A 57,671-nucleotide genomic window follows, 5' to 3' on the forward strand; every position below is an offset into this window, starting at 1 on the left:
CTTACCATAGGCGCCTTGTATGTAAGTATTTCAAAGAAATGGCAAGAACTACGCATCATGACCTTTATAGCTACCGTGCTGGTTTACGCAACTTACTATATCTATTTCGATCCTGATTCATGGGGAAAACCTTTTTTCTATGCAGCATCTCTTTTTGTTACCTATATGGCAGGAATCATATTTGCTTCACACAAAGAAAAAGACCAATTTACTGGTTGGAACCTCTATCTAAGTTTGGTAAATGCCATGTTATTTATCTTTTGGTCCATCTTCATATTAGGAAGTTTCTCAATCACTTTTACAGTGCCACTGCTAATAGTTGGCTTCACCTTTATGATCGTATCCGTATTTGTATACCTTCTTTCAGGAAAGAATATTTTCCCAGGCTTAATATATGTTTGTCTGGGTCTGGTATTATTTGCCATATCTGCTGCCAACATTAAACCAATGTCGATAAACGGAATGGAATATGTGGTAACCACATTACTATGGTTCTTAGTTGTAAGCGGAACCTACTCCATAAGTCATTTTGTAAAATCATTTGAATTACGATATGTGAGTTATGGTGCCTGGGTATTATTAATTATTTATTGGTTTACTGTAGCCTGGGATGTGCAATGGATCGAATTATTCGGTTTAAAGTTTGTACCATTCTTAAACGCAGGTGCACTTACGTGGATGTTATTAGCAGGCTTTGGATTTTTCATTGCAAAAAAAGAGCAGACCGATCTACCTGTTTTGAGTAATATATTTGCCATTGTGGCCAATATCATTGTTGCCGGTCTAATTACCATACAGATTAAAAACATCTGGCTAGCCTACGACATCAATAATTTCAGCAGACCTTTGGCCATCTCAATTTCATACATCGTATATGCCTTATTGATTTTCCTATGGGGATCACACACTAAGGCTATTTCATTCCGAATTATGGGAACCATTGTTTTGTTGATTACTTCGATTAAAGTATTCTTCTGGGACTTATCAGGAACTGCCAATGTAAGTAAAATGATTTTCCTTGTTATAATCGGCTTATTAACCTTGGCCATAGCACATATCAATAAGAAGTGGTTAGAAAAAGAAGAAGGCAACAAAACACTAAAAACACCACCTTCAGTTGAAGAAAGCAATACTTAAGTGGTAAAAGCGTACTTGTTTAATTGGTTATTATATATTTGTATATAAGAGTTTATAAAAAGTATTTTTGAACAAACTTAATACTCACCCCTAAATCCCCTAAAGGGGAGGCTCAGGTCCCCTTTAGGGGATTTAGGGGTTTTAAAATCACGTATAAGGTAAGTATATAAAACATAGGCCATGGAAAAGTCAAAATTCAGGTGGATACCATTATTTATCACCAACTTCTTAGGTGTTCTCAACGACAATTACCTGAAATACCTCATCTTATTTATAGGTACAACATGGCTATCGAAAGATAACGAGTCCATCATCATTATGCTTGCATCTGGCTTATTTGTTATTCCCTACATTCTGTTTTCACCTCTTGCAGGCAAGTTAGCTCGCGATCATTCCAAGGCTAAGATTATTCAAAAGGCTAAATTGTATGAGATACCTATCATGATTATTGCATCCATTGGATTTGTTATTCACAACATACCAGTTGCCATGATTGGAATATTTCTGATGGGCTTGCAAAGTGCTTTATTTTCGCCAGCTAAGTATGGTATTATTCGCGACATAGGAGGAAAAGAAGGAATCCCATATGGTACTGGTGCCATGGAAATGTTGACTTTCTTAGGTGTGCTAATTGGGACCTTTGCAGCAGGTGTTGTTTCTGACTTTTCAAATTCAGATCAGTGGGGACCCTACCAAATAATTATCGTTTGCAGCACCATAATACTTTTTGCCTTGATTGGCTGGTTGACTAGCCTTAAGATTAATCCCAAGGAATCCGCACCAAATGAAGAAGAGCATACATCTCTTAATCCCTTTGTCTTTATGCGCAATTCCTATATATGGAGCAAGCAAATCAAAGGATTAAACATAGTCATTTTTGGATTGGCAACCTTTTGGGCCATTGGTTCATTAATACAGATGAATGTAATTCCACATTGCCGAAGTGTTTTAAATCTTTCGGATACAGCTACCGGAACCATTATGGCATTAGTTGCCATTGGCATTGGAGCTGGGTGTTATGTTACAGGTGTAATATCAAACCATAAACTTAAGATGTACCTTGTTCCCATTGGCGGATTCGGTATGGGAATTAGTGTTTCTTTAATATTCCTACTAAATCCATCAACAGTGTGGTTTACCATACTTATAATTCTCACTGCTTTTTTCGCAGGAATATTTAAGATCCCGTTAAATGCATTTATCCAATCAAAGGTAGAAGGACGAAAGTTAGGACTTATACTGGCCTACAATAATCTGGTTCTGTTTTCTTTCATTTTGGTGGCAGCAGGTATCTTTGGTTATGTTGAAACTAAAACAGATTCTCTCATGGTTTTTGCAACCATTGCAATTATTATTTGGGCCATAACAATTATTACCTGGTTGAAAATACCAGGTGCCAATAAACGAACTAAGTAAAATATTGTTATTATTTAGGCAAACGAATAGAGCATGTGCGCATTCTGGATTAAATTATTTGATTATGAAACAACATCACCCCATTATAATACAAGTTGCTAAAATATTCTTTAGCTTCATTAGAGTACTGCTAAGTCTTCGCTACAAGGTGGAAGTAAAAGGTGGTGATGAGCTTCGTAAAGACAATGTCAAATTTCTATTGCCCAACCACCAGGCCATAATGGATCCTGTCCTTTTGTTTGCACATTTATATAAATACACAACCGCTGTTCCTGTTGTAACGGCTACTTATTACGACATGCCAGTTGCAAAAACAATGTTCTCGGCATGGGGAACTGTTCGGGTTAGTGATTTGGAATCAGGCAGTAGAAATACCAACGTACTAGATCAAGTGGTAGGTTCAGTTAAGAAGGGTTTTGAATTAAAGAAGAACATCGTACTTTATCCAAGCGGACAAATTGCTGGCCAGGGCTATGAGAAAATATTTAATAAGCAGAGTGCCTATAAAATAGTTAAGGACCTTCCCGAAAATGTGGAAGTTATTGCGGTTCGAATTAATGGCCTTTGGGGAAGTCGTTGGTCGCGTGCGTGGGCTGGCAAGTCACCCAACTTCGTAACAACACTTCTGAAGTGTATGGGCATTATATTAGTAAACCTGATCATATTATCGCCGCGCCGAAAAATTAAGATCGAAATAGAAAACATAACAACACAGGCTAAAAAGAAAAGTACAGGCGACAGAACTGAGTTTAACCAGTATCTGGAAAATGTATACAATGTACATGGTTCGGAGCCAGTTAATTTTTTAAAATACTACTTTTTTTCACCCCAATTAAAAAGAAGCTTGCCTGAACGCATTGCTGGTTCTGAAGAAGATGCAACAAGCCAGACATCAGATATGGCAACTGAAGACATACCCAATGATGTACTAAAATTAGTAAAGCTGTGTATTGCAGAAAAGCTCGAGATAACTTCAGAAGAGATCAAACAAAGTGATTTCTTACAGTTAGATCTAGGGGCAGACTCATTGAATATGGTTGAAATATTATCGGAGATTGAGAATAATTTTCCTACATTCTCTGCGCCTCAAATCAATGAGATAAAAACAGTTGCAGATGTTTGCCTGGCTGCCATGGGACAATTCAAAACTGCAATGGATCTACCAAGTTCAAACTTACAACAACCCTTATCCGCTATTCACGACTTATACATTGATGATAAAAAAAGCATTACCGAATTACTAAAAATGGTAATGTCCTCAAACACATCTGATCCGTTTGTATACGATGCAATGTTAGGGTCAACTAATCGAAAAACTTTCTTCCTGAAAGCATGCGTTGTTTCTGAATTCTTAAAAGATGAGATAAAGGAAAAACACGTGGGTATAATGTTGCCAGCTTTGCAAAGCACCACCCTATTGATTGCAGCCTGTTATCTGGCCGGAAAAATACCCGTAATGCTTAACTGGACAGTTGGTAATAAGGTACTGGAACATTGTATCGAAACGAGTCAGATAACAAAAATACTTTCGGCTGGCACTTTTATTGACAAAGTAAAAGAACTGCTTCCTGACTCCATACACTCTAAACTTATATTACTGGAGAAAAAAGTGCCTACACTTGGACTTGGCATCAAATTAAAAGGTGCTCTCAAATCGAAACTACCATTCTTAATCAAAAACCCTAAGTTAGATGATACGGCGGTTGTTTTATTTACCTCTGGAAGTGAAACCATGCCCAAAGCAGTTCCGCTATCACACAAAAACATAGTGAGCGATTTGGCAGCCGTATTCAACCTTGTTGATTTAAGCAATAACGAAACATTTTTATCCTTCTTACCCCCATTCCATAGCTTTGGATTTACCGTACTCAGCATTTTACCATTGATAAGTGGTGTAAAAACGGCCTACACGCCCAATCCTACAGATGCACGTGAAGTGATTAGAGTTCTCAAGCATGTTCAAGCCAATTTATTAATTGGCACACCTAGTTTCTTAAAGTTGCTACTTTCAGAGAGTTCTTCCTATCATTTAAAATCAGTTCATTACGCCATATCTGGAGCCGAAGCAATGCCAGCATCTCTAAAAAAGCAATTTGAAGAGATGACTAACAACGCGCTAATACTAGAAGGTTATGGCATTACCGAATGTGCTCCTGTGCTTTCTCTTAATCCAAGAGAAAAACAGAAACTAAATAGTGTTGGTAAATTATTACCTGGCATTGAAGGAATTATTTTGGATCCGGAAACCAGCGCACCTAAGGACGTTGGACAACCCGGAATGATATACGTATCTGGCCCTAATGTATTTGATGGTTACATCAACAACGAAGATCTAAAACCATTCAAAACCATCAATGGCAAACGTTTTTACAAAACAGGTGATCTTGGTTATTTCGATGATGAAGGCTTTTTATTTATTACCGGTCGTTTAAAACGATTCATTAAAATAGCAGGCGAAATGATTAGTTTACCATTTATTGAGAAAGTATTACTCGAAAAATATGGTGAAGAAGACAAGCAAGTATTAGCCGTAGAGGGCAGCGACAAAACAACGCCAGCTCAGATTGTTTTATTCACTTCAAAAAACATCAACTTAAAGGAAGCTAACGAGCATTTATTAGCCAATGGCATTGCAGCTATTGCAAAAATAAAAACGATTGAAACTATTGACGAAATACCTGTACTTGGAACAGGAAAAGTAAATTACAAAGTACTTAAAGCTTTAATTGAAAATTAACAAATCGGCACATTTTCAAATTGAATTTCTTACTCAACTCGTCCAATTGGAATATTAATTCCAAAATAGAATTCGCCGTACTTTGCTTCAGAATTCAATACATTGGTAATAATTGTATTCGAACCTATGAATACATATTTCCATCTCATGGCTATACCGGCAGAAAAATCAATACGATTGTTGTAGGAAATTGGTAAATACGCTCCCCATGTAGTATTTTCAAACCTCGGCGTTAGATTAAATTTCCAAATATCATTATCAATAATGTGCAGATTTTGACTATAAAGTCCGGGCTGATATCCAATCAATCCTGATACATACCAAGTTGGTGTAATACTATAATCACCAGTCAAAAGAACAGAAGTAGGAAGATTCATCTTATACGACTCGTTATTAATCTTTTCAAAATCCACAGATTTCTCCAATGAATCGATTAAAGCATCTAATGTTTCAATACCATTAAATCGCGAATAAGGTACATCTTCAATCGACACCCTATAGGTAGCTTGTTTAACCGCACTTCGATGCTTAACATACCCGACATCACCAACCATTAATCCAACTTTAAACTTATAAGGTATATTCTCAGCGTCATCAGGTTTATATGAATATGTCATGCCAAAATCCATCCCTAAACCGGCATCTCCAAATAAATCTAACTTACCATCACTGATGGTTTCTTCCAGATTTTTATTTACCCCATAAGATACATCCACCTTAAAATAATCAATCTTCTCTTTATCATACATCACCTCAATATTATCTAAATCGAAGTATCCCGAACTACCACCAACCAGGTACTTAACATTCGCCCCACCAGTAATGAGATGTTCATCCTTATTCCACAAAACACCTGACCAGGTTAAGGTATATTCCATCCATTGATTAACAACCGATTTAAAATACTCCCCGCTTACATCCTTAAGCAGTTCGGGGTTGTCATAACCCGTAAATAACTTTCTAACATCGTCAGTTGATGAACGGTAGATACCATCTGCTCTTAAGCTCGCTGAGAAGGCCACCGCATGTTTCGTATTTATTTTATATGACACAGATGGAAAAGCCAAAAGACCACGCCCAACAAATAAAGACTGATCTGCCCCTAAGAAGTACTTCAAATCTGAGAAACCAACCTTAGAGAGTTGTTTCATAAAATCCGACTCGTTAAAATTCAAAGCATTGGCCAATCCAATTTGGGCCGATAGAACATTAATATTCCAACGTGCATCGCTGCGTATTAAATCAGCAGGCTGATTATTTATGTTCTGTAAAGGAAAATAACGACTGGAATGTATGCCAGGAAAGTCCTGAGCAAAGCTCGTATATAAACCTAAAAACAATATATATAATACAACTATTCGTTTCATGTGTTTAAATTTATTTCTTAATGGTCACATGGAACTCGCCAAATTAATTATATTCTTTAATGAGAATAACTTCTCATGGCTCGTTTCATAATTTCTAATTCAATGTACAAATTTAAAAAATCTTAAGCACCAATAGTCAATTTAGTTCATTCTTGCTTTAAAATTGTATTTTAGCCCTCACAAACCAAATACGTAATTACCTCAATGAACCTAGTCATAATCGCAAGTGCCCCAATTCTTATCATTTTATTTTACGTTTATTATCGCGACAAATATGAAAAAGAGCCATTAGGCCTTCTATTTTCAAGCTTAGTAGCGGGTATGATTATTTGCATACCAATACTCTTTGCCGAAAGATGGGCATCGGGCATGTTAGCTCCATTACGAACCAACATGATTAATTCAGCCTTTTGGGATGCATTTTTTGTTGCTTCTTTTTGGGAAGAAGCATTTAAAATGCTAGCGGTTATGTTACTTGTTTGGCGTAACAAGAACTTTAACGAACGATTCGATGGAATTGTTTACGCCGTATTTGTTTCCTTGGGTTTTGCACTAGTCGAAAACATCATGTATGTTCTAAATACCGATAATGGCATACAAACAGGAATTGCACGATCATTTACAGCTGTACCAGCCCATGCCATGTTTGGTGTTATGATGGGTTATCACCTGGGTTTAGCGCGCTTCATCAAGAGCAAAAGAAAGATGCACCTATTCCATGCTTTCTTTTACCCTTTTCTTTTTCATGGCTTATACGATTTTATTCTAATGTCGAAAAACGATTGGTTATTGCTAACATTTGCCCCTTTAATGGTATACATGTATATACGCATTAAGAAACGTTTGATCCAGCATTCCGAAGATTCAGTTTTTAAATCAAGTACAGAATAGTATGCTTGCAGATCAATTAAAAAGAAGAGGTTTCGAAAGCGAATTACAATACTCAGCTTCTCGAAGTGGTGGACCAGGTGGACAGAATGTTAATAAGGTAAATACTAAAGTTGAACTGCGTTTTAATATTAATGGTTCCAACTTACTATCAGATATTGAAAAAGAGCGCTTACTCATAAAACTGGCCAATAAACTGACACAAGAAGGTGAATTAATTCTCATAGGCCAAACAGAACGCTCACAACTCAAAAATAAATTGGCGGTAACAGAACGTTTTTACACCATTGTTGCAGTCGCATTAACTTTGCCTAAAAAACGCAAGCCAAGTCGTCGCACGAGAGCTTCAGTTGAACGTCGACTGGACTCAAAAAAGAAACAAGCTCAGAAAAAGTCAAATAGAAAATTTAAAGATTATTAAAATACCTACATTTGTAGAAATTTAAGCTATCGTATCAAAGTAATAAACCATGCAAGAAATTACATTAGGACAAGGCCTTGACAAACTTATTTTTGGCATCACACGCGAAGAAGTAAAGAAAATATTAGGTGAGCCATCGGAAATTGAAAAGATGGAAGGTGATGAGGAATCAGGAGCCATGGAAGCGTGGCATTACGATGAGCAACATCTATCCTTGGCATTTGAAGAAGATTCAAACTGGCGCTTATTGTCCATCACTTCGGCATCGGCTGATGTACTTTTTGAGGGAATTGATTTAATTGGCTTGAGCCAAAATGAGGTAATGGAGCAGATGGAAGTATTCAACTTGGGTGAGTTCAATGTTGAAGATTTATCTGAAGGCGTACTAATGGAGCAAATTGTTGCAACCAATACCGACTTTAGTTTAAACTTGTTTTTTGATGGAGATACATTGGCTGAGATCCAATGGGGACCTTTCTGGGACGATGATAAGGAACAACCTATTTGGCCTGAAGAAAATGAATAAGTCAATGTACCAATTTGAAAATGTGATAATGTGGTGATGTGACAAGTTTTGAACACATCACCAAATTAAACAATTGACGAATCAGACTATCTACTAATCTCCAGATTGATTAATTGACAAATCAACTCATTTTCAAATTAACTAATTGATCAATTAACACATTGAGTCATTTTCAAATTAGCAAATTGATTAATTGGCACATCGCACATCCTTTTACCTTTCTTAACACCATAAAATTCTATAAGCCAATAAATATTCCTACTTTTGCGGCCGCAAAAAGAGACAACAATGATAACAGTATCAAATCTAGCCATTCAGTTTGGCAAAAAACCTTTATTCTCAGATGTTAATCTGAAATTCACTCCTGGCAACTGCTACGGAATGATCGGTGCCAACGGAGCAGGTAAATCTACATTCCTACGAATATTAGCTGGCGACCTTGATTCAACCCGAGGAACCATCAAAATGGAACCAGGCGAGCGCTTGTCTGTATTACGTCAGGATCACTTTGCTTATGACGAATTTACGGTACTTAATACTGTATTAATGGGTCATAAGGAGATGTGGGATATCATGCAAGAGAAGGATGCCCTGTATATGAAACCTGATTTTAGCGAAGAAGATGGTATGAAAGCCGCTAAGCTGGAAGATGATTTTGCAGCCATGGAAGGTTGGAATGCTGAGAGTGATGCTGCTGAATTGTTAAGTGGTTTGGGTATCAAAGAAGATATTCATCACCAACAAATGGCTAATTTAACGGGTAAAGAAAAAGTACGTGTTCTATTGGCGCAGGCCTTGTTTGGAAATCCAGATAACTTGCTACTGGATGAGCCGACCAATGATCTTGACCTTGAAACTGTATTATGGTTAGAAAATTATTTAGCCAACTTCCAGAACACCGTTATTGTTGTATCGCATGACCGTCACTTTTTAGATAACGTTTGTACCAACATTGTGGATATCGATTACGGTAAGATTCGTAATTTCTCAGGTAACTATACTTTCTGGTACGAATCGAGCCAGTTAGCATCGCGCCAGCAGGCTTTACAAAACAAAAAAGCGGAAGAGAAGAAAAAAGAATTACAAGAGTTTATTCGTCGCTTTAGTGCCAACGTGGCTAAGTCGAAACAAACGACCAGTCGTAAGAAGATGATTGATAAGTTGAACATCGAAGAGATTCAACCATCAACACGTCGCTACCCTGGTATTATTTTCCAACCATCGCGTCAATCGGGCGATCAGGTGCTTAAGGTTGAAAACCTAAGTTATACGGTTGAGGGAGAAACACTATTTAAAGATGTCAGCTTCACCGTTGAGAAAGATGAAAAAGTGGTACTTATCTCCAGAGATAACCGCGCCGTAACTGGATTTTTTGAGATTATCAATGGTAATGAGCAAGCACCTACTGGTAGTTTCATTTGGGGGCAAACCATAACATCGGCTTATCTACCGATGGATAATACAGAATACTTCAAGAAAGACATTAAGTTATATGATTGGTTAGCTCAATATGCTAAAGATAGTTCTGAGGATTACATGCGTAGTTTTCTTGGTAAGATGTTATTCTCGACAGATGATACCAATAAAAAAGCAGGTGTACTATCGGGAGGTGAAAAAATGCGTTGTATGATTGCACGTATGATGATGGAAGAACCTAACGTTCTTATCATGGATCACCCAACCAATCACCTGGACTTAGAATCGATCCAGGCCTTCAATAACAACATGAAGACATTCCCTGGTCAGATTTTGATGGCATCGCATGACCACGAATTCATTCGCACAACATGTAACCGTGTAATTGAATTAACGCCAAACGGCATAGTGGATAAATTAATGGATTTTGAAGACTATTTGGCTGACGAAAGCATTAAAGCACTTCGCGAGTCGAAATACCAATAGCAACCAGACACATTATTATATTGCAAAAAGCTAGTTCCATTGTGGGGCTAGCTTTTTTTTATCACTCCACATAACCTTAAATTAATATCTTAACATAAAACCCATATTCTAATCACTTAATGATCATTTTCAATTAAACTTAAGCTAAGCCCTACACTCTACATTTGCCGCCATAATAATTTAACCGAATTCAATAATGAAAAACTTAAAATGGTTGGCAGTGTTAGCTATAACACTCCTTAGCGTATCTACAATGGCACAAAATGGATATATCCATGGCCGTGTAACCGACTCAAACAACTATCCTCTTCCTGGTGCTGCGGTATATATTCAGGAGAACCTAGAAAATGGATCGATCACCGATGTGGACGGTTTCTATCGACTTAAAAACTTAGCAGATGGAAGTTATACTGTTCAAGTAAATTACATTGGTTTTGAGAAAGCCGAATTCACCGCAACTATTACGAATGGCAAAGGCGCAGAAGTTAATTTTATACTTAAAGAAGGAATAGAATTACAAGAAATTAAAATTAATGGACAGCTACAAGGACAAACAAAAGCCCTCAACCAACAAAAAAACAGCATTAATATCACAAACATTATAGCAGCCGATCAGGTGGAACGTTTTCCTGATTCTAACATTGGAGATGCCCTAAAACGCATTCCTGGCATTAATGTGCAGTACGATCAAGGTGAAGCACGTTTTGGTAATATACGTGGTACCAGTCCTGATTTAAGCTCGGTTACTATTAATGGTGAACGTATACCATCAGCAGAAGCGGAAACACGTTCTGTTCAGCTCGACCTTATTCCGGCAGACATGGTACAATCCATTGAGGTTAGCAAAGTAGTAACAGCCGATATGGAAGGTGATGCCATCGGTGGATCGGTTAATTTAGTAACTCGATCAAAACCAACGGCACGTCGTATAACCGGAACTATTGGAAGTGGCTACAATTTCTTGTCTGAAAAACCCATGGCGATTGGTTCTATCGTATACGGCGATCGTTTCTTTAAGGATAAATTAGGCATGGTTGTCTCTGGCTCGTACCACAATCATAAATTAGGGTCCGACAATATCGAAGCCGAATGGGATGACGATGGCACCATGAAAGATTTCCAAATACGCACATATGAGTTACAGCGCGAACGCCAAAGTTATTCTGCCTCATTTGACCTTAAAGTTAACGAAAACCACACCTTCGATCTTAAGGGAATATATAATCGAAGAAAAGACTGGGAAAACCGTTATCGACTACGTTACACAGACATTGAACAAGATGACGAAGGAAATTGGACAAGTGAAATTCGTCGCCAAACCAAATCAGGCACTTCAGATAATAAACATGCTCGCCTTGAGGATCAAACAACCATGAATCTATCCTTGGGTGGAGAGCATCACTTTGGTAAATTAACTGCCAACTGGAAAGCTGCCTATTCCAAAGCCAAAGAAGAACGTCCGAACGAACGGTATATAAGTATGCGTTACAAAGATGTTAGCATTGATCCTGTTTTATCCAACACAGAAAAACCAAACGTAATCGTTAATACAAGCGAAGCTAAAGACTTAAACAGTTCATGGGGTTTTAAAGAACTTACTGAGGAGTTTCAATACACAGATGACATTGATAGGAACTTCAAATTGAATTTTGAATTACCTACTACCACGACCGCTATTCTCAAATTTGGTTTTAAATATAAAAGCAAAGAGAAGAAGCGCGAAAATGAATTTTACGAATACGAACCTGTTGATGAGGATGCTTTTATTGCGAGCGCAACATCAAACTCAAACATGATAAACAAATCAAAAAGCAATTTTAGAGCTGGCGATTACACGGCTGGTCACTTTGTAAAACCGGAGTACGTAGGAGATCTTAACCTGAATAGTTCCGATTTTGATGGCGAAGCCAATATCGAAGAAACGGCAGGAAACTTCAATGCCAAAGAAGATGTGTACGCAGCATACGTACGCTGGGATCAAAGCATTGGTGCTAGATTAAAAGCCGTTGCTGGTATTCGCTATGAGATGACCAAGGTTGACTACTCAGGTTTTGTTTTTGATCCTGATGCAGAAGAAGATGAAAATCAGCTAGAACCTACAGGGAAACAAACGAGTGATTACGCGAACATCTTACCAAGCATCTTGTTAAAATACGACATTTCGGAAGATACCAAACTTAAGGTAGCCTGGACGAACACAATGGCTCGACCTCGTTATTTCGATCTCGTTCCATACGTTATAAAAAACCGTGAAGATGGAGAATTAGAGCGTGGTAATTCTAACTTAAGTGCCACCACATCTATGAACTTTGACCTTATGGTAGAACACTATTTTCAATCCATCGGTTTAGTTTCAGGAGGATTATATTACAAAGGCATTGGCGATTACATTGCTAAGCAACGCACCCACGAAACCATTGACGGAGTAGACTGGATAGTATACGAACCCATTAACGTAGGAGATGCAGATCTGTTCGGATTTGAAGCAGCTTTCCAACGTCAGTTTAATTTCCTACCTGGTTTTCTTAAAAACATTGGCCTATATGCTAACTACAGTTACAATTATAGCAAGGTGAGTAATGTGAAGTTAGAAGATAGAGAAGACGAGGATATTAGTCTTACCGGAACACCTGAACACACTCTAAATGCTTCTTTGTTTTACGAGAGCAAAAAACTTACACTTAGAGCATCTTTAAATTATGCCAGCGCCTTTCTTGACGAATATGGTAGCGAGGCATTCGAAGATCGATACTACGATAAAGCCACTCATCTCGACCTTAGCGGATCGTACGACATAACAAAAAACCTTAAACTATTTGCCGAAGTAAACAATGTATTGGATCAGCCTTTACGTTATTACCAAGGAGAATCGAAATATACCATGCAGGAAGAATACTATGGCGTACGTATGCAAGGTGGAATACGCTTTAACTTTTAATCATGAAACAGACAATACTATTATTTAGCCTACTAATACTTGCAACAACTGCGTGTCGACATAAAAACGACACGCAATCTAAAGCTGCAATAACCATCAAGATGGATGGTGAATTAGAGGCCATTGAAGACTCTGTCAAAAAAGGGAATGCCTTAGCTCTTCAGTCACAGTTTAAACGGGTAGTCTACCCCAAAGGACAGACTCAAGCCGTTAATCAAGGAATTGGAATTGATGCAGCCGATGATCCTGCCATCTGGTATAACAATGATAAACCAGAAGAATCACGAATAATCGGAACCGATAAACAAGCCGGACTTGGGCTGTATAACTTAAGCGGTGAACTGGTGCACTTCACTCCTGCCGGAAGAGTTAACAATGTAGATTTGCGCTATGACTTTCCTATTGGAGATAGAAAGCTTGCAATAGCAGCCGCCACCGAACGTAATTTAAATGCAATTATGCTCTTTGAAGTGAATGCAGATAGCTTACGTCTCTTGAGCGAGCCTACACAATTGGACTCTACTTTAATAGATGACGCCTATGGTTGTTGCATGTATTACAGCAAAATAAAAGATGCCTATTATGCTTTTGTTTGCGGTAAAAACGGAACACTTCAACAATGGCGGTTAATTGAAGACAAGGGGCAGGTAAAGCTTGAATTAATGCGCAACATCCAGTTCTCATCGCAATGCGAAGGAATGGTTGCTGACGATGAAGAAGGTATATTATATGTGGCCGAAGAAGGCAAAGCAATTTGGAAGATGAGCGCAGAAGAAGATGCTTCGGATGATAAAACAATGCTCAATTACAGCGATAGTTTAAATGTACATATTGCTTACGATCTTGAAGGATTGGACATCTTTTATTCAGGCAACAACAAAGGGTATTTAATCGCCTCTGTTCAAGGCAATTTTTCCTATGCTATTTTTGAGAAGCAAGGTAACAACAAATACCTTGGCAACTTTGTGATTAAAAGTGGTGCAACAATTGATGGCGCAGAAGAAACCGACGGTCTTGCTGTATGCAACCTTAATTTAGGAAGTCAATTCCCCAATGGCTTGCTAGTTGTTCAGGATGGTTTTAATACCGAAAATGGGAAAGATCAACCACAGAATTTCAAACTAGTTGATTGGGCTGAAATAGCAAAACAATACGATACGGAACTATGTATAGCTCCTGAATATAAATGGTGGAAACAATAAGCTCATAATCTTTTTAAATAGGCCATCCTGACAATGTCAAGATGGCCTATTGTTTCATTCAACCAGTTCCATTTCGCGCTTTATATCAAACAACTCAGATTTAAGCTTGTCCATTCTAAGTGCTTCCACCTTTACTTGTTTCATATGTCTAAAATTTGCTTTCAATTGCCATATGGAACTCGCCAATTTGGTCATCCTCGTGTGTGAGAACTTTTCTCATGGCTCGTTTCATGTGCCCATAATTCATTGGAAGATAAACCGAAGGAAGATACATATTGCCTGTCAATCGTTTAATAACGGAAGATAGACTATAGAACTTTTTTCTCGCATTTATTTTACCAATTATATAAAGAAAAAGGCTTGTGATTAATTTATAATAACCATTACTATCGCACTGCCTTCATAGGAATTGGAATCTTAAAAACAAAAGCATGACGGGATATCCCAACAGCCTCATTACGAGAAATAGCTGGATGTTGGTAGCGATAACTTAGAAAACCAAAGAAGGCAAAAGTGATTTCTCCACTTAAGCGCACATCAGTAGCAAAATATTCATTTTTGGTGAATACTTTATAATATTGTTGTGTTGAAATCCCTATGGAAATACCAGGCACATAGCCAACATTATAAGACAATGAGGCCACCAATGAGGATTTAAATTCATAACTCCATGAAAAGCCCCCAGCCAATGTAAAGATTTGCCAAAATTCACTTTCAATGCCATTTTCTTTCCTCCAAAAAAAAGCTGGACCGAGCACAATTGTATTGGATGAACCTGAGTAGGCATAATCAGCTTCCGCTCCTACCCAAAAGTTATTAGTTTTCTCAAACTGAGCAAACGACATGTAAAAGAAACATTGAAAAAGCAGCATCAAACCTAGTCTCATCATATCTATTTTAGTCTCACTTACAGCTATACGAAAAGAACCCTCAAATTAATTCTGACCTTTAAAATTACTATACCAATAAACAAAAAGCAAGCTCTAAAGAAATAGCTATTTCAACTTCGGAATAAACGATCAATGGCTAACTAATTTTATTCTACTCTGAAAAAGCTTAGCCTTTAGCACAAAACCATCTCCTACCACATTAATAATAAGCCATGTAAATAACCATATAGATTTAATCTATACCTGAATAAATTTTATCTATTTGACTGATATCACTAAGGATGCTAGTTTTGCTTTCAGAAATAATCGAAAAGAATTTAATAATTATAAAAACTTAGAATTATGTCACAAATTGGAAAACAGATTGTAGATTTTAAAGTAGAAGCATACGCTAATGATGATTTTAAAACAGTAAGTAAAGAAGATGTTTTGGGCAAATGGTCCGTATTTTTCTTTTATCCTGCCGACTTTACTTTTGTATGTCCTACCGAATTAGAAGATTTAGCAAACAACTACGACGAATTTAAGGCTACTGGTGCTGAAATTTACTCTGTATCTACCGATACACATTTTGTACACAAAGCATGGCACGATACTTCAGATACGATCAAGAAGATTAAGTATCCAATGCTAGCAGATCCAACAGGTGTGCTTTCTCGCGGATTTGAAGTAATGATTGAAGAAGTTGGCTTAGCAGAACGCGGCACATTCATTGTTAATCCTAAGGGCGAAATAGTATCGTACGAAGTGGTAGCAGGTAATGTAGGTAGAAATGCCGATGAGTTGCTACGTAAATTGAAAGCATTACAATTTGTTGATGAGCATCCTGCAGAGGTTTGCCCAGCCAAATGGAAAGAAGGCAACGAAACTTTAAAGCCAAACATTGATTTAGTTGGTAAAATTTAAACGGCAATAGTTTTTACTTCGGGCTGGTACAAATACAGCCCGAAGTAATCCTAAAACCTCAGACCGGCCAACTTAAAACTTTTTCGCCGTAGGCGATAAGAAATTGTAGCTATCCCCTACGCAAACACAAAACATTCCGCGTAGCGGATAAGTCAGATGTTTGAACTTTTCACCTAACACCTAAAACCCAACACCTATTACCTATTACCTAAGACCTAGTCTCTAAATTTTAAAACTTCCAGAACATGTTAGAACAAGCTATAAAAACACAGGTAAGCGATTTATTTAAGAATCTAAAACACAATTACATCTTTGACATTGAGGTAGCTGCTGAGCATCCTCAAAAGAAGGAGCTTATTGACCTGCTTAATGAAGTGGCAGCATGCTCTGAGAAAGTTACAACCCGAATAAGTGAAGGTGATGGTCTTCAGTTTACTATTCTTAAAGATGAGAAAAATAGTAAGGTCATATTTAAGGCAGTACCTACTGGGCATGAGTTTACAACACTGCTTTTAGCCATTCTTAATCAAGATGGAATAGGCAAAAACTTACCCGACGAACTGTTTACCCAGCGCATTCAGAACTTGAAGGGTAGCATTGAACTGAAGAGTTATATATCATTAACATGTACGAATTGCCCTGATGTGGTTCAGGCTTTAAACATCATGGCCTTTCTTAACCCCAATATCTCGCACGAAATAATTGACGGTGGCATTAATAAAGAAGAAGTGGAGCGTTTAAATATACAGGCGGTGCCAAGTGTATTTGCCAATGGAAAACAACTGCATGTAGGCCGCTCATCATTGGGTGAATTATTAGGCAAATTGGAAGAACAAGTAGGTTCAGAATTTAAACCTACAACAGAAACCAAAAAAGAATACGACGTGGTAGTTGTAGGTGGAGGCCCGGCTGGTGTTTCAGCAGCCGTATATTCGGCACGAAAAGGTTTTTCGGTGGCCGTTGTAGCCGATAAAGTTGGCGGACAGGTGACCGAAACCGTATCGATTGAAAACATGATTTCAGTGCCTCAAACCACGGGATCGGAACTAACAGGCAACCTGATCAAACACCTACAGGACTACCCTATCGACATACTGGATAACCGCATGGTTGAAAATGTTGAATTACACGATGGACATAAACACGTTAAGACATCATTGGGTGAAAACCTTATTACACCTGCCCTAATAATAGCGACAGGCGCAAGTTGGCGTAAACTGGGTGTTCCGGGCGAAAATGAATACATCGGTTCAGGCGTAGCGTTTTGTACCCACTGTGATGGCCCGTTTTACAAAGGCAAAAAAGTAGTTGTGGTAGGTGGAGGCAACTCAGGACTGGAAGCAGCTATTGATTTATCCTCCATTGCATCGGAAGTAACCGTTCTTGAATTTCTGGATACATTAAAAGGCGACAAGGTGCTTCAGGATAAACTTAAGGGACTTTCGAATGTTAAAATTATTACCAATGCCCAGACCTTAAATGTAGAAGGTGATGGAAACAAGGTAACGGGTTTAGAATTTAAACACCGCGAATCGGGACAAAAAGAGCTGATTGAAACAGATGGTGTATTTGTACAAATAGGCTTAAAAGCCAACAGCCAAGCCTTTGGCGAACTGGTGAACACCAACCGCATGGGTGAAATAGAAATTGATGCCCATTGCAGAACGGCACAAGCCGGGGTATATGCAGCAGGTGATGTATCCATAGTACCTTACAAACAAATTGTAATAGCCATGGGCGAAGGATCAAAAGCAGCCCTATCCGCCTTCGAAGATCAAATTAAAGGATTGCAGTTGGCCAATTAATTAAAGTATTACACCATGTTTGATTGCCCAGTATAGATTGGGCAAGAATAAAATTTAAAAACGGTTCTCGTTAAGCAAGTTGCATAGCGAGAACCGTTTCATTTTTTACCAACCCGTAAACAAATGCTAAAACAGGACTTTATTTAGCCCAAAGTTTATTCCTCTATTCGCTTGGGGTATTTTTATTTCAATTGACATATTTATTAAGACCAAGCCGGTATACTCCTATTATTATTCACAACTAATAAGTTTTGCATAATTAATTTATGTTAGTTAGTTTTAAGCAACCAATGCTTATAAGGTATTTACATAAATTATGAAGAAATCATTGAGTACAATTATTAATCCATTAGATGAGTTTTTTACTAACTGAACATAAAAAGTGTGCAATACAAGCCCATATGCTCAGTATTGTGTAAGTTTAGCTAGGATAAAAAGAAATAAAAACAATAGTTTTATGCAGACGTTGGCGGGCATTGAAGTGCAGTTTATAACTTAATACTATATCAAGAAACTATGATACCATTTGATAATAAACATGTTTGGAAATTCCTATTAGCAATCGTTTTGGGATTCATCATTATGGTGGTAATTGTTATCTACTTTAATAACAATGAACGGACATCGAATCAAATCGAGATTTCACCTAGCACTGTGAAAACCTCAATAGTTGAAAAAACTTATGACAAGGAAGGAGTTATAAAACTGATTAAAAATGTACTAAAATGGGCAAATTCAGAAAATGCAATTGATTTACTTCCCACAACTGCAGCAGAAGAAGATACTATTTACAATGGTTTTGACTTGGTAAAACTTAATAAGAACCTTAAATACTTAGAATCCACTAACCTATTTTCAATAGAGTTTATAGAAAATTATAATCAATTAATATTAACGCTTGACAAAAAATTAAAAGCTAATGAGTTTTATGGACCATGGTATATTGGTGATGCTCAACCATTTTATTTTGCTCATCACTTAGACCCATGGACTCATAGTCAAGAAATTCCACATGACCCTTCAGTTGTTTGGGATCTAGTTGAAGTCAAGCATCTGCAAGACGAAACATACCAATGGGTTTGGGGTGGTTTGACCTCGGAACATCACCCAGACTGGAAAGATTTTAGTTATAAATTCAAAGTAACAATGGAGAATTCTATTCTTAAAATTTCATACCTAGAAGGTTTCGACAATGTACAAGTTATAAAAGAATAACGACCCGCCAACAAACCGTAATAGAGCATAAAGGGTGCAGTGCATCTTGGTCGATTCGTAGCTTCGGCAAACACCGCCAAATCTTTGATTTGGCTTTAAAAATGAAAAGATAAAAACAAATACAACGCTTTGGCTCCGCTCATTTGGGAAAGTTCGTAAGGTTAAATCGCAATACGCTTCATCTAGCTAACGTTGTGGCTAATTCCCCCTATTAACCTGTAGTATTGATTTAAACAAGGTAATCAACACTTTTGAAGGTTTATGGATTGCTTAAGCTAACTTATAACTGGCTAGCAGGAATTAGCTGAAAAATGATAATTGCGAGTAAATAATAAGCAGCTGAATATTAGGAACTAACTTTGCGTTAGTCAGAATTGTAAATTAAACAAATTATGAAAAAAGTATTGATTATTCTTACTGTATTAATTCTAGCATCATGTAATGCTTATAAAGATATCCCTGTGACTAACTTAGATGTTGGTATGACTATCGAACAGGTACAGGCAATTGTGAAAAAACCACTTGTTCAAGTTTCCATGTCTCAGGATGAAAAGGGAGAAAAGAAAATATTTCAGGTGCAAAAAAGAATTGTTAGAGGTGGTATTGCAAGGCAACAAAGATATAATCTGTACTTTCTTAATAATAAGCTTGTAAAATATGAAAAAGACTCAGAGAGATTTTCATTTTAAATTAACTATTTAAATCTAGATCAGTTTAATATAGAATTTATGGAAATTATAATAGGAATGGCAAGTATTGTACTCGGTATTGTAATAGCCATAATCCCATACGTAAGACGAAAATACTTTCTTCGTCCCGACCTGACAATCGAAATTGTTAGTGACGGCGGATTAAGTTCTCCTCTTGGATTAAGCGCTAAAAATGAAGTGAATGAAGAAGGCTACATTGACGGAAACACAGCAATTAGAGTATTTGAATTGATTTGGCAATTTAGAGTGCGAATTACTAACAATTCTGACCTGATTGCTTTTTATCCGAAATTAGAATTTAATCCAAATGGACCGAGATTCACTTTGATTGACAAACTTAATAGCCTCGAACCAATTGAACCAGCAGAAACTATTGAATTGAAAGTTGAATATAGAAAGTACGAAGAAAAGACAGGAAAAGAAAGAACCAATGTTGGTAAAGAAATGCCTTCTGAATTTAACGACCTCGGACTTTTACTTTGTTACCAAAGCCCAAGGAAAAGCACCTTTTATACTCTATATGATTATAATGGAGATGGAAATAAGAATAACTTCATAAATAAACGTCCGAAAGAATATAAAAAGAACTAGCCACACGCTAGTATAAAGCATATGGCGTTTGTGACTTTTGGAAGTTGGGTGAGGTATTTGAACACCGCCAAATCCTTGATTTGGCCTTAGCAATGAAAAGTTAAAACAAATACGCCGCTTTGGCTCTGTAAAAAACAGCAGATGACAGAAAGATATGATTTAACCAAAAAGTGTAACAAATGCGGAAATATTGTTACCATATCACTTACGAAGATTCAGGCTGCATTTGACACATATGATACAAATAAATTCTGTGAAGAGAACTGTGATAATTGCGGGGTAAATCATTGGAAAGAAATAAGTATTACTACACCCAAGTTTGATATAGAATTGCTTGATATTTGGGGCAATACCTTAGATTTTCAATTTTGGGAACAAGACGAGGATTTAATGTTTTCATCATTTGGTGAAATAGATATAATACTTTCAGCAGTAAACAAAGATGAGTATTTACCTGAAAAAATGGGAATACTTATAAATACTTTGTTTGTGATTTTATATGATGCAAAGCAAAATAACTTTGTGGACTTAGAACATAAGGTATTTAAATATTTACAAGAAAACCACCATATGATTAACAAGTATCAAAATCATGTCGATGATTACTTAAAAGAAAAAGTTTTGCCTATTATCAATTATTAGAGGCTCAAATTTATGGAATAATGTTAGTACTTCACGGCTACTTTATTTATCAAGCAATGCAAACTCAATAAGCCGCCATATTAAGAAAAACGTAGAACTGTAGATATGCACAGCAGCAAACAAATGTGTTTACTGTAATTTCAAACTTGCAATTAGCTGTGTAAGAATGTTTGGAAGCGAAACAAATCTGCAAAAAACCTAAGCAGGATGCGGGAAGCTTTTTCAAAACTGCACAAGCGTGAACAAAACTAAAAGAAGGCGAAACAAATCTGCAATGGCATGTTTCAGAGTGTTTGACTCAATGCAAAGGTGTAATATTCAAAATCGGACTGCACAGGGCTAAATCAAAACTGCAAAAGGCTTAGCGAAAATGCGAGAAGCCATTTCAAAACTACATAAGCTTCAGCGGGGCTGAAACATGCCGTTTCAAATTCACCTTAGATTGCTAAAGCGTGTTTTTAGCAAATTACAAACCTGCATTTTTCCCAAACAGTTTGTTTAAGCTAAATGCAGGTTTGTAATTTATATTATCGGACAGATCTGACCGCAATAAACTTCTCCTTTGGCGCTTCGCCCAAACCCGATCCCGATTATAGTTTTGTAAGTTTTGAATTCTTCAAAACAACAAAAACTTATTTCGGGACAAAAAAAGTCAAGGCTGCATCTGCTTCACTCAATAAACTACGGCTGTTTGACTGAAATCGTTTAAACTCACTACGCTCAAACAAAAACGATTTTTAACAGTCAAATCAACCTTGTTTATTGGTTCATCAGCTGAGGCCATTAAACCACAGTTCATTCAAGCATTAACTATTTTTTATTAAAGACAAACGTGGCATTCGTCTAATTAAAATGTTATTGCCCGCTAACCAATACTTCAATGTTTTGATAAGCCTTTATCATTTCAGCCTCATTACTTACCATTATATGCCCAAACATACGTTTATACAACTCTTCAAGTGCACCAATTAAAACAGGCGCATATTTGGACGCACTTATAATGACTTTCGTATCAGTCTGATTATCGATATATTCACCAATGGCATTTTTATAATTATCATTGGCCTCTTTTATTAAGAGTATCCATCGTTTTAGGCCATTACCATTGAAGGCTGCGGCATTAATACCATTCAATTCTTCAAGCATCGTGTCAACTGCTGCTGTTTCTTCGGTCTGCGAAATACGAGTCACACCCGTATATTTCTTTTTAATATTAAAAAGATCGTTCATGTATACCAATTGATCTTTAGTATACGGAAAGTTCATTTCAGCCTTAATATGAGTTAGGAAACCCATAATTATTCGGTCACGTTTTTTATCAAGCATCAGTTTCTCGGCAGCTGAGGCAGAAGGTTTCTTCTGACCTTCTGTAAATTTTCCCAATATCCCTGTAACATTAGCAATGTCATCTACCAATACGGTAAAAGGACTGCAAATACGGATACTTTCTTCGGCTATCCAATGTAATTGATTGAGCCGCACGCGAGGAAGCTTTATTAATTCCATAATTTAAAGTTTAAAAATTTACTACACATAAGTTATAAAGTAATGTTTTAAAGTTCAAGTATTGAATAAACCTAATTAGAGATTCAACACACAACTAAACACCAACTTAAACTTACCCACATCGTTAAAACACGCACAATACCTCAAACAGACACAGGCTTTCTTCTGTTAATTAGAATTATTATAAATTACATCTTTTTAAAGTTCATTGCCCAAATGCGGAACAATTTGTGGTTCTATTTTTTTTAAAACTGTTTAAAGCAAACTCCACGCCTTGCACAAAAGAGACTCTCACCTCTGAATTATTTTGAGTACATTAGTACGGGTGCTCAAGCTGCCCACACACAAAGAATATTTTGCACATAAGTGTTTCAATGGTCTTCAAACCTTATTGCTCACATCAAATTTGGGTAATAAATTAAAAGACAGGAGCACTGTAAGCCCTTAGCTAGCGTAAACTAAAGCTTAGCAAATAGTATAAATAAGATTCGATATTCACTAATAAAACAATAGACATGAATTACATTAAACTCATTCTTCTTTTAATTTCTATTGCTATGGCATCGTGTAATACTAAGGAGAAAAGTTCAGGTTCAACTCAAGACAAAACAGTAGTTCAAGCTAATGATCAAATAGAGTTTATACGAGAAAAATATGCTTTAATTGAACGTAAAATGGCCTCCCAAACCTATTCGCTTATCGAGTTGGTTAATGAAAGCGATGCAGGTGTCATCACTTATAAACGAGCAATGGATGGCGAAAATATAATGTACGCCTTTAGCTCCGACTGCGATGATCACGGATGCAGTCAATCCTCCTATTACTTCTGGGACAATAAACTGATATTTAAGTTTGATCAAAGCTCTTCCTGGGTGGGTCAGTCCGATAAAATTTCAGAAAAAAGAACCTATTATTTAAACGAAACTGAGATTTTATGTCTTCAAAGAACCAAGACAGGATCAGGCGGGTACGATGCCGTTAATCACTTATTAAGCAAAGTTCCACATGACACACTAAAGAGCAACAGCGTTTTTGATCGCTCGTCTATTAAAGCCATTTTAGAGTTTACCAATGATGAGTTTAAAGAGTTAGCAATAGTTAAGAAAGTTGAAGATGCCGGATATCCCATGTTTAATGTTACGTTTTACTTTATCGATCGTAACGAGACTGAAACAATATATCTTAGTAGTGAAGGTATAACATCTAGTCATCCACTATCGGCGCTAATTGGAAAAACGGTTATGGTGACCTACTTAAAAAAAGAGCTTACTAATATGAAGCGGTTATACGGAGCTACAGATGAAGTTGGAGAGATTAATCCGGAATGGAAACGATTAAAAGGCATTGTTCAAAAAATAGAAGGCGGAAGCGTGGGTGATCTTCCCGATCAAGTGACCATTGAAGCGAAAGATGGCTCTAAAATCGTATTTGATTATTACATTGATGCTGATATGATGGCCTATAGCAACAAGCCGGTAACCGTGTATTACACCACTAGTGAAACAAAAGATCTTAGCTCGCTTAAGCTCATGGAAGAAATGTCTGCCACAGATTCTGAGGTGGATACAAATATGGAAACTTCCGAGTATGTAAGAAATTGGATTTATGCCGAAAATGACAAATTCATAATTAAAGTTGATCGATTCGAAGACCGCACCTTACGTTATACATCGTGGAATAAACCAAAAGAGATAAGCGACAGTCCCGATTTGATTCTTACTGGTGGCGAAGTTGTGCAACAAGGCACGGGTGGTGGTTATCATTATATTTTCAAGAATAATGATTGGACGTATACGGTGATGGATGTTTGGATGGCGGAGCAAGACGAGGACATGGGTATTTTTCTATACCTAAGCAATAATGGCGAAAAGAAACTGCATACAAAACTGAACAATCTAAAAATTAAAGATTCGGATGTGCAGCAAAGCAGTGAAGAAACGACTAAGACAAAAAGCCACTACATCTGTTACAAAGAGGACACTGATGCAAACACATATATTTGGATCAGGTTTTCAAACGGAAAAGCCAAAGAGATTAAATATAAGGGAATGGCATCGACAATGGAACTTGTATTTGTCAAAAAATCGGAGAATTTAAATCCAGATGGATCCTATCCAGTATATGCCGATTATTATAACGAAATTGTTGATGGCAAAGTAAACGGAGTATACAAATTGACCCACTCAGGTAATTATGACTACGCCGAATACATAAGAGCCAATGACTCGAAGACCTTTAATTTCACAATCGATCACAATGCTAATCCATATGGCTCTAGCCCTTGTTTTTAAATGGGTACTATAATCGTATAACATCAGCGTAAACAGAAGTAAAAGCAAACAAAAGTAAGCAGTGGTTGTTACTCTTGACAGCTACTTTGCTTTGATAGAACTTTTTATATTTTCACCAATCAAGATGCACAAATAGCTCTTTTTAAAAATGAATGTATACGGCTTGCTAATTTAAGACAGTCAAAGGTGACGCATTTAATCCCCCACGCAACTAAGCAAGCACTTTAACATAGATAAAAGATATGATCGATATTAAGCACAGAAAGGCATTTATGAATAAGTTATTGTTTTTATCTATTGTTTTAGTTTGCATTGCATCTTGCTCCTCACCACGTAAAAAGCATGACGATTCGAGCAAGCCTAGTTTAAATTTAGGGTGTATCCATCCAAAAGATTCCGTTTCAAGAAAAGGTCGATTAGAGAACGGTATACGCAGTCAAGTGAAATTTGTAGGGGAATCGGAAGCATTCAGTTCCATTACTGATAAAATGTCAACGTATAAGATCCCGGCATTATCGCTTGCGCTAATAAAACAAGGTAAGATAGAATGGGCAGACATTTATCAAAATGAGAATTTCCCAGAAGAACAGAAACTGGATTGCACGAGCCTTTTCCAGGCGGCATCCTTGTCTAAACCTGTAACGTTTCTAGCAGCTGTTCGTATGCATTCTGCTGGTGAAATAGAGTTGGATAAAAACATTCAAAGTTACCTGAAGCATTTTGTATTACCCCAAGGTAAACAAACGGAAGCAAATCCAGTTACCTTTCGCAATATCTTCTCCCATACATCAGGTATCAGTCCTGGTGGATACGAAGGATATGCCAGAGATCTCCCTATACCTTCTGATCTAGATATTTTAAGAGGCAGCCCAGGCGTTAATTCCCCTGCGATAGAAGTTATCACAGCACCCAATGAAACATTGGCTTATGCAGGTGGGGCCTATACTCTAGCTGAACTAGCCCTCCAAGACATTTACGGTGATTCGTTTGAGAATATAATGAATCGCTGGATACTCGACCCACTTAGAATGACTAACTCTGATTTCAGTCAACCACTGCCCACTTCGAAAATCGAGCGAGTAGCTAAGGCTTACACCCAATCCGGTGAAGTGTTAAATGGGGGTTGGCGAAACTACCCTGAACAAGCGGCAGCAGGACTGTGGAGCAATTCCATCGATATGGCTAAATTTCTAATTGAAATTTACAAAGCTTATCAGGGCAAAAGCACTTTGTTTTCCCAATCTGAAATTCAATCGTTGATTAGTCATGAGCGTGACGGCCTAGCCTATGGATTTATCGTAGGAAGGCAAGACAGTAGCCTTACCATTACGCACTATGGTGGCAATACAGGTTATCGTACAGGTATGACAATAGATCTTACAACAGGAAATGGTTTGGTCTATTTAACCAATTCAGATAATGGTGGCAGCCTAGGAAATGAGCTTTTCTTATCGGCCTCGCAGGTATACGGATGGCAACACTTTAAGCAAACTGATGTGCACCGTAATGAAGTAAGTTCTGAAGTTTTGAAGGGATTGTCAGGTGAATATAAGTGGAATAAACAAATAGATCTTTCCATCAAATATGATGAAAACAATGCTCAGATTTCACTATTTTTTCCGAATGGAGATGCATATGAACTTACTCCAATTCGTGGTGATGAACTTAACTTTATTCACCCAAGCACAGGTATTAGAGTTACGTTTTTATCTACGGATGATTTCAAGTCTTTCTCCCTCTATGGGCAAACTGCTGTTAAATTATGATGCAACACGACAATTGGTAGAGCTGCCTACCTCGCCAGAAAAGGCTAGCAAGAGAGGATTCACTACTTAATCGGTTCATAATTTATGCTCTACCCAGCGATTTTAACATTAACAAATGTTGGTATAAGGCCCCAACAAAAGTACGGTTGACATGGTAGGGAAGGTTGTGTTTCTTTATGGTATTCTGAACAATAACGGCCATATCTTTATAGTGAATGTGGCTTATGTAAGGAAAAAGGTGATGAACAACCTGATAATTTAATCCACCTATTAACCATGAAAAGATCCTACTTTTAGGTGCAAAATCACAAGTAGTATGAAGTTGGTGCACTGCCCAATTATTATTCAGCTCATTATTATTGTCTGGCAAAGGGTAATTGGAAGTAGGCACAACATGAGCTGATTGAAATATGATGCTCAAAATAAAGCCACTGGTAAAATGCATAAGAAAGAAGCCCAATAGCACCCAATACCAGGCAACAGGAAGTAAAATTAATGGTAAAACCAAAAATATAGAATAGTAGATTATTTTTGAAGCAAGTAGTTTTAAGAATAATGTTCTATAGTTTCCAGTATTGTTTAAGACGGCGCCATTTTTTTTATATTTTCTCAATCGCTTAAAGTCATTTACCGTTACCCACGAAAAGGTCATAAGGCCATATAAGAACCACGCATAGATGTATTGGTACTTATGCACTTTCTTAAGTGGCTTGTGCGGTGAAAAACGTAAAACGCCACCATGTGCAATGTCTTCATCGTGTCCTTCTACATTAGTATAGCCGTGATGCAGCGTATTGTGCTGATACTTCCAATTAGCAGGAAATCCACCCAGTAAATAAAGACTATTTCCAAAAAAGTAGTTTATCCAGCGGTGTTTCGAAAAAGAACTATGGTTGGCGTCGTGCATGGTTACTAAACCCAAACCTGACATTCCTAAACCCATAATCACCCAGCAAATTAGTATTGGGATAATTGAACTTATGAGACCTGTTAGCATTAAAGCATAGGGAGTAAAGTAAACTAAAACCATAAGTAAAGTTTTAATTAAAATCTCCGAATTACCATGCTTCTCAATTTCCTTGCTTTCAAAGTATCGTCGCACAGATTGGCGAAGTTCCTTCACAAACTCTTGATTATCCTTCTTATATTTTATCGTCTCCATGTTCTCGCAATTTTTCCGATTGCTGCGAAGTTAAGGCAGTCAATAATGTTTTAAAAACAGAAGGGATTAATGTTAAGGATTTTGGGGTTAAAATTCAATATGAAAGGTATACAACACAAATACATTGCGAGTGTCATTCGCCCCTAGACCTTTACAGTAGCTCTTTAACAGCCATTAGGTATTGACGAGATACCGGAATAGTTTCTTTGGTTTTATCAAGGCTTAACCAATAACTGTTGAAATTTTTATTGAGCTTGTCAATATATTGTATGTTAACTAAGCTAGTGCGATGCGTACGAATAAAATTATTGAATTCAACGAGTTGATGTTCGATATTTCTCAAGGTGCTTCTTAGCATTTTCTTTTTAACAAGGCCTTGCTCGTGATAACCGACTTCAACATAATTATCAGCTGATTTTAAATATACAATCTCAGAAACCTGTATTCTAAAGTTATCCGATTCATTCTCCGAAATAATCTCAATGTGTTTATTGATATAACTTTCCGAAAACTGCTTTAACTTATCCTGCATTGATCGCGTTTCAAGTAAAAGCTCCCTAATACGAAGCTGATCTACACTAAGTCGGTATCTTAGAAACAAGGTAACTGGTAAGCTAAAGCAAATAATAACCACTTTTACTACCGTATTAAAGGTCATGCTATTTTGCCCAACATAACGTATGTAAAAAACAAAAGCCAGACTTGAAGCCACAATCTGAAAAAGGAAATATAGAGGCACCCATATGGAATTACTAAGATTTTCTTTCTCTGCTTTTACAAGGATCTGGTGAAATAGTATTTGTGAAACTATTAGAACTAGAAGAATAATCATTCCAAACCCAGCGATAAACAGCATATTGTTTTCAAATTCAAACTTATCCACCGTAAAAGGTTGGAAGAAAAGTATAAAAAGAAATATAGAGATAGCTATTCCAAGGTAGGTTCGGAAATTCTTTTTTGTCAGGTATATATATTGATCTACTTTAGTTGTTGTTGCCAAGAGCTTACCATTTATCAAGGTCAATCTTTGTTCGTAGAAAGTTAATTATAAGTAGTCCAACATAGAATTGTCTTGTAACAATCACTGCCCTGTACGAAGAACATCCTTTAATTAATAACACAAAGTTTCAATTGACTGAGTTTATTAACTGCCTTAAAATAGGCCTTCGAATGATTAAACATTACGATTTACACGGTCTTTTAAAAGGCTTATAATCAAAGGTACGTTTAATAAATTTGGAGTCAAAATATTGTTATTCTATTCCTATACAATCAAGATAAGAGAAGCTTATAAGTACAAGATAATTAAATCATACATTTAACAAACAACCACAGGCCATCAAAGCAAGTCCTCCATCATCATTGAGAATTTGCTTTGATGGAGCGCAGGGTTTATAACAAATTGTGATAGCTATGGATGAAGAATCGAAAGTAGCATTGTCTATCTTTGATTATCAAATTAAAGAACTGTAGTTGGATAATTATAGTTTTATTTTTGGTGTCATTAAACATCCAAGCCCTTGTTTCGTTTTATAGGTCAAACAAAAAATAGAATGGACACAGGAAAAATGATAGCTGATCAGTTTAAAGCGCTTCAACAACATATTTGCTCTGAATTAAATAAAGCCGACGGGCAAGCTGAATTTAAAATGAATGCCTGGACAAAAGATATTGGACAAGGCGTTTCAGGTGTAATGCAAGGTGGCAAATACATTGAAAAAGCCGCCGTTAACTTTTCGCATGTGGGAGGTACTTACTCGGAGCAAATGGCAAAGTTGCTTGGCGAAGAAGCTAGCACATATACAGCGACAGGCGTTTCCTCCATTCTGCACCCTGTAAATGTGCATGTACCCATCATTCACATGAATGTGCGCTATTTTGAGTTAGACAATGGCACCAGATGGTTTGGTGGCGGCATAGATTTAACGCCGCACTACATTGTAAAAGAAGATGCACGTTGGTTTCACGAAGAGCTTAAGGCCGTGTGCGATTCGGCTCACCCAGAATTTTATGATCGCTTTAAACCTTGGGCCGACGATTACTTCTTTTTACCTCACAGAAATGAAACACGTGGTGTAGGCGGTATCTTCTTCGATCGCCTTAAACCTGGTGAGGAACTTGGTGAAAGAGAGCTTCTGGAATTCTGTATTCAATTGGGACGCCTTTATCCTCAGGTTTATGCTGCTCTTATCCTTCGTCATGGCGACAAAGCAGTTAATGAAGCTCAAAAAGCCTGGCAAGGACTGCGCCGTGGCCGCTATGTTGAATTTAATCTGGTACACGATAGAGGCACCAAATTCGGGCTCGTATCCGGTGGAAATACCGAATCTATATTGCTAAGCATGCCACCTATTGCCAATTGGGAATACATGCACGAACCAGAAGCCGGAAGCGAGGAAGCTAAAACACTGGAATTATTAAAGAAAGGCATTGATTGGTTGAATGTGTAGTTGTAATTACTTTTATGGAGAAGGTTCCCAGTGCTATACAAATATTTAAGCTTACCTCATAACAGTAATTACTGAGTAAACGAGCTAAAGTTGATAATAATCCATAAAGTGGTGATTAATAATAAATTCTTAATCACCGTATTCCTTATAAACTGAAGACCAAACCAACATGAAAGGTGAGACCACTTTTTTTAAGGTCATCTTCGCTCTCGTTGTCGATATATTTATTTGATTTATATTTAACAAGAGGTTCGAGAAATAGCCGATTAGTTAAACTAATATCATAGCCTATACCCAAGCCCCATCCAACAACCTTATGAAGGTCATTAAACTCTGCTTTAAATGCGGGATCACCTAGAATTATTTCTGTTTGGTACCAATGATCAGATTTACCAAAATTTCCTTGTGCTTGAATAAAAGCTTGATTAAAATAAAATCTTAACAATGGAGAAAAAATATAATCAATATTTTTCAAATGAGTTGCTCCCTTATAATTAGTTTTATCCATGTCATATGTCAACTCTGCACCAATCACTATATCTTTTGTCAGATAATATCCCAAAAGACCAGACACAGAGATGTTTGAATTTTTCGTATCTGTTAATTCACTATCAATGCTCTTCTCACGATCAAATGACATACCCAATGAACCTCCAGTAAGAAACTTATAATCTTGACCAATAACATTGGGGTTAATAAATAAAAAGAATAACAAGGTTAATACTAACAACTTTCTCATGTTTCTATATTTAAATCGAATTACTATTTACTATCTCTCATTCCACTGCAATGCACCATACTCATAATAAATTTCACATACCTCCTAGTTACAAGCATAGTAAATATCTACTTTTCCAATAGTAATTTCGTCCAAAGCTAACTAACATAAGTGTGAAAACAAAAAGTAATACTATTAATAATTACAAATATAAAGCATATCGCATTTATCAATGCAAGTGTTTATTTTTCTCAACAACTAAGACATATAAGTTTAATCATAAAAAGAGGATGATCACATATGATCACCCTCTTGCAATAGTTAATTTGGTTGATTTATGATAGATGAAATCCTATAAAACAATCAGCTTTTGTGTTAGTGTTTCCATTACTGTTTTTACTTCAATTATATAAACACCACTCTCCAACGAAGGCATGTTAATTTCAAGCACATGGGCTGAAGTTGTTACTTGCTTCATCACTTTGCCATTGGTTGAAATAATACTTACCTGGGTATCATCATACGCTTGAGGCAGCAACACGGTGAATTTACCATTGTTTGGATTAGGATATATACTGAAGATGGCGTCATCATCTACTTCTTCCAAATCAGTTGGAGTAGCTGTTAAAACTTTAAGCACATCACTCAGAGCACTTTTATTACCAGCTGCATCCAATGCACTCACCTGTAAATCGTATTCAGTATTAAAATTCAATCCACTTAGTTCATAGCTTAATTCAGAAGCTGAAACAGTTGCTACCAGCTTATTATCACAAGTAATTTCATAAGCAATTACTCCCACGTTATCGCTAGAAGCTATCCACGATAGCATAAAACCTTCAGAAGTAATGTTTGAAGCATATAAGCCCGATGGAATACTTGGGGCTATTGACTCGCTTTTAACAACAAGTACATAATCCTCTGTTTCACCTATCCCTGCATTTGTTGTACACGGACTAGGATCAACTGAATAGGCCAAACGTACGCGCATAATGGTACCACCTTGCTTTGCTGTCATTGGCACCTCAAATGCACCAGCAAACACATCCTGAGTAACATACTGATGGCCATCGTACAAAATTTCTTCGCCCAAATCACTAAAATCACCATCCTGATTCCAATCAACCCATGCTTTTATGGTATTGTAAGTCCAGCTATTTGATGTTGTAACCGAAATTGAGTATTCACTTCCGTTTTTCACCTCAGTTGATAAGGATCTAAAGTCATTGTAACCATCCGTTCCAAAGTCACTTGTATTATCAATATCGCCAAGATTTACATTGGTGATATACACATCATTCCTATCGTTTGAAGGGATACAGTAAACACCATCAGTACCACCACCTTTTGCTACTTCAATATAACCCAATTTAGTGTCTGAACCGGAGGCATTAGTAACCTTCAGTGTTACTAGGAAGATTCCATCTTCACGATAAATAACCGATGGATTTTGAGCAGTACTTGTTGATGGTTCACCTCCTTCAAAGGTCCATTCCCTACTGATAGGTTCATTCTCGGATAGGTCTTCAAAATTAATGGTCTCACCACGAATGATATTATTGAAATCGCTACTAAACTTAGCTACAGGCGCTGGAACAGCAGGTGCATGATTTACTATAACCACACTATAATCTTCTACCTCACCCATGTACGAATCTAATCCACATGGAGGCATTGGGTCGTCCATAAAAGTATTTGAATGCGACAATCTTACACGCATGCGTGTTCCACCCTCCAAAGCACTTTCAGGGATGGATATGCTACCATTCACTTCATACTCCTCTGAAGTTACTACACTATAAACTTCTTCGTTGGCATCGTCAAAATCACCATCCTGATTAAAATCGAACCACACAGCAACCGCTTTTTCGTACCAAGTGTCGCACTCCATTACAAAGTCGTAAGATTCCCCTTTTTGCAACTCCGTGCAAACCGTGGCGCTATTATCCTGATAGCCTTGATTGGTAAAACCATAACTTGAATGATCAATGTTAGCAATCTTAAAACGGCTAATAAAAGTATAATCTTCCTGAACCGTAGCTTCACAATAAGTTTGATCGCTCACTGCATAAATAGTGATATAATCGCTTTTGGTTTCAACATCCTGGCTTCCATCCTTACCTGTAACACTTAGGCTCACCTCATAGGTTCCGGGCGTATTATATACAACAAGCGGGTTGGCATCAGTACTTGTTGCTGGTGTAGCACCTGGCATGTTCCAGGTAAATGTTTCGCTGTAACCGGTTGATTTATTTTCGAAGGCAACTTCAGCTCCGGCTACCGTGGCCTGCGTATTCGATTTAAAATCGGCATTCACTTCATCAACAATGCTTTTATTACGCAAGGGCCCGCTTATAACAAAATCGGCAGAATTGTTGCTGTAATTTTTTAAATAAGCCACCGTATAATCCAAGTTATTAACCGTTCCATTTTCACGAACATTGGAGAGCAACTCTTCCACATTGGCAGCTAATTCCTTATCGGTGCCTGTAGTTGGCATGGTTCCTTCTAATCTGAATCTTCCATTAAGGCTTTCTGCATCAATTGAGGCCGTGGCTTCAACACCACCGGCATTCATCCATTCATTTAAGATAGCCTCAGGATTACCTACATGTAATTCTCTATCGCTCATCCAAGAGGTACTCGGTTCCCAATAAGTAATGGTTTCATCAGCAATACTATTTAAGAAAGCCTGAAAATCAGCATTAGCCGATGAACTTGATTTAAGTGGATCAATAAGGGCATCAAAACCACTAATGTTATCAGCACGCGCCAAGCTAATTAGTTCATGTAATTGATTGTAATTGTTCATATACATCGAATACCAGAATGCATTTCCATAACGGTAATGTATAAAATCACCATCGTCGTACGAAGCATTTAATAAGGTACTCAAGGAAGGAAAACTACCTACTTCATTCTTAATGCGTGAACCACTTTGAGCCAATAATTTTATACCGTCGGTATCAGTACTTCCTGCAAATAACTCAGCTCCACCCTCTTCAAACCATACCAATCGATTGTTGTCGTAGAACGGATTATCGCCCCAATAACCAGGTATCCAATAGCGACCTTGTAAATAATGCACATATTCGTGGCGGAACAACGATTCCAAAGAAAGACCATATTCACGATCGAAGGTATAGAAAGTAGATGATCGTTCGATGTACATCCCCCCGTTATTAGTGGTTATTCCATACAAAAATGGCGCATAATCCACGTACTGATCGTTGTTTCCAAAGACAATAAGATTTAGTACATCATTAACATCACCATCCACAGGCACGTCGGTTTGAGCAATCTTAAAAAACTGCGCCTGCACTTGTTTTACAGCATGATACAAGTTTTGTGCTTTATCAGCATCCATGGGCGACTTAAATACCAATTTACCATCGTCGAACTTATAACGGTTTGGAAACAAATAGTCTTCCAACTCTTCTACCAAGGCTTCGCGGGTCATGCATAAACCACTTTCGACACAATCGCCATATTTATTAATGGCCAAAACAGCATTGACCCATTGAATTGATAAACGCTCATATTTTTGAGCAACGGCTATAATATGATCCTCAATAATTGGCCACTCGTTTGGTACGTGAGCCATACGTGTTAATTCGGTCACCGCATTCTTTACGATAAAAGCCAAATCTTCATTGGCCAATAATTCGTCATCGAGCGCCACCTTTGCCAAGGCATCGCTTAGCGCTTGATTGTTGGGTAATATCGACCAAAAGTCATCATCGCCACCTGTTTCCGAACCAGTACCTCTGAACAACAAAAAGAAACCTTGATTGTATGCTTTTCCGTATTCTCTGAGCAATTGCGAATCGTTAATACTCTTCCACGATTGGGTGGTACTTAGGTTATTAAAAACACCTGTTACCACATCAAGTGCCATTTGTTGGTGACGTAAACCGTCGTTATCTAAACATACCAAGTACTCATAGAGCACATTGTAAGCTTCTTCATTTTGATCAAAAAGGTGAATGTTTCTCGATAACTCTTCGCATGCCGCATTAAAGTCTTGCTCATGATAAGAATTTAAGGAAACATCATCAGAATGAAAGAACTCCATAAATCGAGCCACGTGCATATATACCAAATAACCGTATAGACCACTTGAGTAGGTGCCATCGTAGGCAGATGCAGCATCCTTAGCCTGACGAAATACCGTGGTCATGTTACTTTCGCTAAAAATGCGACGTGTATCGCTACTGGAGTAGGCAAACAGTGGACGCCCAATACATTCGTAATCGGTGGTTGTTTCCAAAAAGTTAACCAAATCCCAAACACCCATGCTAGCAATGTCAGAGGTAGAATAGCTACACGCAGCTTTAGTTGCTTTTAAGCCACCAACTGCTTCGAACGACTTGTAACGGATACGAGGATCCATTGGTTCAATTCCTGACTTTTTGCTGCTTGATTTTAATTTACTTTTTTGATGATGGTGGTGTGACCTTGAACACTCCATTCCATGATCTTCGCATGGTGATATGGGACGCTGTTGTGCGTTAGCACATATGGCCATAACTAAAAACATGCTCACAAATAAGGGTTTCATGAGTATGTGTAGATACTGATATAGTAATTTTGATTTCATTTTGTAGGTTTTTAATTCAAGATATTCGCAGTTGATTTAAGAATACTAGCACAAACAACACTCACAAAAGTGTGTTTGCGCTAGTTTCAGATTGCTAGAAATGAGAACTTTTAAAAGCTAAGCTCACCCAGCTATAGATTAAGATAGAAGCAGGTGTTTCATGACGTTGAATAATTTTGCTTGTTATCTGGGTGGCTTAGCTTTTAGCTTATTTATTTTTTAATAACTGATTTAACTGTGCTGAATTGCTCATTGGCAACCTTTACAAAGTACATGCCTTTGGCATATTCTGAAAAGTCAAGTTGTATTGGACTTGATCCTGAATGTACATCTCGTTTAAGGGTATTTACTGTTCGCCCGGTTATATCAACAACTGTAATGATAAATTCTGTAGTTTGCCCTACACTTAATTCCACATTTAGAAGGTTGGTAGTAGGATTTGGGTAAAGCTTCAACTCAACACCATCTTTTTCAATAACAGGACTTGATGTGGCCACATAAGTTACATTCAATAAATAATCTTCAACCTCACCTGTTACATCTGATCCACAAGGTGTAGGGGTTTTCTCTGACCATTGATTACGAACGCGTAATACAAATTCGCCTGATGTTCCGGTAGGAATATCAATGGTAGCTCTGCCCTTTGTACTGCTTACCAAATCAAATTCAATGCGTTCATTTTCATCAAAGCTTGTACTATTATCCCAATCGATCCAACCACAAATAATATCATCGTAAGCGTTGGCTATTTCAACTGTAATAGATAGTTCATTACTTACGATTGAAATATCTTTATACTTAAAATCGGAATATAAGCTACTGCCTGAATTGTATGATAAACCATTGATCATTACATTATCGATGTAATCTCCACCCAGGTTATCAGCGCTTTGACCTTGGCAGTGACCTAAATCAACCGAAGTAGTTGAAATAAGGTTAATTAAATAATCCTCAACTTCACCATACACATCGCTTCCGCAGGCCACTGGCGTTGAATTTCCGTACTGATTACGAATACGAAGCACGTAGTAACCTTCAGCTCCCGATGGTGGTGTAACAGTTGTATTCGTACCTATATAACCATAATCAGTATTGTACTCAGTATAGGCAGGGAAAATTATCTGCTCGTTATCTTCAAACACATCATTGCGATTCCAATCAACCCATCCAAATGGCATATCACCATCGTATAAATTAGCAATATCAAATGCCACACCAAAATCATCACCCACGGGTAATTCAATGGCTGACGAAAGGTATGATGAATAGGCTGACCATTCATTTTCGTGTGAGAAATCGCCAATTTGCACCCATACAATATTATCTCCTCCGGTTCCTTCCAGTGCTTCTGCTGCACACAGACCAGTGCCATACTCAACCACAACACATGCCTCAATAACTTGAGTTGATGTACCGTTGTTATTGGTTAAACTAAGCTCAACAGCATAAACACCTGGATTTTCATAAACTACAGTTGGGGTTTCCAATGATGAGGATGAGATGTCTGCACCATAAAATTTCCAACTGTAAGAATTAACATCTCCCATAAAATCGGCGGTAATTTGAATACTTTCACCCGTTTTACCATTGCCCGAAGCACCTAGTATAATTGGAGGATCATTGGGGTCAGCACTAAGATTGAAGGTTACATTAAAATCGTCAGCAAGCTGTGTGATATTCAACATAGCAAAACCCGAAGGCGAACCATCTCTTAAGTTAGTACTTGGTGTAGTGGCGTCTGTTAAAACAGTTATATTATTTGAACCCGGGAAAGGATCACTGGCCGATCCGTAACCATTTGAATACAAATCCCAATTTCCATCGGCCTCAACAATTTGCACCAAAGGATCGTCGCGGTAAGAGTTATCACCCAACTCATTCACGTGTTCTACTACTAATCCTTCGCCTGGCACATACCAGTCATAGGCATCCTGACGGCGATTGGAAACTAAAAAGTATTCATTTGGATCATCTGTTGAGTAGCGAAATACATTATTTGTAGTAGCACCACCATAATTATGGTACTTGTCTACCGAGATAAGTCCGTTAGCTCCGTTTAATTCAACAGCTGTGGCCCAGCCTAATTTTACTTTACTCCAGGCGCAAAAGTGAGTTGGACAGTAACCACTGCCTCCCCATGATCCGCCAGCCATCATTCCCCAGCCGCCAATTCCTGCGGACGCACCAGAGTAGTCGTACAAATCTGGTAAACCTAAAGCATGACCAAATTCGTGGGCATACAAACCAATGGTTGCAATGTTGCCATCCTGCAATTCAGGCTGAACATTGTAAACATCAAATTCAACTCCATCATGAGTTAAACCTAAGCCCCACCACATATGAGCCCAAATGTATTCGTTATTGTCACCCCAAGCAGCACCTTCTCCGGCATGTATAACCATTACCATGTCAACTTTGCCACTATTCTGATTATCAAAAAGGCTCCAATCTACGTTCTCATTAGCCTCAATGTAGTTAATAGCACGTCGTGTCATGTCCTTTACTCTCGACTGACTGTCGGAGTTTGAATTGGCATAATACGCTACATTGTTTTGGTCGGTAACCCAATCAAAGATTGTAGCCTTAATAGTAAATGTACCTTGTGAGTTTTCGTAGTAATACTGGTTGAATGAACCCATTTGTGTATCTTCCATATCGTGGAAGAACTTGTCAAAATCAGCGATGGTTTTTGTTCCTGCAAAGTCGGCAAAATCAACACGTACCACAGGCACTTCCCACACACCCGAATAATCAGCATTGGTAGCTTTTAATGATTGCTCAGCTCTTTTGAACTTCTGCTTTAATTGCTCATTAAATTTAGTTCGGCGTTCAATCACCGTTTGCATTACAGCTTTTGATGGTTTAAGGTTTTTAACCGTTCCTGATTTCAAGTTAACCTCTCCATAAACTTGATCACTAGCAGTTAAGTTACCCTTAGCATCAAGCGTTGCAATTGTCCACCAGCCTTCTTCGTTTTGCTCAATTGTATAACCGTCAAGGCTTGTGACACTGGCAAAGAATTCATCGCCCTGTAGAATGGCTTCTATTTTTGTGCCATCGGGTTGTTCAAGGGTTAACTGGCGTTTAATGGGCCCGGCCAACGAAGACACAGACACCAATACTAGTGCCACCAATAGCCAAAACTTAGCTAATAAAAATTTAGATTTTTCCATAATAATAAAGTTGTTGCGTAAAAATTTATTCATTCATGATTCTTTATCTGTTGCTTATTAATGCAACTCGATTACAGTTTCTATAAAGCATCTTGAATTATTGCTAAATACTATTTAGCTCCGTTGCTCATTAAAAAAATGTACTTTGAGTGGCGATTAATAATTCGATCTTTGTTTTCCTGAGGGCAATAGTAATTGTAATTCACTATTCTGCCTTAAAAAACACCTTAACCAATACTTTTGCAACCTTAATTAAACCTTAATGAAAACTACAAGCGCCTATAATAGAGTAGTTTTAGAGTAAACTTATTATTGTAGAATGTGCATGAAATAACTTGACATTTTGAAGAAAAATGCAAACCAAATGAAAATAGCATGAGCTAACTCCAAGGTATTAGCAATGTATATAAAGCTATCTTTGTCCAGAAATGAGCGAATTTTGTACTAGGAACCGACCAAGATTTATACAAATATTAAAATAACAAAGCCCCCAACAATATAAATTGCTAAGGCTAAGAGAATTTTACGCGTAACTCACCTTAATCACGACTTAAATGCGCCAGAACTAACTTTATTTCACCGTAGCTAACTTTACGACCCAAGGCTTGTTTTATTTCGTTGGAATAGGTCGATTCATATTTTTCGCAATATTGAGTAATCAACTTGAGTGCTTTTTTATCAACCAATTCACTAATCTCAATTTCGCCAAGTTGCACATAGTGTGCCAAGTGGCTTTCTATTGTGGAAGATTTTAAACTACGCTCTTCAGCAATATCTTTGATTGATTTCCCATCCTTATAGAGCGTATAGCTAATCTCTTTGGTGGGGATTTTAGTGGATTTGGCTTCCTTAGTCTTTCCACTAATCCGCTTGTATTCTTTTTTGGCTCTTTTCTGCGACGATTCAAAAACAGGCATATCTTTTAAGCTGGCCTTGTTTATTTCGGTTTTCTCAATGGCCGACTTTAATAATAACTCACTCTTAAAAATATGTTGCAATTGGCGGGCAAACAATCGATCCACATCGTCCAGCTCATTCAGATATTTTTTTATGCGTTTTTCAGAGCTGAGCTCAAGCACATGCGCTTTCACATTTCCCGATAACTTTTCCAATCGTGGTTTAAAATATTCGCGGGCATCGCCTATGCGTTTAAGCAGGTGTTCCAACATATCTGGCTTGTTCTCAAATACAATCTTTCGTATCTGTGCCATAAACTGATTAGCCACTGTACGTAATGGCAAAAACTCTTCCAACAAAGCCTTGGCCCAGCTTTGATACTGCTGTTTCACCGAGCGTTTTTCATCCTTATCGTACGATGCCACATGATAGGCCAAACCACTATTTAACCAGGCAAAATCAAAGGCATTTAAGGCCACTTCCGACACGTATTGAATGGTTGCTCCTTCAAGATCTTTCTCTAATTCGGCTAATTCTTCAGCTTGATTAGTATAATCGGTAACATCCGTATCGCAGGCAAGCCCTTGTGTTGGCACAGGAGCCGTTAATGTAAGTCCATCCAAACTGGTTAAACGCGACAAAGCCACATAAATTTGCCCCGGTGCAAAAGCCTTTGAAACATCAATGGTGGCTGTTTTAAAGGTTAAACCTTGGCTTTTATGAACCGTAATGGCCCAGGCCAATTTAATAGGGTAATGAGTATACGTTCCAATCGTTTTCTCTTCAATCTCACCGCTTTCCTTATTAAGTGTGAAACGTTTATTTTCCCATCCGTAAGGTTCAACCGTGGTTGATGGCGATCCATCATCAAAACTTACTTTTATATAATCATCGCTCAAGGCCGATACTGTTCCTAGCTTTCCATTAAAATAGAGCAAATCGCCCGAGTAATCATTCTTCACAAACATCACCTGCGCGCCTTTCTTCAGCTTCAAGCGCTCTTCAACGGGGTAGTTGTATTCGTTAAAATCACCTTGTACTTCTGCATGAAAAGTAAATATCTCACCAGGTAATTCAGCCAAGGATCGTCGATTTAGTTCATCGGCTTTGGCATTGTGGGTAGTTAAAAAGATGGAGCCCTTTTGTTTGCTATGGTCGAAATTGGGTTTGTAACATTTATTTAGTAACTCAACATCCTTGGCATTCACCTTATTATCTCTAAAATTATTTAGAAGACTCACAAAATCGCTATCACTCTGACGGTATATTTTACTTAATTCGAGTTGTATAGGAGCCTGCTGTTTTAATGCATTGGCATGAAAGAAATAGAAACCCTTATAAAAGGGTGATAAGTAATTCCACTCATTATCCTTAACGACTGGAGGTAATTGTAACAAATCGCCAATAAACAGTACCTGAACACCGCCAAAAGCCATATCGCGCTGCCTACGAACGGATCTTAATATGGTGTCGATCGCATCCAGCAAATCGGCACGTAACATACTTACCTCATCAATAATCAAAAGCTCCAACTCCTTTAGCATGTTGCGCTTTACCTGATGCAATTTACTTTGTGCCATCAAGCTTTTGGGCGTATTAATCTGTACCGACGAACCGCTTGGAAGCAGCGCATTGTTATCCGGCACAAAAGCCCCGTATGGCAACTGAAACAAAGAATGTAAGGTCACACCCCCAGCATTAATGGCAGCAATACCTGTAGGCGCAGCAACAATTGTGTTTTTATGGGTGTTGGCAGTAATTTCGTGCAGCAAGGTGGTTTTACCCGTACCCGCTTTACCCGTTAAAAACAGGCATCGATTGGTATTGTTAACGTAGCGTTTTGTCAGTTCAGCTATGGGGTTGTGTTCGCTTGTCATCTATTTGAATTAAGATATATCAAAGGTCTACAATTCCATCGAAATGAAAAAGCTTTTACAAATTATTCCAATCTCAGTAGGGGTTTTCTTACTTTAGATATACCTTTATAGGTGAGATAGCAAGCTATTAGAATGCTACCTAACCTGGTTCAATATGAATAATAAGATTTTTAAAATAGTTCTGGTATTAATAGTGACATCCACTAGTCTCATAGCACAAGAAATTAATGGCTTAGTAATTGATTCGGAAAGCGAATTACCTTTAGCTTATGTTAACGTTGGAGTCATTAACACTCCAAAAGGAACAATTTCAAATGATCATGGAGAATACACTTTGAATTGTAAAAACTTACCAGCCGACTGTAAAGTTCAAATTTCAATGATCGGTTATGAATCACAAACCTTTGGCATTAATGATTTAAAGAATAAAACAATAAGTCTAACTAGAAAACCAATTGCACTGAATGAGATAACCATTAAATGGAAAGAAATAATAAAGGAAGTTGGCACTTCAAAAACGTCAAAAACGGCAGGCGTTTGCGGTTGGGGTGGGACAGATTTTGGTAAAGGTCATGAGATTGGATTATTAGTTAATTTAGGAGATGAGCTTGTTAAAGTGAAGGATTTTAACCTAAGAATTCGAAAGCACTCTTTTGATACGATTGTTTTTAGGTTACACATTCGTCAATTAGAAAATGGATTGCCGACTTATGAGTTATTAAGTGAAAGTATTTATTTACCAATTACTAAACCTAAAGGTTGGCAAAAGTTTGATTTATCTGCTTATAATATCTTATTAAAAGGGAAAGTCGCAGTATCAATTGAATGGATTAAAATATCAAAAGTGATGGAAAAAAATCTAATAAAGATGAATGGATCAAAAGTAGCGACTCCTAATGTTCTGTTTGACATGAACGGCAAAAAAGGGACTTTATATACTAGAAGAGGCAGTGCGGCAAAATGGCGGGTACAAGAAAAGAGTAGTCCTGGATTTTACATTACGATCAAAGAATAAATTAGTACATCAAAACAAAATGAAGAATAATTACCAGCAATTATTAACCCAAATTGAAAATAAGGAAAAAATAACCTTTGGCCTGCTCCTCGATAAAAAAGGATCGGCTCCGCAAGTGCCTGGTGCCTCTGCTCTATTTAATCAACAAGGTCTATTGCATGGTACATTGGGCGGTGGTATTCTCGAAATGAAAGCCGAAGAGCTCGCGGTATCGCATTGGCCTGCAAAAGACAATCAGCTTTGTGAAGTTGATTACACATCGGATATTGGAGAAGACACAGGTGCGATATGTGGAGGAATAGCAACTTTCTTATTGGATTTTAATCCTGAGGCTAGTCTATCTACTTTTAAAGCCATGCACAGTGATTTAAAGCTTAATAAAAGTGGCTACCTGCTAAGTCGAATAAATAAAAACAATCCTAATAAAATTAATAGAAGCTGGGTCACAAATCCTATCCTCGAAGATGAAGTCAACGAAGCTATTGCTACCTTAAAAGATAATGAGACAAGTGCTTTGATTAATAAGAATGATGACTTGATCTTTATCGAATACCTCTCTCCAGCCCCACAATTACTTATTGTTGGAGCCGGACATATAGGACAAGCACTATGTCATCAGGGTGCTCTATTAAACTTTAATGTGAGCGTAGTTGATAATCGGCCAAAGTATGCCAAGCAATCCCTGGTGCCCGATGCTGATCTCTTGATTATTGAACCCAATTTGAAAGATGGTATTCAGCAACTCAACATCGACACTAACACCTATGTGGTGATTGTTACTCAAGGTCATAAAAGCGATTGCGAAGCTTTACAATGTGTTATTAAATCAAAGGCGACGTACATAGGCATGATCGGTAGTAAACGAAAAATTCAGCAGGTCAAAGGCGATTTTATCAAACGATCAATATGCTCCGAAGAGGAATTTAATCAGATATATGCACCTATCGGTCTTAACATAGGTTCAAAAACGGTACAGGAAATAGCCATTAGTATTGCAGCAGAACTAATAGCGGAACGAAACAGAAAAAAGAATGTGAGATTTATAGATATTAGAAATTAGATACATTAACTACCAATTCAAAATCAAGTCACTACAAAACGCAACAATGAATATAGCATGTATCATATTGGCAGCAGGCAAAAGCAGCAGAATGAAGCAGCAAAAAATGCTACTTCCCTTTAGTGGATGCTCCGTCATTGAAAATGTATGCAAAGCCTCAATTTTCTCTGAGGTAAAACTTACCATTGTTGTTAGTGGAAGCAATGGAACACAAATACAACAAGCTATCAAAGATTTACCAATTCAAATAGTTCATAACGCTGAATTTGAAAAAGGTATGTTATCATCGGTTCAGGCCGGTGTTGAAGAAGCCAAAGAATACGATGCTTTTTTTATTCTTCCCGGAGATCAACCATTTATTACAAGTCCAATATTCGATCAATTAATAAGTACCTATCAAAGTTCAGATAAAGGCCTAATAGTTCCAACCTTTAAGGGTAAAAAAGGACATCCCGTATTGATTAATTCAAGCTATGCTGAGCAAATCATGCACCTAGATCACAACATTGGTTTACGTCAGCTTTTTCATGAAAACCAAACCGATATTCAATTACTTGAATTGGATTCCGATGAGATTCTTATCGATATAGATCATCCCGAAGATTATACTGAAGCACTCAAACGATTTAATAATGAAACATGAATTGACTCAAGTAGCAAGCTTATTCATATGTCTGTGCCTGAGTACAATTATTTCGGCACAAGATAAAGCTAACGAGTGTCCTGCAATACTGGATTCTATTTTTGGAAGGCCCTGCATAAAAATAGGCATTCCCCATCATGGTGGTTTCACGGCATCTAACTTGGGTAAAGCAATTATGGAAATAGAGCATCTCAAAAGTGACAGTAGCTTCCATGTGCATTATAAAGATGCCATTGATCGACGACAATTAGACTTCATTATTGATGAAAAAGAATACCAAAAATTAAAATCGATATTTATTAAGCTGTTAGCTATTCACCAAGCAAATAAGTCCTTGTCGGGCGATTGTTATATCATCGATAAAAACTACATTTTAAAGACAAAAAATGAAGTGTTAATTATCAAACCTGATAAAAACTCGCAAGATTTCGATTGCCTCGATGAGTGGATATACGCCATAGAATTAAAGAATTGATTATATTTAGAAAATAGTAAGACTGCTGAATCAAAAAATAAACGCCATGGAAAAAATCGCATTTACACTTAATAATAAACCCATCGAAATAGAGGTGGATGCCAACGACATCCTACTCACGGTACTTCGAAGCAAACTGGGATTTACCGGAACAAAATATGGCTGTGGAATTGGCTACTGTGGTGCTTGTACCATTTTAGTTAATGGCGAAGCCATGCGTTCATGCACCATGGCTGTTAGCGAAATTGCAGGACAGCAAGTAACCACCATAGAAGGTTTAGCCATTGGTGATGATCTGCACCCAGTGCAACAATCGTTTGTGATGAACGATGCGCAACAGTGCGGATTTTGCACCCCGGGCATGATAATGAATGCTGTAGGTTTATTAAATGATAATCCAAACCCTTCGCGCGAAGAGATTGTTAAAGGCATGAATGATAATCTTTGCCGTTGCGGATCCTATAATCGAATTGCAGATGCCGTTGAATCAGCTGCCAAATCAATGAATGGAGGAACCAAATAATGAAAGCAGAAGAAATTAATAAACTCTATTTTGGCGATGTTGATAAGCCAGTTCGTACGCTCGACCGTCGCGATTTCATAAAAAAGTTGGGTGGCGGTTTAATCATTGTGTTCTCCCTAAGTTCGCTGGCTTTCAAATCCAGCAAAGAGGATGATCACGATAAACGTAGTGATGATGCCAGCGATTTAAATGCTTATTTACGCATTAGAGAAGATGGTAAAGTAGATTGTTTGACCGGTAAAATTGAAATGGGTCAGGGTATTATAACTTCCTTGGCTCAAGTTTTATCTGAAGAGCTCGAAATACCGCTTGAAGATATTAATATGGTAATGGGCGATACTGATCTTTGCCCATACGATGCTGGAACATGGGGTTCCTTAACCACACGTTTCTTCGATCCGCTATTAAGAGCCGCGGCTGCGGAGGCTAAAGTTGAATTAATACTATTAGCAGCTAAAGAGCTAAAGGTAGATGCTGATAAACTTCAAACGAAAGATGGCTTCGTTGTTGTAAAATCAGACTCAAAAAAACGCATAAGTTACTCCGATCTTACCAAGGGCAAGAAAATAGTTAAAACGGTGAGCACAGCTCCTGTCCTCAAAAAACCTTCAGAATTTCGAACCATCGGAAAACCTATTATCTCTACTGATGCCATCAACAAGGTGACTGGCAAAGCTAAATATTCGGCCGACATACAGTTGCCAGGCATGCTATATGCCAGTATTAAAAGACCGCCAGCCCATGGTGCCACTATAAAAACGATTAATACAATACGGGCTAATGAATATGAAGGAGCAACCGTTATTCACGAGGGTGAGTTAGTAGCCGTTCTGCATGAGAATCCACTTATTGCCGAAGAGGCTGCCGTTAAAATAAAAGCCGAGTACGATATTCCTGAATCTAAGGCCGATGATAAGACGATTTTTGAGCATGTGCTTAAAACAGCAGGTTTCTGGAAGAATACAGAAGAAAAAGGTGATGCTGATAAGGCCTTTGAGTCGGCTCAGTTTAAATTCGATCGCTCCTATTACGATGGCTATAAAGCCCATGCGTCCATCGAAACACATACGGCCACGGCTACTTTTGAAGGCGATAAATTAGTAATGTGGGTATCTACCCAAACACCTTTTGGTACGCGTAAAGATGTGGCTGAAACATTGAAAATGCCCATTGAGAAAGTGCACATCAAACAAATATTTATTGGTGGCGGTTTTGGTGGGAAGATTTATAATCAGCAAGCCATTGAATGTGCTCAGCTAGCCAAGTTATCGGGCAAACCAGTTCAAGTTGCCTGGACGCGTCGCGAAGAATTTATGTATGACATGTTCAGGCCAGCAGCGGTTATGAAGATAAAGTCGGGCGTGAACAAAGAAGGCAAAATAAGCGCCTGGAACTATAGTATTTATGGCGCTGGCCCAAGAGGTACTCAGGATTTTTACAATGTAGCCGATCTTAAAACCGGTATTTGGGGCAACCCTGATCATCCCTTTGGAACAGGAGCATGGCGCGCCCCTGGAAACAACTCTACTACTTTTGCACGTGAATCGCACATCGACATTATGGCCAATGAAATTGGTATGGATCCCGTTGAGTTCCGCTTAAAAAACATCGTAGACGATCAAATAAAAGCAGCGGTTAATCTGGCTTGCAAAACGTTTGGATACAAATCGGCTAAAACTGGTAAAAACAGGGGTTGTGGTATGGCCATTGGTCTAGATGCCGGAACTATTGTGGTGCTTATCGCCGAAGTTGAAGTCAATCCAAGTAATGGTAAAGTAACTCCACTACGAATGGTGTGCGCTCAAGACATGGGGCAGGTGGTAAATCCACATGGTGCCACTGTGCAAACCGAAGGCGGATTAACCATGGGATTAGGCTATGCCTTATGGGAGGATATTGAGTTTAATTGGGGCGAAGTGAAAACACGTAATTTCGACACCTATGAGATAACCAAGTTTACAACCACCCCTCCTATCGAATGTGTCTTTACCGACGATATGGAAACGCCTCCGCAAGGAGGTGGCGAACCTGCTATTATTACCGTAGGTGGTGCCATTGCCAATGCCGTATTTCACGCTTCAGGTGCTCGAGTTAATCAAATGCCAATCACGCCAGAGCGTATATTGAATAGTTTGGAATAAATAATTGTATAATATATCCATCAAAACTCTGCCTGACTTTCGGGCAGAGTTTTTTGTTTACAAATCATTAATAGGCTAACAATTGATTAGAATAATACAAAAAATTTAACACTTCAAGTTGTTGCATAATATAAGCATCCGTTAGTTTTAATTGACTATTAATGTATTTCTCTTGTCTCTTATTAAGTAGGAACACCGAACTTTCGCCATATTTAAACTTCTCACTTTCCCCATCCAATAGCTGTCTGTACATTACTACATTCTGGTTCTGAATATCAATCTGCCTCTTCAATAGGAGCTGCTGCTCCCAGCTGGCATCGGTTTTATTTAGTAATTCATTACGTTTACGTTCCACATCCAGTTCCATATCCTGAATCTTCAATTTGCCCATATTAACATCCGCTCGCTCTTTTCGGAAGGTTAGAGGCATTGAAAATTCAAAACCCAATTTATAATCAGATGCCGAAAAACTATGAATATTATAACTATCTGATGTTTTCAGAAGCGGATTATACTTAAGTTTCAATTTAGGTTTAAACTTCTCACGTTTTAAGCGCTGATCAATCTCAGCCATTGAAAGTTTATTAATGGCGGCCAATATTTTCGGATGGCTTTCAATATACTCAACATCATAAACGGCAATATTCTCAAAAAAAGGAGTTTTAAAATACTCGGGTATGGCGTCATCCTGAAGACTAATAGGCATATTCTCAAACCAGAGATAGTTTTCAATTATTTGTCGTGCCTTCACCAGGTACATTTCATTTTTAAGGTAATAATTATCTGCCTCCTGATAAGCGATTGAAGCTTCCAGCGTATCCATAGACGTCTTCTCACCATTTAGGAATGCCTGTCTGGTATTGTCAAAGTATGTTTTAGCAATAGCCTTATTTTCTTCAAGTACCTCCAATGAAAAATAGTACTTCTGCCATGTCAAATAAGCACTTACGGCAGCATACATCAATTCATTCAATAATACCTGTTGTTCATTTTCAGCCAAGCTTTGATAAACCTTTGCTTTTTTAATGGCAGTACTGCGCTCATTAACCAACAAGCCATTTAAAATATTTAGCTCCAAACCCACATGCCATAATCCAAATTCGTCCGTTTTGTTTTCCGGATTAAGATAATCACCTTGCGTGTTTTCATAAGCTCCAACCACATCAAGGCCAATACTGGTAGGAAAACGAAGCTTAGCACCATATTTCCGATAGTAGAGCTTATCATCAAAACTCTTCTCATTCCACCCGGCTGTAATTTCAGGATCGAGAAAACCTCTGGCTTTCATTAACTGCGTTTCAGCAATCTTTTGCTTTAAGTCAGCCTGCCGAGCAATGGGATGATATATTAATATATTTTCTAAATACTCGTCATAACTTAATACAAGACTATCAGATACACCTTGCCCTTTTAGCTCTTCATTATTGGTAAGCCCCAACAATAGTAAAACCAGTAACACTTTGAAATAATTAATAACCATCATTTAAATCAATCTTTAATTACAGTTCACAAATGTTTGAATTACTTTACCGACTTTAATGGTACTTTCCGTTTAAGCTCATTCTTATCCGAGCCCTTTATAGTATAAAACTCAGGTGGGAAACCATTGAGTTTTCGCCAGATCTCGTACCACATGGGCACATCCTTTAATAATATAAAAGCCTGAGTGCCCGCCCCTACTCGTAATTCCTCTGGCCATGTTTTTTTTGTGTTATCAGGACTAATTAATACTCGATAATAGCCATTGTTACTTATAAACTGATCAATGGCAACAATATTACCAGAAAACACCCCTGTTGATGATTCAGGCCATCCACTAATCACGATTGCTGGCCACCCATCAAAGCGAAGCCGAACACGATTGCCAATACTTAACAGAGGCAGATCATTGGGTTGCAAATATACTTCAACAGCTAAATCATAATCGGCCGGTACAATAATAGCAATATCCGATCCTTCCTTTATGTTTTCTCCAATACCCTTTTTTAAAATTTTTGTAATATACCCGTCTTGTGGGGCAGTTATATAATACAATTTTTGTCTCTGATTATAGCCACTTAGGGTGCTTCGTAATTTCGAATTAAGAGCAAGGCTTTCTAAACGATTAGAAATTGCAGATTGTAAGTCAGATTGTGATTTAGATAGCTTTCCTGCATAATCTCGCTGAACGGCAAGCAACTCCAAACGGGTAATGATTAATGAATTTTTCTGGTTTAACCACTTGTTCTTTTGAGCACTTAGTTTCGCTCTGCTTTCCTGAAGCTTAAATTCCTTATCCTGCATTTCAGATAAGGATTTCAAGCCTTTATCATAAAGCTCCTTTGTACGGGAATATTGGTTTTCAGTAATCTTTAGGGTATTGCTTAATGCCACAAAATCGATACTGTCAATATTTATTTTATTAATTGCCTGCTGAATCTTACTCTTGATTTGCTGCTGTTTTAAATTCAGAGCTTCCTCAAGGGCCTTATATTGCCGCTGTAGTGCCAATATTTTTTCATCATAGGCCTCTATACTCATATCCTTTGCATGCAACTGTTCCGATGTTCGTTCCAGTAAGTCAGGATCGAAGTATTCACTTTTTATTTCCGTAATGTAAACAATAGTATCTCCTTCACTCACATAGTCACCTTCCCTAATAAACCATTGATCGATCCGACCTGCTATTACCGATTGTATCGCTTGAGGATGTTGTTCGGGTGAACGAGTTGTTACATATCCTTTGGCTCCTATATTCTGAGTCCATGGAAGAAATAAGCCAATGAGTAAAAGCACCAAACAAACCAGTAAAATAGTTAGGTATAATTTGGGCATTTGCGTTTTCAGCAGTAAATCATAGGATTTAAAATCACTTAAATTAATCCGTTTGGCTATGCTATTTTTGGATATATTTAACATGGCTATTCTTGATTTTGACTAATATTTATGATTCTATTACATTTATTCTTCCAATGTTCACAATTTGATATCACCAATATGGTTGAATCAGCATGAAACTTACATAAATAATTAATAATTCTTTTTTTCTCATCGTCTTCAAGGTATTGAAGCGGATTTTCCAGGAGTAATAACGAGGGTTTCTTAACAAGAGCTCTGGCTAATAGTAATTTCTTTATAATACTTCTGGTCAGCCGTCTTCCTCCACTATCAATTACCGTATCCAATCCCTTAGGACGACGATTTAAAAATGAATTTAATCCCAAAACATCGATCAGGTCTTGTATAACGGCTTCATCAACTTTACTACCCATTTCGATATTCTCACGAATGGTACCTTCAAATATTTGATTGGTTGGAAAAACGATGCCAACAGCTTGATAATAACTAGAACGCGTATAGTTTTCGATGGCTATATCATTAATAAGTAACTTACCAGAATTTACCTCTTGAACACCGGATAGCAATCTCATCAGCAAAGATTTTCCACTACCTGAACTTCCCTCAATCAATATTTTTTCTCCAGCCTTAATATCCAAACTCAAGCCATTTATAATACCCGATAAATCATCCGGAAAACTGGCATAAATATTCTTTGCCATAATATGAATACCGGCGTCTGATTTTAGTTTTAATGTGCCATTATTAGCATCTAAATCTAAATCGGTGATATGGCCTATTTTTTCGAGGCCTGTTAGTACATCATAAACCGTTTCTACCAGTTGAAGTATTTTCTCAATCGAATTTAGGATTAAGATGATAATAATTTCTGCGGCAACGAACTGTCCCAGGTTAATACGTTCAGAAAAAACCAGGTATCCACCCAAGATTAAAAGTCCTGCAGCCAAAACAATCTTAAAACCAACAAAAAACCAAAATTGAGTCAATAGTACCTGGAAATGACTTTCGCGACTTTTCAAATAGTCCTGAACGGTATTATCTGTTTTATTAAGATGGAACCCATCCTTGCCAAACAATTTGAAGCTATAATGCACCCGGGCAATTTCTTCAAGCCAATGTGCCAACCGATATTTATATTTACTTTCCTTCATACTAGTTTTTAAACCCAAAGGACCAGTAACTTTAAAAATGATCCAAAGTATGAGGCCTAGAATCATTCCAAGCACAATAAAATAAGAACTATAAATGGCCAATAAAATTAATCCAAATACAATCTGGAAAATTGCCAGAGAAAAATCTATGATGATTTTAGGAAGACCTTTCTGAAGGGTAAGTGTATCAAAAAAACGATTGGCCAATTCAGGCGCATGCACCTTATCTAATTTAAATAAAGTGATTTCAGGTAAACGAAAGGCAAATTCAAAGGCTGAACGGGCAAATAAATCTTGTTGTATATTTTCAACTAGTCTAAGCTGTAATACCTGCAATACGCCGGCCAAGCTAATACCTAATAATACAAATCCAACCAGAACCAACCAGGTAGATGTCATTTCGCCTGCCTGCAAAAAGTTAATTATAGCCTGTATACCAACAGGTAGGGTCAGGTTAATTACCCCAATAAAGATAGCGTAAATATAAATTTGCTTAAGCAGCGAATTATATTGACTTAATAAACTCCAAAAGCGTTTAGTTGGTGTAAGCATTTTAATTAATCCAATTTTGTACGGTGAGTTTAACTATTTCATCAAATTATGTAACACTAGTAAAGCAACATTGTTTCTATACATCCGTAAAGGAAAACTTTCAGTATCGAATTTAATAAATTCTTTATTGAAAGCTGTGATATCTGGCAACTCAATTGGATTATTCCTTCTAAATAGATAGAAATTTAAATCTGGAATGATATTTTTATTTGACACACAAAGTTATAATAAGTACAAGGGTGTTTATTTTAAAAATATGATGATATGAAACTACTGGAAAAATATTAGTTTATAACAAGAACATCAATCGATTTATGATTAGGCATGAACGAGAACTCTGCCTACAAATCAGACAGAGATTTATGTTATTTAATTTTGATAAAAAACTTAGCTTTCAAAAAATATATTGTGAATTGGATAACTAAAGTAAACATTAACAATAAATTGCCATAAATAAAATGAAGTTCAGTTCGCTTTTTGACTATCAAGACTAAAGGTTAATTCCTAAAGTATTCATCACTATTAATTGACTTTAATAAGAAAAAGCTTAGGCTACCATATATGGAGACTGCTGTAATAATAAAATCACTCAAGCACAGCCAAGAAATACCATATAAAAACTTAAAATATGACATTTGGGGAAAGCATTAAAACCTTTATATACCTACAAGAACCCTATCCGACCTTTGGGCAGAGTTTTTTTGTCGCATTTCTTTAAATGCCATTGTTTCACTCGGCAGCTCTTCAAACAATTTAAAATAGTCAGCAGCAAACTGCCCCATATGCGTAAAACCAAGCTCCTGTGCAATTTCAGAGACATTCTGTTTATTCTCTCCATGTGCAATCATGCGATAAGCATAGTTCAAACGAATATTATTAACGTATGCCTTAGGTCCAATACCAAACCGCTCCTTAAATGCATACTCCAAAGTACGCTCCGACCCTGAACAATGTTTGCACAATTCCTTGATCGAAATCTTACGGTAGAAATAGCGATTAATATACTCCAAAGCTAGTTGAAAACATACATCACGCTTACGGTGCATGGGCATAATTGCCATCATCTCTTTCCTATCCAAGAAATTGAGCAACATTAAAGGCAAACGATATTTTAGTTTATAAACAAACGAAGGCGAATGAATGAGTTCTGGATTTTGAATTAACTTATCCAATAAAATCTGGAGAAAACTACCGATGTAAAGCACAAAATTACCATCAATGGGGTACGCGTGTTCATCATTCGTTAGGTTCTTATTGAGGTTCTTAAATTTATATTGATTAATAAGTTTATCCAAATGCTCATCCTTAATGCTTATCGTAAACACATTAAAGTCATCGTATGAGATGCCATCCAAAGGCCCATCTTTTTGAAAAACCAATAGATTTCGACTATTAACATTCCGGTTTAACCATTTAAAAGATTGGTTATTATCTACTGGAATAACGAAGGTTCTATGCCCTACAGGTGTAAGTCCTTGCTGCTGAACCGTACCATCTATAGCTGTACGACCTATCTGAACCTCACCAATATTAATTAAAGATATATCAGCATTAAACTTGCCTCTGTTCAGCTTCTTAAAATCCAACTGCCAATTCAAGGCAATTTCTTGATATAAGTCAAAATCATTAAATGATTGATGTATAAAAATATTTGACGTTGGATTCTCTGTCATTTATAAGTTTCAATGTTTGTTGACATGACAAAACTATACAAAAGCAGAATAAGTTAAAAGTAATATGAATTTAAGATCGCTCTGTTTTTGCGGTTTTTTGATAGTGTTCTTTATTAACAAAAACAAAATCTAGTACTTCGTGTTGTAATATTGAACTTTACAAACAATTGTTCTAAATTGACTTAATACTTAAACACAAATAATTATGAAACACTTCAAGTCGTTACTACTAGTTATCTTACTAGGCGCATTCATTACTACTAATGCACAGGAAATTATCCATGATGCTGAACAAACCATTCTCCAGGAACAATATGGTGAGCAATGGGCCGCTCAAGACAAAGAAATTGATAAAAAACTAAAAGCGCTTGAGAAGAAGTATGGCAAAAAGCCAAATATCATTCACATCATGTGGGATGATAATAGTTTTGGTGAAGTTGGTATTGAAGCATTTAATAAAATACGTGGCTTTGATACTCCGCGATTAAATAAAATGGGTGAAGATGGTATTGTTTTTACACGAATGTATACTGAACCATCTTGTACACCTACTCGTGCAGCTGCTTTAACCGGGCGTTTAGCCGTTCGTAGTGGTATGCATACAGTATCATTCCCACCAGAGGGAGCTGGCTTACCAGCTGAAGAAGTAACTATAGCTGAAATTCTTTCAGATGCTGGGTACAATACTGGTTTTGTTGGTAAAGGGCATCAGGGCGACATCGAAGAAGCTCACTTACATAATCAAGGTTTTGACGAAGCTACATTTTCAATGTATAACCAATTTCCTCCAGCAATGTGGCACTCTCAAGGCCAAGCTGCGGGTATGAGTATTGGTTATGAAAAAGATATGCATGAAAAGAAATATTTAGTAGATCAAACTTGGCGTCCTTACGGATATATCATGGATATCGAAGGTAAGAAAGGTGAAAAAGCTCGCGAAACTCTTCCTCCAACTTTAGAGAATTATAGAAAAACATTTGAAATTCATCAAGAAAAAGCATTAGATTATATCGATCGTAAAGCAGATGATGATAAACCATTCTATTTAGCTTATTGGCCAAATGTTTATGACTTAATGCGTGTTGGTCAGGAAACAACAACCAGTAATAGTTCTGCTTTTGCTCAAAACATGGACCGTTTAGACAGACATATTGGAGAAGTTCTTGATTTACTAAAAGAAAAAGGAATTTCTGAAAATACGCTTATCGTTGCCATGGCTGATAATGGCCCAATGGTTGAAGTTCCTGCGGCAATGTATCAAGTTGTATTTAATGGAGGTAAAGGTGACTACCGTGAAGGTGGTATTCGTGTGGCTGCATTTGCTCAGTGGGATGGTGTTATTGAGCCAGGAACTTATGTTGGTGATATGATAACTGTACACGATTTATTTACAACTTTTGCTCGCTTAGGTGGTGCAATGGATAAAATACCAACTGACCGTATTATCGATGGTGTTGACCAAACTGCAGTTTTCTTATATGGCGACGCTCAATCTCGTCGTGATTATTACCATGTTTATACCGGACCTTATCATGCAGCTACTATTAAACAACAATACAAACGTGTTTGGATAGGTGGTCGTCCAGGATTAGTGAAAAACGATTTCTACGATTTATATCAAGATCCTCGCGAAATGCGTGGTATGATGGCTCAATTTTTATGGGCATGGGGACCATTCGACATGGTAAAGAAACGTCATGACTTAATGAATGAAAAATATCCTTTTACACCAACTCGTCATGGAACTCCATTCGAAGGAATAGAGAACCTAAGACCAGAAAGTGTACAGTTTCAGCAAACTGTTGTTAAAACAAGAAATACAGGTAAGTAATTTGTAATTGTTTGCTATGTGAAAAGGAGAGGCTATTCGCCTTTCCTTTTTTTTATAAAACCCCAAAGATGAAACGAGCCAGGAGAAAAGTTTTCTTATACAGGAGAATGACTGTGGTGGCGAGTTCCATGTGACAAATAAAAGTAAAATTTAAACACATGAAAAAGCTCTATATTCTTTTAATAGCATTAAGCATGGGTATAAGTGCCGTGGCCCAGGACACCCCTAGTGAAGATGAATTGGCAAAGGCATCACAAAATCCCTTGGCCGCAATGATTAGATTTCCTTTTCAAAACAATACTACCTATGGAATTGGAGAGCACAATGAAGCACAAAACGTATTAAATATCCAGCCAATTTACCCACTTAAGTTTGAGAAATTTAATATTATTAACTTTAATGCTCAAGTATATTACAGTGCAGTAACACCTACAGGTTGGGGGCAATGGTAATCACGTTTCCAACTTCAATTTATGTTTCCTAAATAGCATCTTACATCGTTATTGTCCATTAGGGCTATCGCATTGTCGCATAGGAACAAAAAGACTTGCTTTCCATCCTCATATTTGTATCGTCATAAATAATAAAACTAAAGGTCATGAATAAACTAAAAAACATTACAAGCCATAGCATCCTATTGGCGATTACTATGCTATTTTTTTCAGCTTGTCAAAACATAAGTGAGGAAAACACAAATGCTACAACGGAAAAGAAAGTTTTAAAAGTTGCCGGTTACGACATGGATCGTGTCCAGGCACTGGTTCAAGGTAAAGTAGAAATTGAAGGTTATGAGCTGGATTTTCAAAAAGTTGGCATAGGCGATGCCAATACGGCTGCTTTTAGTGGGGCAGGCACCTATGACATTACCGAAATAGGTTTACACCCCTACATGCTGGCTTATGCCAATAATGATTTCAGAGATTACACGCTAATCCCTGTATTCCCAATTAGAACATTCAGGCACAAGAGTATATTTATACATAGCGACAAAGGTATAAACTCACCTGAAGATTTAAAAGGCAGAAAAATTGGAACACCTGGTTACTCATCCACATCTTTAACTTGGATTAGAGGAATGCTAATGGATGAATATGGGGTTTCGCCCCAAGATATTGAGTGGGTACTTTCCAACAAAGACTCATCTGCCGAAGCTGCAGGAAAAATATCAGCTGAAGAACAGGTTGTTCCCGACGGTATAAATGCCTCGTATGGAACGGCTGGTAAAGATGAATCGGATTTACTATTAAGTGGTGAAGTAGATGCCTTATTCCATGCGGCAGAACCGAAGGCATATATCGATGGTAATACAAAGGTAAAACGTTTATTTGACGATGCGCGTTCAACCGAAAGAGCCTACTTTAAGGAAACAGGCATCTTCCCGATTATGCATGCAGTGGCAATAAAAACAGAATTACTTGAAGAGAATCCTGGTTTAGCTAAGGCTGTTTTTGAAGCCTACTCCAAATCAAAACAAATACATTACATGCAATTGGATAAAATTGGTTGGGCCTACTCTTCCTTACCTTGGTTTGCCCAGGAATACGAAGAAACCAAACAGCTGATGGGAGATAACTTTTGGCCATATGGTATCGAAGACAATCGTAAAGCTCTCGAAACCTTATTCAGGTATTCTTACGAACAAGGCTTAAGTTCACGTCAATTAAGCATTGAAGAACTTTTTTGTAAGGAAACATTAATGTTAAAAGAATAATTTTTTTGATACTTATGCGTATCTTGATTTACCCAAAATGTAATATTTGAACATGCGCCATTACCTAAGTCTATTTACTCTGCTTGTTATTAGTAACCTGAGTATAGCTCAGAAAACAACTGACTGGCAACTGTGGAACAACGTTGAAGTAGGTTCTGACATAAGCAATCAGTTTTATCTAAGTCTGGATGCAAGGTATAGAACTGCTCTAGGAAGCGACCTGGATAATTGGAATAAATCTGGCTTGTTGGTTCGTAGTAAATGGACCTTCAATAAAACATGGAGTTTTTATTTTGACATCATCAATTATTACACAAGTCAAAAT

41 protein-coding genes (2 of these 41 cut by a window edge) are annotated in these 57,671 nt (G+C 37.4%); 28 read left to right on the forward strand and 13 right to left on the reverse strand.

Going from position 1 to position 57,671, the window contains the following annotated elements; all coding sequences use genetic code 11:
* The 3 genes from ACRD7B_RS07010 to ACRD7B_RS07020 form a co-directional block, all read left to right on the forward strand.
* Window positions 1-1,137, forward strand: partial view of a DUF2339 domain-containing protein gene (locus ACRD7B_RS07010; RefSeq protein ID WP_430823780.1) — the 3' portion only. Its footprint begins 456 nt before the window's first position; only the last 1,137 of its 1,593 coding nucleotides appear in the window; the start codon falls outside the window, past its left edge; the stop codon is at window positions 1,135-1,137.
* A gap of 180 nt (window positions 1,138-1,317) precedes the next feature.
* Window positions 1,318-2,553, forward strand: a complete 1,236-nt coding sequence (locus tag ACRD7B_RS07015; RefSeq protein ID WP_430823781.1) for an MFS transporter — start codon at window positions 1,318-1,320, stop codon at window positions 2,551-2,553.
* A 64-nt stretch (window positions 2,554-2,617) separates the two neighbouring features.
* Entirely contained in the window at window positions 2,618-5,290 is a 2,673-nt protein-coding gene (locus ACRD7B_RS07020; RefSeq protein WP_430823782.1) for an AMP-binding protein, read from the forward strand.
* A 29-nt stretch (window positions 5,291-5,319) separates the two neighbouring features.
* Here ACRD7B_RS07020 and ACRD7B_RS07025 read toward each other — a convergent pair whose 3' ends face one another.
* A complete protein-coding gene (locus ACRD7B_RS07025) occupies window positions 5,320-6,657 on the reverse strand; it encodes a DUF5723 family protein (protein ID WP_430823783.1) in 1,338 nt (445 codons plus the stop codon).
* A gap of 204 nt (window positions 6,658-6,861) precedes the next feature.
* Here ACRD7B_RS07025 and ACRD7B_RS07030 point away from each other — a divergent pair, with 204 nt between their 5' ends.
* The 6 genes from ACRD7B_RS07030 to ACRD7B_RS07055 all read left to right on the forward strand — a co-directional run bounded on the left by ACRD7B_RS07030 (window position 6,862) and on the right by ACRD7B_RS07055 (window position 14,534).
* On the forward strand, window positions 6,862-7,548 hold the full coding sequence (locus ACRD7B_RS07030) for a PrsW family glutamic-type intramembrane protease (protein ID WP_430823784.1): 687 nt from the start codon (window positions 6,862-6,864) through the stop codon (window positions 7,546-7,548).
* Between the two features lies 1 nt (window position 7,549).
* On the forward strand, window positions 7,550-7,966 hold the full coding sequence (gene arfB / locus ACRD7B_RS07035) for an alternative ribosome rescue aminoacyl-tRNA hydrolase ArfB (protein ID WP_430823785.1): 417 nt from the start codon (window positions 7,550-7,552) through the stop codon (window positions 7,964-7,966).
* Between the two features lie 49 nt (window positions 7,967-8,015).
* Entirely contained in the window at window positions 8,016-8,492 is a 477-nt protein-coding gene (locus tag ACRD7B_RS07040; protein WP_430823786.1) for a hypothetical protein, read from the forward strand.
* A gap of 288 nt (window positions 8,493-8,780) precedes the next feature.
* Entirely contained in the window at window positions 8,781-10,394 is a 1,614-nt protein-coding gene (locus tag ACRD7B_RS07045; RefSeq protein ID WP_430823787.1) for an ABC-F family ATP-binding cassette domain-containing protein, read from the forward strand.
* 196 nt (window positions 10,395-10,590) lie between these two features.
* Window positions 10,591-13,332: a TonB-dependent receptor gene (locus tag ACRD7B_RS07050; protein ID WP_430823788.1), complete on the forward strand. Its 2,742-nt coding sequence runs from the start codon at window positions 10,591-10,593 to the stop codon at window positions 13,330-13,332.
* A gap of 2 nt (window positions 13,333-13,334) precedes the next feature.
* Window positions 13,335-14,534, forward strand: coding sequence for a phytase (locus ACRD7B_RS07055; RefSeq protein ID WP_430823789.1), 1,200 nt, complete (start codon window positions 13,335-13,337; stop codon window positions 14,532-14,534).
* Window positions 14,535-14,920: 386 nt separating this feature from the next.
* Here ACRD7B_RS07055 and ACRD7B_RS07060 read toward each other — a convergent pair whose 3' ends face one another.
* Entirely contained in the window at window positions 14,921-15,421 is a 501-nt protein-coding gene (locus ACRD7B_RS07060) for a hypothetical protein (protein WP_430823790.1), read from the reverse strand.
* A gap of 345 nt (window positions 15,422-15,766) precedes the next feature.
* Here ACRD7B_RS07060 and ahpC point away from each other — a divergent pair, with 345 nt between their 5' ends.
* The 6 genes from ahpC to ACRD7B_RS07090 all read left to right on the forward strand — a co-directional run bounded on the left by ahpC (window position 15,767) and on the right by ACRD7B_RS07090 (window position 21,293).
* Complete coding sequence (gene ahpC, locus ACRD7B_RS07065; RefSeq protein WP_430823791.1) at window positions 15,767-16,330, forward strand: alkyl hydroperoxide reductase subunit C; 564 nt, start codon at window positions 15,767-15,769, stop codon at window positions 16,328-16,330.
* 245 nt (window positions 16,331-16,575) lie between these two features.
* The gene (gene ahpF / locus ACRD7B_RS07070; RefSeq protein ID WP_430823792.1) at window positions 16,576-18,135 is read left to right on the forward strand and encodes an alkyl hydroperoxide reductase subunit F; all 1,560 of its coding nucleotides are present in this window, start codon (window positions 16,576-16,578) and stop codon (window positions 18,133-18,135) included.
* A gap of 516 nt (window positions 18,136-18,651) precedes the next feature.
* A complete protein-coding gene (locus ACRD7B_RS07075; RefSeq protein WP_430823793.1) occupies window positions 18,652-19,350 on the forward strand; it encodes a hypothetical protein in 699 nt (232 codons plus the stop codon).
* 392 nt (window positions 19,351-19,742) lie between these two features.
* The gene (bamE, locus tag ACRD7B_RS07080; RefSeq protein ID WP_430823794.1) at window positions 19,743-20,039 is read left to right on the forward strand and encodes an outer membrane protein assembly factor BamE domain-containing protein; all 297 of its coding nucleotides are present in this window, start codon (window positions 19,743-19,745) and stop codon (window positions 20,037-20,039) included.
* 39 nt (window positions 20,040-20,078) lie between these two features.
* On the forward strand, window positions 20,079-20,651 hold the full coding sequence (locus tag ACRD7B_RS07085; protein WP_430823795.1) for a hypothetical protein: 573 nt from the start codon (window positions 20,079-20,081) through the stop codon (window positions 20,649-20,651).
* A gap of 141 nt (window positions 20,652-20,792) precedes the next feature.
* Window positions 20,793-21,293, forward strand: a complete 501-nt coding sequence (locus ACRD7B_RS07090) for a hypothetical protein (RefSeq protein ID WP_430823796.1) — start codon at window positions 20,793-20,795, stop codon at window positions 21,291-21,293.
* Window positions 21,294-22,148: 855 nt separating this feature from the next.
* Here ACRD7B_RS07090 and ACRD7B_RS07095 read toward each other — a convergent pair.
* The gene (locus ACRD7B_RS07095; RefSeq protein ID WP_430823797.1) at window positions 22,149-22,799 is read right to left on the reverse strand and encodes a DUF6261 family protein; all 651 of its coding nucleotides are present in this window, start codon (window positions 22,797-22,799) and stop codon (window positions 22,149-22,151) included.
* 515 nt (window positions 22,800-23,314) lie between these two features.
* Between ACRD7B_RS07095 and ACRD7B_RS07100 the strand changes: the two genes are divergently transcribed.
* A complete protein-coding gene (locus ACRD7B_RS07100; RefSeq protein WP_430823798.1) occupies window positions 23,315-25,090 on the forward strand; it encodes a hypothetical protein in 1,776 nt (591 codons plus the stop codon).
* Between the two features lie 272 nt (window positions 25,091-25,362).
* Window positions 25,363-26,856, forward strand: a complete 1,494-nt coding sequence (locus tag ACRD7B_RS07105) for a serine hydrolase domain-containing protein (RefSeq protein WP_430823799.1) — start codon at window positions 25,363-25,365, stop codon at window positions 26,854-26,856.
* 82 nt (window positions 26,857-26,938) lie between these two features.
* On the opposite strand, the gene ACRD7B_RS07110 is transcribed toward ACRD7B_RS07105, so the two are convergent.
* Together ACRD7B_RS07110 and ACRD7B_RS07115 are read right to left on the reverse strand one after the other, a co-directional pair.
* Complete coding sequence (locus ACRD7B_RS07110) at window positions 26,939-28,018, reverse strand: fatty acid desaturase family protein (RefSeq protein WP_430823800.1); 1,080 nt, start codon at window positions 28,016-28,018, stop codon at window positions 26,939-26,941.
* A 151-nt stretch (window positions 28,019-28,169) separates the two neighbouring features.
* A complete protein-coding gene (locus tag ACRD7B_RS07115) occupies window positions 28,170-29,018 on the reverse strand; it encodes a LytTR family DNA-binding domain-containing protein (protein WP_430823801.1) in 849 nt (282 codons plus the stop codon).
* A gap of 553 nt (window positions 29,019-29,571) precedes the next feature.
* On the opposite strand from ACRD7B_RS07115, the gene hemF reads away from it, so the two are divergent.
* Window positions 29,572-30,468 carry an oxygen-dependent coproporphyrinogen oxidase gene (hemF, locus tag ACRD7B_RS07120; protein WP_430823802.1) on the forward strand — a complete coding sequence of 299 codons (897 nt, stop codon included), beginning with the start codon at window positions 29,572-29,574 and terminating at the stop codon, window positions 30,466-30,468.
* A 145-nt stretch (window positions 30,469-30,613) separates the two neighbouring features.
* Here hemF and ACRD7B_RS07125 read toward each other — a convergent pair whose 3' ends face one another.
* The 4 genes from ACRD7B_RS07125 to ACRD7B_RS07140 form a co-directional block, all read right to left on the reverse strand.
* Complete coding sequence (locus ACRD7B_RS07125) at window positions 30,614-31,207, reverse strand: outer membrane beta-barrel protein (RefSeq protein ID WP_430823803.1); 594 nt, start codon at window positions 31,205-31,207, stop codon at window positions 30,614-30,616.
* Between the two features lie 331 nt (window positions 31,208-31,538).
* Window positions 31,539-35,786 carry a collagenase gene (locus tag ACRD7B_RS07130; RefSeq protein ID WP_430823804.1) on the reverse strand — a complete coding sequence of 1,416 codons (4,248 nt, stop codon included), beginning with the start codon at window positions 35,784-35,786 and terminating at the stop codon, window positions 31,539-31,541.
* Between the two features lie 212 nt (window positions 35,787-35,998).
* Window positions 35,999-38,992 (reverse strand): M6 family metalloprotease domain-containing protein, encoded by a 2,994-nt coding sequence (locus ACRD7B_RS07135; RefSeq protein ID WP_430823805.1) that lies wholly within the window; start codon window positions 38,990-38,992, stop codon window positions 35,999-36,001.
* A 506-nt stretch (window positions 38,993-39,498) separates the two neighbouring features.
* Complete coding sequence (locus tag ACRD7B_RS07140; RefSeq protein ID WP_430823806.1) at window positions 39,499-41,733, reverse strand: helix-turn-helix domain-containing protein; 2,235 nt, start codon at window positions 41,731-41,733, stop codon at window positions 39,499-39,501.
* Window positions 41,734-41,887: 154 nt separating this feature from the next.
* On the opposite strand from ACRD7B_RS07140, the gene ACRD7B_RS07145 reads away from it, so the two are divergent.
* From ACRD7B_RS07145 to ACRD7B_RS07170, 6 genes are read left to right on the forward strand one after another with little or no spacing between them, the layout of a single operon-like run.
* Window positions 41,888-42,748 carry a carboxypeptidase-like regulatory domain-containing protein gene (locus tag ACRD7B_RS07145; protein WP_430823807.1) on the forward strand — a complete coding sequence of 287 codons (861 nt, stop codon included), beginning with the start codon at window positions 41,888-41,890 and terminating at the stop codon, window positions 42,746-42,748.
* A gap of 19 nt (window positions 42,749-42,767) precedes the next feature.
* Window positions 42,768-43,808 (forward strand): XdhC family protein, encoded by a 1,041-nt coding sequence (locus tag ACRD7B_RS07150; protein WP_430823808.1) that lies wholly within the window; start codon window positions 42,768-42,770, stop codon window positions 43,806-43,808.
* Between the two features lie 46 nt (window positions 43,809-43,854).
* Complete coding sequence (locus tag ACRD7B_RS07155) at window positions 43,855-44,451, forward strand: nucleotidyltransferase family protein (protein WP_430823809.1); 597 nt, start codon at window positions 43,855-43,857, stop codon at window positions 44,449-44,451.
* Complete coding sequence (locus ACRD7B_RS07160; protein WP_430823810.1) at window positions 44,441-44,926, forward strand: hypothetical protein; 486 nt, start codon at window positions 44,441-44,443, stop codon at window positions 44,924-44,926. The genes ACRD7B_RS07155 and ACRD7B_RS07160 overlap by 11 nt, the downstream gene beginning before the upstream one ends.
* 46 nt (window positions 44,927-44,972) lie before the next feature.
* Window positions 44,973-45,449, forward strand: a complete 477-nt coding sequence (locus tag ACRD7B_RS07165; protein ID WP_430823811.1) for a (2Fe-2S)-binding protein — start codon at window positions 44,973-44,975, stop codon at window positions 45,447-45,449.
* On the forward strand, window positions 45,449-47,590 hold the full coding sequence (locus ACRD7B_RS07170; protein ID WP_430823812.1) for a xanthine dehydrogenase family protein molybdopterin-binding subunit: 2,142 nt from the start codon (window positions 45,449-45,451) through the stop codon (window positions 47,588-47,590). Before ACRD7B_RS07165 ends, ACRD7B_RS07170 begins: the two co-directional genes overlap by 1 nt.
* A 67-nt stretch (window positions 47,591-47,657) precedes the next feature.
* Here the strand turns inward: ACRD7B_RS07170 and ACRD7B_RS07175 are convergent, their stop codons facing one another.
* The 4 genes from ACRD7B_RS07175 to ACRD7B_RS07190 form a co-directional block, all read right to left on the reverse strand.
* Window positions 47,658-49,073 carry a TolC family protein gene (locus ACRD7B_RS07175; protein ID WP_430823813.1) on the reverse strand — a complete coding sequence of 472 codons (1,416 nt, stop codon included), beginning with the start codon at window positions 49,071-49,073 and terminating at the stop codon, window positions 47,658-47,660.
* Window positions 49,074-49,111: 38 nt separating this feature from the next.
* Window positions 49,112-50,488, reverse strand: coding sequence for an HlyD family secretion protein (locus ACRD7B_RS07180; RefSeq protein ID WP_430823814.1), 1,377 nt, complete (start codon window positions 50,486-50,488; stop codon window positions 49,112-49,114).
* 2 nt (window positions 50,489-50,490) lie between these two features.
* Window positions 50,491-52,131 (reverse strand): peptidase domain-containing ABC transporter, encoded by a 1,641-nt coding sequence (locus ACRD7B_RS07185; protein WP_430823815.1) that lies wholly within the window; start codon window positions 52,129-52,131, stop codon window positions 50,491-50,493.
* Between the two features lie 656 nt (window positions 52,132-52,787).
* Entirely contained in the window at window positions 52,788-53,804 is a 1,017-nt protein-coding gene (locus ACRD7B_RS07190; protein WP_430823816.1) for a helix-turn-helix domain-containing protein, read from the reverse strand.
* Between the two features lie 205 nt (window positions 53,805-54,009).
* On the opposite strand from ACRD7B_RS07190, the gene ACRD7B_RS07195 reads away from it, so the two are divergent.
* From ACRD7B_RS07195 to ACRD7B_RS07210, 4 genes are all read left to right on the forward strand, one after another.
* A complete protein-coding gene (locus tag ACRD7B_RS07195) occupies window positions 54,010-55,635 on the forward strand; it encodes a sulfatase-like hydrolase/transferase (RefSeq protein ID WP_430823817.1) in 1,626 nt (541 codons plus the stop codon).
* A 158-nt stretch (window positions 55,636-55,793) separates the two neighbouring features.
* The gene (locus ACRD7B_RS07200; RefSeq protein WP_430823818.1) at window positions 55,794-56,087 is read left to right on the forward strand and encodes a hypothetical protein; all 294 of its coding nucleotides are present in this window, start codon (window positions 55,794-55,796) and stop codon (window positions 56,085-56,087) included.
* Between the two features lie 146 nt (window positions 56,088-56,233).
* A complete protein-coding gene (locus ACRD7B_RS07205; protein ID WP_430823819.1) occupies window positions 56,234-57,346 on the forward strand; it encodes an ABC transporter substrate-binding protein in 1,113 nt (370 codons plus the stop codon).
* A 52-nt stretch (window positions 57,347-57,398) separates the two neighbouring features.
* Window positions 57,399-57,671 carry the start of a porin family protein gene (locus ACRD7B_RS07210; protein WP_430823820.1) on the forward strand. Its footprint extends 483 nt past the window's final position, so the window shows 273 of its 756 coding nt (coding positions 1-273); it begins with the start codon at window positions 57,399-57,401; the stop codon falls past the right edge of the window.

It is taken from the genome of Carboxylicivirga fragile (assembly GCF_050589805.1).
Classification (GTDB): domain Bacteria; phylum Bacteroidota; class Bacteroidia; order Bacteroidales; family Marinilabiliaceae; genus Carboxylicivirga; species Carboxylicivirga fragile.

Excerpts from the sequence above, each read along its gene's own strand:
- ACRD7B_RS07015 (WP_430823781.1), top strand. The coding sequence starts at position 1,318 with ATGGAAAAGTCAAAATTCAGGTGGATACCATTATTTATCACCAACTTC.
- ACRD7B_RS07020 (WP_430823782.1), top strand. The coding sequence starts at position 2,618 with ATGAAACAACATCACCCCATTATAATACAAGTTGCTAAAATATTCTTT.
- ACRD7B_RS07025 (WP_430823783.1), bottom strand. The coding sequence starts at position 6,657 with ATGAAACGAATAGTTGTATTATATATATTGTTTTTAGGTTTATATACG.
- ACRD7B_RS07030 (WP_430823784.1), top strand. The coding sequence starts at position 6,862 with ATGAACCTAGTCATAATCGCAAGTGCCCCAATTCTTATCATTTTATTT.
- arfB (WP_430823785.1), top strand. The coding sequence starts at position 7,550 with ATGCTTGCAGATCAATTAAAAAGAAGAGGTTTCGAAAGCGAATTACAA.
- ACRD7B_RS07040 (WP_430823786.1), top strand. The coding sequence starts at position 8,016 with ATGCAAGAAATTACATTAGGACAAGGCCTTGACAAACTTATTTTTGGC.
- ACRD7B_RS07045 (WP_430823787.1), top strand. The coding sequence starts at position 8,781 with ATGATAACAGTATCAAATCTAGCCATTCAGTTTGGCAAAAAACCTTTA.
- ACRD7B_RS07050 (WP_430823788.1), top strand. The coding sequence starts at position 10,591 with ATGAAAAACTTAAAATGGTTGGCAGTGTTAGCTATAACACTCCTTAGC.
- ACRD7B_RS07055 (WP_430823789.1), top strand. The coding sequence starts at position 13,335 with ATGAAACAGACAATACTATTATTTAGCCTACTAATACTTGCAACAACT.
- ACRD7B_RS07060 (WP_430823790.1), bottom strand. The coding sequence starts at position 15,421 with ATGAGACTAGGTTTGATGCTGCTTTTTCAATGTTTCTTTTACATGTCG.
- ahpC (WP_430823791.1), top strand. The coding sequence starts at position 15,767 with ATGTCACAAATTGGAAAACAGATTGTAGATTTTAAAGTAGAAGCATAC.
- ahpF (WP_430823792.1), top strand. The coding sequence starts at position 16,576 with ATGTTAGAACAAGCTATAAAAACACAGGTAAGCGATTTATTTAAGAAT.
- ACRD7B_RS07075 (WP_430823793.1), top strand. The coding sequence starts at position 18,652 with ATGATACCATTTGATAATAAACATGTTTGGAAATTCCTATTAGCAATC.
- bamE (WP_430823794.1), top strand. The coding sequence starts at position 19,743 with ATGAAAAAAGTATTGATTATTCTTACTGTATTAATTCTAGCATCATGT.
- ACRD7B_RS07085 (WP_430823795.1), top strand. The coding sequence starts at position 20,079 with ATGGAAATTATAATAGGAATGGCAAGTATTGTACTCGGTATTGTAATA.
- ACRD7B_RS07090 (WP_430823796.1), top strand. The coding sequence starts at position 20,793 with ATGACAGAAAGATATGATTTAACCAAAAAGTGTAACAAATGCGGAAAT.
- ACRD7B_RS07095 (WP_430823797.1), bottom strand. The coding sequence starts at position 22,799 with ATGGAATTAATAAAGCTTCCTCGCGTGCGGCTCAATCAATTACATTGG.
- ACRD7B_RS07100 (WP_430823798.1), top strand. The coding sequence starts at position 23,315 with ATGAATTACATTAAACTCATTCTTCTTTTAATTTCTATTGCTATGGCA.
- ACRD7B_RS07105 (WP_430823799.1), top strand. The coding sequence starts at position 25,363 with ATGAATAAGTTATTGTTTTTATCTATTGTTTTAGTTTGCATTGCATCT.
- ACRD7B_RS07110 (WP_430823800.1), bottom strand. The coding sequence starts at position 28,018 with ATGGAGACGATAAAATATAAGAAGGATAATCAAGAGTTTGTGAAGGAA.
- hemF (WP_430823802.1), top strand. The coding sequence starts at position 29,572 with ATGGACACAGGAAAAATGATAGCTGATCAGTTTAAAGCGCTTCAACAA.
- ACRD7B_RS07125 (WP_430823803.1), bottom strand. The coding sequence starts at position 31,207 with ATGAGAAAGTTGTTAGTATTAACCTTGTTATTCTTTTTATTTATTAAC.
- ACRD7B_RS07130 (WP_430823804.1), bottom strand. The coding sequence starts at position 35,786 with ATGAAATCAAAATTACTATATCAGTATCTACACATACTCATGAAACCC.
- ACRD7B_RS07135 (WP_430823805.1), bottom strand. The coding sequence starts at position 38,992 with ATGAATAAATTTTTACGCAACAACTTTATTATTATGGAAAAATCTAAA.
- ACRD7B_RS07140 (WP_430823806.1), bottom strand. The coding sequence starts at position 41,733 with ATGACAAGCGAACACAACCCCATAGCTGAACTGACAAAACGCTACGTT.
- ACRD7B_RS07145 (WP_430823807.1), top strand. The coding sequence starts at position 41,888 with ATGAATAATAAGATTTTTAAAATAGTTCTGGTATTAATAGTGACATCC.
- ACRD7B_RS07150 (WP_430823808.1), top strand. The coding sequence starts at position 42,768 with ATGAAGAATAATTACCAGCAATTATTAACCCAAATTGAAAATAAGGAA.
- ACRD7B_RS07155 (WP_430823809.1), top strand. The coding sequence starts at position 43,855 with ATGAATATAGCATGTATCATATTGGCAGCAGGCAAAAGCAGCAGAATG.
- ACRD7B_RS07160 (WP_430823810.1), top strand. The coding sequence starts at position 44,441 with ATGAAACATGAATTGACTCAAGTAGCAAGCTTATTCATATGTCTGTGC.
- ACRD7B_RS07165 (WP_430823811.1), top strand. The coding sequence starts at position 44,973 with ATGGAAAAAATCGCATTTACACTTAATAATAAACCCATCGAAATAGAG.
- ACRD7B_RS07170 (WP_430823812.1), top strand. The coding sequence starts at position 45,449 with ATGAAAGCAGAAGAAATTAATAAACTCTATTTTGGCGATGTTGATAAG.
- ACRD7B_RS07175 (WP_430823813.1), bottom strand. The coding sequence starts at position 49,073 with ATGATGGTTATTAATTATTTCAAAGTGTTACTGGTTTTACTATTGTTG.
- ACRD7B_RS07180 (WP_430823814.1), bottom strand. The coding sequence starts at position 50,488 with ATGTTAAATATATCCAAAAATAGCATAGCCAAACGGATTAATTTAAGT.
- ACRD7B_RS07185 (WP_430823815.1), bottom strand. The coding sequence starts at position 52,131 with ATGCTTACACCAACTAAACGCTTTTGGAGTTTATTAAGTCAATATAAT.
- ACRD7B_RS07190 (WP_430823816.1), bottom strand. The coding sequence starts at position 53,804 with ATGACAGAGAATCCAACGTCAAATATTTTTATACATCAATCATTTAAT.
- ACRD7B_RS07195 (WP_430823817.1), top strand. The coding sequence starts at position 54,010 with ATGAAACACTTCAAGTCGTTACTACTAGTTATCTTACTAGGCGCATTC.
- ACRD7B_RS07200 (WP_430823818.1), top strand. The coding sequence starts at position 55,794 with ATGAAAAAGCTCTATATTCTTTTAATAGCATTAAGCATGGGTATAAGT.
- ACRD7B_RS07205 (WP_430823819.1), top strand. The coding sequence starts at position 56,234 with ATGAATAAACTAAAAAACATTACAAGCCATAGCATCCTATTGGCGATT.